The 56,080-nt window shown below is 66.6% G+C and carries 54 protein-coding genes and 1 pseudogene (1 of these 55 cut by a window edge); 37 read left to right on the top strand and 18 right to left on the bottom strand.

The window, feature by feature from the left end:
* The 3 genes in view from ABIB35_RS16815 to ABIB35_RS16805 are tightly spaced (each overlapping or abutting the next) and all read right to left on the bottom strand, a layout consistent with a single transcriptional unit that may run on beyond the window.
* Positions 1–37 carry the 5' portion of an SRPBCC family protein gene (locus ABIB35_RS16815; protein WP_354182872.1) on the bottom strand. The gene continues 452 nt to the left of window position 1, outside the view, so the window shows 37 of its 489 coding nt (coding positions 1–37); the start codon lies at positions 35–37; its stop codon lies off the left edge, out of view.
* Positions 34–543, bottom strand: coding sequence for an SRPBCC family protein (locus tag ABIB35_RS16810; protein ID WP_354182871.1), 510 nt, complete (start codon positions 541–543; stop codon positions 34–36). The genes ABIB35_RS16815 and ABIB35_RS16810 overlap by 4 nt, the downstream gene beginning before the upstream one ends.
* Positions 540–908 (bottom strand): ArsR/SmtB family transcription factor, encoded by a 369-nt coding sequence (locus ABIB35_RS16805; protein ID WP_354182870.1) that lies wholly within the window; start codon positions 906–908, stop codon positions 540–542. Before ABIB35_RS16805 ends, ABIB35_RS16810 begins: the two co-directional genes overlap by 4 nt.
* 301 nt (positions 909–1,209) lie before the next feature.
* On the opposite strand from ABIB35_RS16805, the gene ABIB35_RS16800 reads away from it, so the two are divergent.
* On the top strand, positions 1,210–1,503 hold the full coding sequence (locus tag ABIB35_RS16800) for a hypothetical protein (RefSeq protein WP_354182869.1): 294 nt from the start codon (positions 1,210–1,212) through the stop codon (positions 1,501–1,503).
* Here ABIB35_RS16800 and gluQRS read toward each other — a convergent pair.
* Positions 1,500–2,408, bottom strand: coding sequence for a tRNA glutamyl-Q(34) synthetase GluQRS (gene gluQRS, locus ABIB35_RS16795; protein ID WP_354182868.1), 909 nt, complete (start codon positions 2,406–2,408; stop codon positions 1,500–1,502). The genes ABIB35_RS16800 and gluQRS overlap by 4 nt on opposite strands.
* Positions 2,409–2,480: 72 nt before the next feature.
* A complete protein-coding gene (locus tag ABIB35_RS16790; protein ID WP_354182867.1) occupies positions 2,481–2,906 on the bottom strand; it encodes a VOC family protein in 426 nt (141 codons plus the stop codon).
* Positions 2,907–3,024: 118 nt separating this feature from the next.
* Between ABIB35_RS16790 and ABIB35_RS16785 the strand changes: the two genes are divergently transcribed.
* From ABIB35_RS16785 to ABIB35_RS16770, 4 genes are all read left to right on the top strand, one after another.
* Entirely contained in the window at positions 3,025–4,593 is a 1,569-nt protein-coding gene (locus ABIB35_RS16785; protein WP_354182866.1) for an exonuclease domain-containing protein, read from the top strand.
* Between the two features lie 60 nt (positions 4,594–4,653).
* Entirely contained in the window at positions 4,654–5,529 is an 876-nt protein-coding gene (locus tag ABIB35_RS16780; protein WP_354182865.1) for an MBL fold metallo-hydrolase, read from the top strand.
* Positions 5,530–5,667: 138 nt separating this feature from the next.
* Positions 5,668–6,903, top strand: coding sequence for an NRAMP family divalent metal transporter (locus ABIB35_RS16775; protein WP_354182864.1), 1,236 nt, complete (start codon positions 5,668–5,670; stop codon positions 6,901–6,903).
* A gap of 38 nt (positions 6,904–6,941) precedes the next feature.
* On the top strand, positions 6,942–7,763 hold the full coding sequence (locus ABIB35_RS16770) for a putative hydro-lyase (protein ID WP_354182863.1): 822 nt from the start codon (positions 6,942–6,944) through the stop codon (positions 7,761–7,763).
* Between the two features lie 49 nt (positions 7,764–7,812).
* Here ABIB35_RS16770 and ABIB35_RS16765 read toward each other — a convergent pair whose 3' ends face one another.
* The 6 genes from ABIB35_RS16765 to ABIB35_RS16740 form a co-directional block, all read right to left on the bottom strand.
* Positions 7,813–8,478 carry a GntR family transcriptional regulator gene (locus ABIB35_RS16765; protein ID WP_354182862.1) on the bottom strand — a complete coding sequence of 222 codons (666 nt, stop codon included), beginning with the start codon at positions 8,476–8,478 and terminating at the stop codon, positions 7,813–7,815.
* 72 nt (positions 8,479–8,550) lie between these two features.
* Positions 8,551–10,296 (bottom strand): acetyl/propionyl/methylcrotonyl-CoA carboxylase subunit alpha, encoded by a 1,746-nt coding sequence (locus ABIB35_RS16760; protein ID WP_354182861.1) that lies wholly within the window; start codon positions 10,294–10,296, stop codon positions 8,551–8,553.
* The gene (locus tag ABIB35_RS16755; RefSeq protein WP_354182860.1) at positions 10,293–12,152 is read right to left on the bottom strand and encodes a 5-oxoprolinase subunit B/C family protein; all 1,860 of its coding nucleotides are present in this window, start codon (positions 12,150–12,152) and stop codon (positions 10,293–10,295) included. Before ABIB35_RS16755 ends, ABIB35_RS16760 begins: the two co-directional genes overlap by 4 nt.
* Positions 12,149–12,907, bottom strand: coding sequence for a LamB/YcsF family protein (locus ABIB35_RS16750; RefSeq protein ID WP_354182859.1), 759 nt, complete (start codon positions 12,905–12,907; stop codon positions 12,149–12,151). Before ABIB35_RS16750 ends, ABIB35_RS16755 begins: the two co-directional genes overlap by 4 nt.
* Positions 12,908–13,018: 111 nt before the next feature.
* The gene (locus ABIB35_RS16745; protein WP_354182858.1) at positions 13,019–13,927 is read right to left on the bottom strand and encodes an HpcH/HpaI aldolase/citrate lyase family protein; all 909 of its coding nucleotides are present in this window, start codon (positions 13,925–13,927) and stop codon (positions 13,019–13,021) included.
* Between the two features lie 8 nt (positions 13,928–13,935).
* Positions 13,936–14,727, bottom strand: coding sequence for an IclR family transcriptional regulator (locus tag ABIB35_RS16740; protein ID WP_354182857.1), 792 nt, complete (start codon positions 14,725–14,727; stop codon positions 13,936–13,938).
* 229 nt (positions 14,728–14,956) lie between these two features.
* Here ABIB35_RS16740 and ABIB35_RS16735 point away from each other — a divergent pair, with 229 nt between their 5' ends.
* The 12 genes from ABIB35_RS16735 to ABIB35_RS16680 all read left to right on the top strand — a co-directional run bounded on the left by ABIB35_RS16735 (position 14,957) and on the right by ABIB35_RS16680 (position 28,249).
* Positions 14,957–16,189 (top strand): ABC transporter substrate-binding protein, encoded by a 1,233-nt coding sequence (locus ABIB35_RS16735; RefSeq protein ID WP_354182856.1) that lies wholly within the window; start codon positions 14,957–14,959, stop codon positions 16,187–16,189.
* A 17-nt stretch (positions 16,190–16,206) separates the two neighbouring features.
* Positions 16,207–17,211, top strand: coding sequence for a branched-chain amino acid ABC transporter permease (locus tag ABIB35_RS16730; RefSeq protein WP_354182855.1), 1,005 nt, complete (start codon positions 16,207–16,209; stop codon positions 17,209–17,211).
* Positions 17,208–18,260, top strand: coding sequence for a branched-chain amino acid ABC transporter permease (locus ABIB35_RS16725; RefSeq protein ID WP_354182854.1), 1,053 nt, complete (start codon positions 17,208–17,210; stop codon positions 18,258–18,260). Before ABIB35_RS16730 ends, ABIB35_RS16725 begins: the two co-directional genes overlap by 4 nt.
* A complete protein-coding gene (locus ABIB35_RS16720) occupies positions 18,257–18,976 on the top strand; it encodes an ABC transporter ATP-binding protein (RefSeq protein WP_354182853.1) in 720 nt (239 codons plus the stop codon). Before ABIB35_RS16725 ends, ABIB35_RS16720 begins: the two co-directional genes overlap by 4 nt.
* Positions 18,973–19,677 (top strand): ABC transporter ATP-binding protein, encoded by a 705-nt coding sequence (locus ABIB35_RS16715; protein WP_502915824.1) that lies wholly within the window; start codon positions 18,973–18,975, stop codon positions 19,675–19,677. Before ABIB35_RS16720 ends, ABIB35_RS16715 begins: the two co-directional genes overlap by 4 nt.
* A gap of 42 nt (positions 19,678–19,719) precedes the next feature.
* Entirely contained in the window at positions 19,720–20,388 is a 669-nt protein-coding gene (locus ABIB35_RS16710) for a hypothetical protein (protein WP_354182852.1), read from the top strand.
* Positions 20,385–21,803: an MmgE/PrpD family protein gene (locus ABIB35_RS16705; RefSeq protein ID WP_354182851.1), complete on the top strand. Its 1,419-nt coding sequence runs from the start codon at positions 20,385–20,387 to the stop codon at positions 21,801–21,803. Before ABIB35_RS16710 ends, ABIB35_RS16705 begins: the two co-directional genes overlap by 4 nt.
* Positions 21,800–23,188 (top strand): FAD-dependent oxidoreductase, encoded by a 1,389-nt coding sequence (locus tag ABIB35_RS16700; RefSeq protein ID WP_354182850.1) that lies wholly within the window; start codon positions 21,800–21,802, stop codon positions 23,186–23,188. The genes ABIB35_RS16705 and ABIB35_RS16700 overlap by 4 nt, the downstream gene beginning before the upstream one ends.
* Before the next feature lie 65 nt (positions 23,189–23,253).
* Positions 23,254–24,474, top strand: a complete 1,221-nt coding sequence (locus tag ABIB35_RS16695; protein WP_354182849.1) for a CaiB/BaiF CoA transferase family protein — start codon at positions 23,254–23,256, stop codon at positions 24,472–24,474.
* A complete protein-coding gene (locus ABIB35_RS16690; RefSeq protein WP_354182848.1) occupies positions 24,471–25,283 on the top strand; it encodes a cyclase family protein in 813 nt (270 codons plus the stop codon). Before ABIB35_RS16695 ends, ABIB35_RS16690 begins: the two co-directional genes overlap by 4 nt.
* Positions 25,280–26,740 carry an MmgE/PrpD family protein gene (locus ABIB35_RS16685; protein WP_354182847.1) on the top strand — a complete coding sequence of 487 codons (1,461 nt, stop codon included), beginning with the start codon at positions 25,280–25,282 and terminating at the stop codon, positions 26,738–26,740. Before ABIB35_RS16690 ends, ABIB35_RS16685 begins: the two co-directional genes overlap by 4 nt.
* A 45-nt stretch (positions 26,741–26,785) precedes the next feature.
* Positions 26,786–28,249: a dihydroorotase gene (locus ABIB35_RS16680; protein WP_354182846.1), complete on the top strand. Its 1,464-nt coding sequence runs from the start codon at positions 26,786–26,788 to the stop codon at positions 28,247–28,249.
* Between the two features lie 203 nt (positions 28,250–28,452).
* Here the strand turns inward: ABIB35_RS16680 and ABIB35_RS16675 are convergent, their stop codons facing one another.
* On the bottom strand, positions 28,453–29,460 hold the full coding sequence (locus ABIB35_RS16675; protein WP_354182888.1) for a LacI family DNA-binding transcriptional regulator: 1,008 nt from the start codon (positions 29,458–29,460) through the stop codon (positions 28,453–28,455).
* A 336-nt stretch (positions 29,461–29,796) separates the two neighbouring features.
* Here ABIB35_RS16675 and ABIB35_RS16670 point away from each other — a divergent pair, with 336 nt between their 5' ends.
* The 5 genes and pseudogenes from ABIB35_RS16670 to ABIB35_RS16650 all read left to right on the top strand — a co-directional run bounded on the left by ABIB35_RS16670 (position 29,797) and on the right by ABIB35_RS16650 (position 35,470).
* A complete protein-coding gene (locus ABIB35_RS16670; protein WP_354182845.1) occupies positions 29,797–31,098 on the top strand; it encodes a M20 family metallo-hydrolase in 1,302 nt (433 codons plus the stop codon).
* Positions 31,095–31,844 (top strand): DUF5058 family protein, encoded by a 750-nt coding sequence (locus ABIB35_RS16665; RefSeq protein WP_354182844.1) that lies wholly within the window; start codon positions 31,095–31,097, stop codon positions 31,842–31,844. Before ABIB35_RS16670 ends, ABIB35_RS16665 begins: the two co-directional genes overlap by 4 nt.
* A 53-nt stretch (positions 31,845–31,897) precedes the next feature.
* Positions 31,898–32,638, top strand: coding sequence for a hypothetical protein (locus tag ABIB35_RS16660; RefSeq protein ID WP_354182843.1), 741 nt, complete (start codon positions 31,898–31,900; stop codon positions 32,636–32,638).
* A 77-nt stretch (positions 32,639–32,715) separates the two neighbouring features.
* Positions 32,716–33,993, top strand: a complete 1,278-nt coding sequence (locus tag ABIB35_RS16655) for an amidohydrolase (protein ID WP_354182842.1) — start codon at positions 32,716–32,718, stop codon at positions 33,991–33,993.
* Between the two features lie 2 nt (positions 33,994–33,995).
* A pseudogene (locus ABIB35_RS16650) lies at positions 33,996–35,470 on the top strand (amidase).
* On the opposite strand, the gene ABIB35_RS16645 reads toward ABIB35_RS16650, so the two are convergent.
* Positions 35,471–35,908 carry a nitroreductase family deazaflavin-dependent oxidoreductase gene (locus ABIB35_RS16645; RefSeq protein ID WP_354182887.1) on the bottom strand — a complete coding sequence of 146 codons (438 nt, stop codon included), beginning with the start codon at positions 35,906–35,908 and terminating at the stop codon, positions 35,471–35,473.
* 140 nt (positions 35,909–36,048) lie between these two features.
* On the opposite strand from ABIB35_RS16645, the gene ABIB35_RS16640 reads away from it, so the two are divergent.
* Positions 36,049–36,441, top strand: coding sequence for a VOC family protein (locus ABIB35_RS16640; RefSeq protein ID WP_502915822.1), 393 nt, complete (start codon positions 36,049–36,051; stop codon positions 36,439–36,441).
* Between the two features lie 14 nt (positions 36,442–36,455).
* On the opposite strand, the gene ABIB35_RS16635 is transcribed toward ABIB35_RS16640, so the two are convergent.
* Positions 36,456–36,581 (bottom strand): hypothetical protein, encoded by a 126-nt coding sequence (locus ABIB35_RS16635; RefSeq protein ID WP_502915821.1) that lies wholly within the window; start codon positions 36,579–36,581, stop codon positions 36,456–36,458.
* A gap of 111 nt (positions 36,582–36,692) precedes the next feature.
* On the opposite strand from ABIB35_RS16635, the gene ABIB35_RS16630 reads away from it, so the two are divergent.
* Positions 36,693–37,892: an ROK family transcriptional regulator gene (locus tag ABIB35_RS16630; RefSeq protein WP_354182841.1), complete on the top strand. Its 1,200-nt coding sequence runs from the start codon at positions 36,693–36,695 to the stop codon at positions 37,890–37,892.
* Positions 37,893–37,956: 64 nt separating this feature from the next.
* Here the strand turns inward: ABIB35_RS16630 and ABIB35_RS16625 are convergent, their stop codons facing one another.
* Positions 37,957–38,571: a hypothetical protein gene (locus ABIB35_RS16625; protein ID WP_354182840.1), complete on the bottom strand. Its 615-nt coding sequence runs from the start codon at positions 38,569–38,571 to the stop codon at positions 37,957–37,959.
* 106 nt (positions 38,572–38,677) lie between these two features.
* Positions 38,678–39,796: a thermonuclease family protein gene (locus ABIB35_RS16620; protein ID WP_354182839.1), complete on the bottom strand. Its 1,119-nt coding sequence runs from the start codon at positions 39,794–39,796 to the stop codon at positions 38,678–38,680.
* A 718-nt stretch (positions 39,797–40,514) separates the two neighbouring features.
* On the opposite strand from ABIB35_RS16620, the gene ABIB35_RS16615 reads away from it, so the two are divergent.
* Positions 40,515–40,910, top strand: coding sequence for a hypothetical protein (locus ABIB35_RS16615; RefSeq protein ID WP_354182838.1), 396 nt, complete (start codon positions 40,515–40,517; stop codon positions 40,908–40,910).
* A 27-nt stretch (positions 40,911–40,937) separates the two neighbouring features.
* Here the strand turns inward: ABIB35_RS16615 and ABIB35_RS16610 are convergent, their stop codons facing one another.
* A complete protein-coding gene (locus tag ABIB35_RS16610) occupies positions 40,938–42,248 on the bottom strand; it encodes an ABC transporter substrate-binding protein (RefSeq protein ID WP_354182837.1) in 1,311 nt (436 codons plus the stop codon).
* 253 nt (positions 42,249–42,501) lie between these two features.
* Between ABIB35_RS16610 and ABIB35_RS16605 the strand changes: the two genes are divergently transcribed.
* The 10 genes from ABIB35_RS16605 to ABIB35_RS16560 all read left to right on the top strand — a co-directional run bounded on the left by ABIB35_RS16605 (position 42,502) and on the right by ABIB35_RS16560 (position 53,177).
* Positions 42,502–44,637 carry a beta-galactosidase gene (locus ABIB35_RS16605; protein ID WP_354182836.1) on the top strand — a complete coding sequence of 712 codons (2,136 nt, stop codon included), beginning with the start codon at positions 42,502–42,504 and terminating at the stop codon, positions 44,635–44,637.
* Positions 44,634–45,290, top strand: coding sequence for a hypothetical protein (locus tag ABIB35_RS16600; RefSeq protein WP_354182835.1), 657 nt, complete (start codon positions 44,634–44,636; stop codon positions 45,288–45,290). The genes ABIB35_RS16605 and ABIB35_RS16600 overlap by 4 nt, the downstream gene beginning before the upstream one ends.
* Before the next feature lie 331 nt (positions 45,291–45,621).
* Positions 45,622–46,740: a multiple monosaccharide ABC transporter substrate-binding protein gene (chvE, locus tag ABIB35_RS16595; RefSeq protein WP_354182834.1), complete on the top strand. Its 1,119-nt coding sequence runs from the start codon at positions 45,622–45,624 to the stop codon at positions 46,738–46,740.
* Between the two features lie 87 nt (positions 46,741–46,827).
* Complete coding sequence (gene mmsA, locus ABIB35_RS16590) at positions 46,828–48,375, top strand: multiple monosaccharide ABC transporter ATP-binding protein (protein WP_354182833.1); 1,548 nt, start codon at positions 46,828–46,830, stop codon at positions 48,373–48,375.
* The gene (gene mmsB / locus ABIB35_RS16585) at positions 48,372–49,577 is read left to right on the top strand and encodes a multiple monosaccharide ABC transporter permease (RefSeq protein ID WP_502915820.1); all 1,206 of its coding nucleotides are present in this window, start codon (positions 48,372–48,374) and stop codon (positions 49,575–49,577) included. Before mmsA ends, mmsB begins: the two co-directional genes overlap by 4 nt.
* A gap of 498 nt (positions 49,578–50,075) precedes the next feature.
* Entirely contained in the window at positions 50,076–50,567 is a 492-nt protein-coding gene (locus ABIB35_RS16580) for a nucleoside deaminase (protein WP_354182832.1), read from the top strand.
* 120 nt (positions 50,568–50,687) lie between these two features.
* Positions 50,688–51,062 (top strand): YidH family protein, encoded by a 375-nt coding sequence (locus ABIB35_RS16575; RefSeq protein ID WP_354182831.1) that lies wholly within the window; start codon positions 50,688–50,690, stop codon positions 51,060–51,062.
* Complete coding sequence (locus tag ABIB35_RS16570) at positions 51,062–51,397, top strand: DUF202 domain-containing protein (RefSeq protein ID WP_354182830.1); 336 nt, start codon at positions 51,062–51,064, stop codon at positions 51,395–51,397. Before ABIB35_RS16575 ends, ABIB35_RS16570 begins: the two co-directional genes overlap by 1 nt.
* A 171-nt stretch (positions 51,398–51,568) precedes the next feature.
* Entirely contained in the window at positions 51,569–52,531 is a 963-nt protein-coding gene (locus ABIB35_RS16565; RefSeq protein WP_354182829.1) for an AEC family transporter, read from the top strand.
* A gap of 229 nt (positions 52,532–52,760) precedes the next feature.
* On the top strand, positions 52,761–53,177 hold the full coding sequence (locus ABIB35_RS16560; protein WP_354182828.1) for a VOC family protein: 417 nt from the start codon (positions 52,761–52,763) through the stop codon (positions 53,175–53,177).
* Here the strand turns inward: ABIB35_RS16560 and ABIB35_RS16555 are convergent.
* Positions 53,174–53,731, bottom strand: a complete 558-nt coding sequence (locus tag ABIB35_RS16555) for a VOC family protein (protein ID WP_354182827.1) — start codon at positions 53,729–53,731, stop codon at positions 53,174–53,176. The two genes, ABIB35_RS16560 and ABIB35_RS16555, sit on opposite strands and share 4 nt — an antisense overlap.
* Before the next feature lie 89 nt (positions 53,732–53,820).
* Between ABIB35_RS16555 and ABIB35_RS16550 the strand changes: the two genes are divergently transcribed.
* Together ABIB35_RS16550 and ABIB35_RS16545 are read left to right on the top strand one after the other, a co-directional pair.
* A complete protein-coding gene (locus ABIB35_RS16550; RefSeq protein WP_354182826.1) occupies positions 53,821–54,747 on the top strand; it encodes a helix-turn-helix domain-containing protein in 927 nt (308 codons plus the stop codon).
* An 11-nt stretch (positions 54,748–54,758) separates the two neighbouring features.
* Positions 54,759–55,943, top strand: coding sequence for a GDSL-type esterase/lipase family protein (locus ABIB35_RS16545; RefSeq protein WP_354182825.1), 1,185 nt, complete (start codon positions 54,759–54,761; stop codon positions 55,941–55,943).
* Positions 55,944–56,080 lie beyond the last annotated feature (137 nt).

Here is a 56,080-nt window from a genome sequence, read left to right as displayed (position 1 = left end):
CACCGTCCGGCAGCTGAACGGCAAGGGCGTTGCTCACGGCGCACCTTCTCCCTGCAGAGCCCCTTCCTGGAGCTGCGCGAGCAGTTCGTCGAGGCGTTCAAAGCCCTCGGCCACGCCGGCCTCCATCCCGGAGGCGGCCATCCCGTCCCGGGCTTCCATGGACGGATAGACAGAGTGCGCGGTGATCCGGGTGCGGTCGCCGTCGAGTGCTTCCAATGTCATGAACTCCAGGCTGGTGACATCGGGATAGCCGGAGAACTCGAAGGTCTGGATGGCGGCCTCGTTCTCCCGCACTGTGTGGAAGATGCCGCGGAATTCATAGGGCACGCCGTCCGGGCCGGTGTGGATGTAGCTGTAGGAGCCTCCGGTCCGGAAGTCGTAGTGGTTTATTTCCATCTTCATCCCGCGCGGGCCCAGCCACTGGGCAACCAGGTCCGGATCGGCGTAGGCGCGGAAGACCTGGGCCACGGGGTAGTCAACCTCGCGGGAAAAGTTAATGAACGGAAGTCCGTCCGGGACAGTGAGTTCCAAGGCGTTGGTCATGATGATTCCTTTGCCTGGTGGCCGCCTTTCTCAGCGGCCTGTGCGTTGAGCACGGCATCAAGGCTGCGGAACTGCTCCTCGCGGATCAACCGGTACTGGTCAATCCATGCAGTGAGTGCCTCCAGCCGTGTGGGATTCAGGTGGACGGGCCGGCGCTGGGCGTCACGCGTGCGTGTGACGAGCTGCGCCTGTTCGAGGACCTGTATGTGCTTCGAGACAGCCTGTTTGGAGATCTCGAAGGGTTCCGCCAGTTCGTTGACCGTGGCCGGGCCCCGGGACAGCCGGGCGATGATGCGGCGGCGGGCCGGATCGGCCAGGGCCAGGAAGGCCCGGTCGAGGTGTGCCTCGTCGTTCGCAGTGTCCATGGCGTGGGTCAGCTTCTATGGTTCGTTCTGCATCTGCGGTTCTTTCAGCATGTAATCAAGGTGCTGGTTGTTCAACCTGTTGGTTGATTACGAAACTACGCCCGCCCGGAGGAGCCGTCAACGGCCCTGGATAAAAAAGACGAATACTTCCGCGGCGCTGCCCGGAGGCCACCGGCGGTATTCACAGGCACGGGTGCCCGCCGGAGAATGGGAAGGGCACATTGCGCGCTTAGCGCCCGCATTTCGTGACGCGGGCACCGCGGCCGCTTCCGGCGGCCGGCGGCCGAACGATGGGAAGACCATGACCAGCTCGGTTTCACGTTCTCATCCCCCCGGTGAGCCCGCGTTTCACTGGGGAAGTTTTGTCTTTGGGCTGGTCATGCTGCTTCTGGTCATTGCCCAGGGCGTTGCGTCCGGGCTGGCGGGCTATGTGGGGATGGCCGGACTAATTCTGCTGCTGACGGGCCTGTACGCGTTCTTTACCGGGCGGCCCTCCTGGCTGTGGCTGCATCACCGGCGGGACGCGGCCGTTGTGGGGATTATCGGGCTGGCGGCGTTCGTCCTGGCACTGGGAATTAACGTCGGAAGCAGCTAGGCCGGTGCCGCGAAGATCCAGGGATCACGCGGAAGCAGTGCTGGAGAAAATGCCTCTAGCGCGTGCGCCAGGGTGCCGGCCGGCAGGTTCAGGGACGCAAGAATCAGGTTCCGCACCTGGATCGCAGCCAGGCCGGTGCGGGCCAGCGCCGCCAAGGTGATGGCGCCGTCGCGCTTGGCAAGACGCTGCCCCGACCGGTTCAGCACGAGCGGAACGTGGGCGTATTCCACCGGCGGCAGCCCCAGCAGGGACGCCAGGTAAGCCTGCCGGGGAGCGGAACTGAGCAGGTCACCGCCGCGCACCACCTGATCAATGCCCTGCGCGGCGTCATCAATGACCACCGCGAGGTTGTAGGGCAGAGCGCCGTCGTTGCGCCGCAGCACCAGATCGTCCACCGGCCCCGTGAACTCACCGTGCAGCAGATCCGTCACGGTGTACTCATCCACCTCGCTACGCAGCCGCAGGGCCGCAGGGCGTTCCAGCCGCCGTTTGGAACGCTCGGCAGCGCTGAGGTTTCGGCAGGTTCCGGGATAGGTGCCGGGTGGAATATGCGGAGCCCGCGGGGCGTCGGCAATTTCGCTGCGCGTGCAAAAGCACTCGTAGATCCGTCCCGACTCGGAAAGCCGGGCAATGGCTGCCAAATATAGCCCGGTGCGCTCGGATTGCCGGACGGGAGCGGCATCCCATGCGAGACCGACGGCGCTAAGGTCACGCAGCTGCCCCGCTTCGGTCCTGGACCGCTGCGGATCCAGGTCTTCCACGCGCAGCAGGAATCCGCGCCCCGAGGCACGGGCAAACAGCCACGCCAAAACGGCGGTGCGGAGGTTCCCGACGTGCAGATCTCCGGTGGGGCTCGGGGCGAAGCGGCCGGCTCCGGTGGTCGCGGCGGCGGGGGAGGCGGTCACGTTCCCAGCTTACAAAACAGGCTGCAGATCCAGCGCCATCAGCACCTCATCGCGGTCTCCGAAGCCAACGTATTAGTCCAACTCCTCAAACAGGGTCAGCTGGAGTCCCTCCGGTGCATTGAGTCGGGAATTCAGCGACCGCCAGGGTGTTTCCCGGGGTGCGGCCACCAGCTCGGCGCCGCCGTCGACCGCCGCTGAGGTGGCCCGTTGTGCGTCGTCAACCTCGAAGGCCACCCGCAGCTTCAGGCTTGGCGTTCCGTCTGCCTCCACCGTGTCGATCATGCGTACCTGGGAGGCGTTGGCGATCTCCAGGGTGGCCCGGCCGGCATCCAGGATGGTGACCTCGGCGCCGTCGCCTCCCGAGTAGGCCTCCTGCTCGGGCAGGCCAAGGGTGTCCCGGTAAAAGGCGAGGGCGGCGGCATAGTCCTCGGCGGCGATCACCAGTCGCAGCTGGCGGACGGGTGTGGCCGGAGATGAGGCAGCGGCGTCGGTGGTCATGCCGGCACAACCGTGCCCGGCCCGTTCAAATTCCCGGGGCAGGTAGAGTGAAGGGCCGCGAATTGCGGTTACCACTGCCGGGCTGGGTTCGGTCAGAGCTCTAGGATTTGCACACAACATGACACTGAACTTCACCGCGATCGACTTTGAAACGGCCAACGGATCGCGGGCCTCGGCCTGCGCCATGGGAATGGTCAAGGTTCGCAACGGGCACATTGTTGAGCGGGGCCACTGGTTCCTGCGGCCCACCGACGGCGGAGGTTTCCAGCAGCGCAACATCGAGGTGCACGGCATCACCGAAGCCATGGTGGCCGGCGCGCCCACCTGGGCCCACATCCATTCCGAGGTTGCCGCCTTCATTGGCGACGACGCCGTGATCGCCCACAACGCCGCCTTTGACCTGGACGTCTTCCGGAAAACCAGCGAGGCTGCGGGAATCGCGTCGACGCCGTACCGCTCCGGCTGCTCGGTGAAGCTGGCGCAGGGCATGCTGCCCCTGGAGAACCACAAACTCCCCACGGTCCACGCCGCCCTGGGCTTCGGCGCCTTCACGCACCACGACGGACTGGCCGACGCCGAGGCCTGCGCGAACATCACCATCACCCTGGCCGCCCGGGAAGGGCTGACGGATATTGACGCCGTGCTGAAGGTTTGCGGGCTCAAGGGGCCCTCCGGCGCAACCGGTGCGTCGGCAGCCCAGAGCCCGGCGGCAATGCGGGCCCAGCGGTTCGCTCCGCGGCCCACGCTCACCCTGGACGAGCCGGTGGCAGCGATGTCCGCCAAAATGAGCGGGCACATGGTCTCCTTCACTGGGGACTTCTCCGTGGAACGCCCGGTCCTGCAGCAGATGGTGCGCGAACACGGCGGTGAGCTGAACAACCATGCACCCACCCGCACCACCACGCTGCTGGTGGTGGGCGACTGGGAGCCGGAGATGCTGCGGCCCGGCGCCGTCGTCAGCCGTTCCGTCCAGAAGGCCCAGGACCTGCGCGCCAAGGGCCAGGCCCTGGAGATCATTGGAGAAGCAGCTCTCTGGCAGCTGGTGGATACAGATCCAGCTGCCGCCGCGGTGGCCGCCGGTGGGGCCGTGCTCCTGCCCTCCGCCTACGAGCCGCTGTCCCTGGCCGATACTGCGCCGGCCCTGCCCAAGCGCCGCGACGTCAAGGGCATGGGCACCGTGCTGGCGCAGATGGGGCCGGCTGACCTCGCCGCCGCCACCTTCAAGAGCGATCACTACGGGGTGTTCCGGGTCTCCGGCACCGCCTTCAAATCGCCGGTGCTTGGAGTACGGATGCTCGGACACCGCAGCATCGAGAACAACGCCAAGCCGGAGCGGGACATCCATTCCCTAGCTGTCCTGCAGGATGAGGATGCGGCCTTTGTTGCCGTCCTGACCGCCCATGTTCCGGATCCCGAGTCCACTGATGCCCTGCTCGGCAGCGTTCGGCACGGGGACGTGGTCACTGCGGTGTTTGACGCCCTGGGCGGACCGTTCGTGGTCCAGGGTGTGGCGGTTTACGCCCCCGTTGCGGAGATGTTCATGCTCGGTTCGATGATCCTGGCACGCCACGGGCGTTCCGGAACAAAGCTCAGCTGGCTGCAGTCAGTCATCCCGCGCGCCGATCATACGCTTGCGGTGCCGGAGCAGATCAGCGCTTGGGATTTCTACGAATCATCGGCCGACTAGGAGACGCCGTTGCTGCCCGCCGGAAGGCGGGATATACCTCTTGTATAGGAGGTGGCGAGAATGAGCAGCGGACGTGGACGTCTGGGATATTCACTGACGGAACCGGCTCCGGATGTCTGGTTTGCGGAGGGACCGGCATCCAACTGGGTCATCCTGCGCCGGGGGAAGAACTTCACCCTGGTTGACGGCGGCTATCCGGGCGACCTGCCCCTGGTGCTGGCCTCGCTGGACGATGCAGGCCTGGACCCCGCGGACGCCGCCGCCGTCCTCATCACGCACGCCCATGTGGACCATGCCGGGACCGCCGGCTATTTTGCGGCCGCCTACGGCGTTTCCGTTCTGTGCAGCGCCTCCGAACTTCCCTATCTGCGCGTAGAAGACAAGGATCAGGTTTCCGCCGCCCGCATTTTGCGCAGGGCATGGCAGCCCGCCGTCGCGCACTGGGCCTGGCACATCCTTGCGTCCGGCGGCGCCTCCCGGGTGGCGGTGCTGACCGCCAGAGCCTGGCACGACGACGTCGAGCTGGCGGCGCTGCCCGGATCCCCCGTGGCGGTCCCCACGCCGGGGCACACTCCCGGGCACACGGCCTTTTACCTGCCGGCCGCACACGCCGTGGCCACCGGCGATGCGCTGGTCACCGGGCATGCGCTCAGCCGGACCCGCGGCCCGCAGATGCTCGATTCCATGTTCCACAGCGACGACGACGGCGCCCGCCGGTCCCTGGCGCAGCTCGGCAGGCTGGACGCTTCGCTGCTGCTGCCGGGCCACGGCCCCGCCGTGGCGACGGGAGCACGGCAGGCGGTGGGTGCAGTCCGGTCCCGGGCTGCAGCTGCGAAGCGCCGTCTTACGGTGCCGGGCCTGAAGGGCGGCTTCGCCGAACCCACCTACGGGCGGACTATGCCCGAAGGCAGGCCATCCCGGGCTGGAATTCCCTGACCGGCCGGTCCGCGTTTGTTAAACTCTCGTAAATAATCGAGGATTGTTCAACACAATGAGGCAGAGATTGTTCAACAACCCATAGACTGCTGGAAACCGTGTGGCCGCAACCACATCCCCCAGCGATTGGAAGACAGTATGGACACCGTGCCTCCGAATGAGGTCCCGCCTCCCAAGGCGAAGATCAAGCCCAACGCCAAACGGACGGCACTCCTCGGCGCCATGTTCTTGATGGCCACCAGCGCCATCGGGCCGGGATTCATCACCCAGACCACGGTTTTCACCGTTCAGCTGGGTGCCGCCTTTGCCTTCGCGATCCTGGTATCGATCCTGGTGGATATCGCGGTGCAGCTGAACGTGTGGCGGATCATCGGGGTCTCGGGCCTGCGCGCCCAGGCGCTGGGCAACAAGGTGCTGCCCGGCGCAGGCTGGCTGCTGGCCGGACTGGTGTTCATTGGCGGGCTGGTCTTCAACATCGGCAACATTGCCGGCACGGGCCTGGGCATGAATGCGATGTTTGGTCTGGATCCCAAGATCGGCGGAGCCGTCTCCGCCGCCGTCGCCATCCTGGTCTTCCTGTCCAAGAAGGCCGGACTGGCCCTGGACCGGATTGTGGTGATGCTCGGCGCCATCATGATCCTGCTGATGCTCTACGTGGCCATTGTGGCTGCCCCTCCCGTGGGGGAAGCACTCAAGAACACCGTGCTTCCTGCCAAGGTGGACTTCCTGACCATCACCACGCTGATCGGCGGAACCGTTGGCGGCTACATCACCTATGCCGGCGCCCACCGCCTCCTGGACTCCGGGACCACCGGCACCGGGCACGTCAAGGACATCACCCGGGTTTCACTGCTGGGCATCATCGTCACCGCCGTCATGCGGGTGCTGCTGTTCCTGGCCATCCTGGGCGTGGTGTCCAGCGGCGTAGCGCTGAGCGGCGACAGTATGGCTGCCGATGCCTTCTTTGCCGCCGCCGGCGAAATCGGCCTGCGGATGTTCGGCATCGTCTTCTGGGCAGCCGCCCTGACCTCGGTGATCGGAGCCGCCTACACCTCGGTCTCCTTCGTGACCACACCGGCCACCAAGGACCGCACCCGCAGCCTGATCACGGTGCTGTTTATCGCCTTCTGCGCCGCTGCCTACCTGCTTCTGGGGCAGGCGCCGCAGACCCTGCTGGTCTTCGCCGGTGCCTTCAACGGGCTGATCCTGCCGCTTGGATTTGGCATCCTGCTCTACGCCGCGTGGCGCCGCCGCGACCTGCTGCAGGGGTACAACTACCCCAAGTGGCTGCTGGGCATCGGCGTCCTGGCCTGGCTGCTGACGCTGTTCCTGGGTTGGAAATCTTTGTCCGGTCTGGCCGCATTGTGGCAGTAACAGTACCGGCACCGCAGGATCTCCGAAAGGATCTTTCCATGACCTCCGAACACGTTCCGCGGCACCTGTTGTCTGAGGCAGTGTCCACGGCGGCGCTGTCCCCGGCCGAGGCGCGGGCGCTCTTCCGGAGCGGCCTGGTCAGCCCCACCGCCGGGTGGTCCGCCGGTTACGCGCAGGCAAACCTGATCATCGTGCCCAAGGAGCAGGCGTTCGACATCCTGCTCTTCGCCCAGCGGAACCCCAAGTCCTGTCCGATCCTCGGGGTCCTCGACGCCGGTGAAACCACCGGCCCACTGCTGGGCGACGGTGATATCCGGACGGATCTGCCGCGGTACACGGTGTATATGGACGGTGAGAAGGTCGCGGATCCAACGGATCTTCTGGACTACTGGCGCGATGACCTGGTGACGTTCATTGTGGGCTGCAGCTTCACCTTTGAAGCGGCGCTGCAGGAGGGCGGCATCCGCATCGCGCACATCGACCAGGGCACCAACGTGCCCATGTACCGCACCTCCATCCGCTGTGAACCGGCCGGCAGCATCAGCGGCCCCCTGGTGGTTTCCATGCGTCCGATTCCCGCCTCCCAGGTGGCCGACGCCGTCCGGATCACCTCCCGCTATCCGTCCGTGCACGGTGCCCCGGTACACGTGGGCAATCCGGCGGAGCTGGGCATTTACGACCTGTCCCAGCCGGATTTTGGCGATCCCGTGCAGATTCCGGCCGGCCATGTCCCGGTGTTCTGGGCCTGCGGCGTGACCCCGCAGGCCGCCGTGATGGAATCCAGACCGTCGCTGGCTATTGGGCATGCCCCCGGGCACATGCTGATTACCGAGGCGCGGGACAGCGCCTACCTGGTGTGAATATAGGGGCCCGGGCGCAGCCAACCCGGCCCGGGCGACGGCTGAGCTGCTACGCCCCCAGATGCCCCAGCAGCTCAGCCTCGGCGGCATCCAGATAGCCGCGCAGCACGTCAGCCGCCTCGGAGCGGCTCCCGGCTCGGAGCAGTTCCACCAGCGCCGCGTTTTCCTCGACATAACGCGTATGGAAATCCGGCTGGGCGCTCATGGTGTGGAATACCAGGCGCATCTCCGCCAGCACCCGGCCCATCATCTGCTGCAGTTGGACACTGCCGGACATGGCTACCAGGCCCTGATGGAAGTCCTGGTTGGCCGCGGCCATGTCAGCAACGCTTCCGCGGGACTTGGCGTCCCGCGCTTCGGCGATCACCGTGTCCAGCCGGGGGAGGTCCAGCTCCGGTCCCCAGAGGACCGCGGCCGGTTCCAGCATCCGGCGCACCCGGTAAATCTCGCGCACCGCATCGGCGTCGGGCGAGGCCACAAAAACCCCGCGGTTGGGATAGCGCGTCACCACGGATTCAATGCTGAGCATGGTGAAGGCCTCGCGCAGGGTGTTGCGGGAGACCTGCAGCGATGCCGCGAGCTGCTGTTCCGAGAGCTTGGTTCCCGGCAGCAGGTCACCGGCAGCGATCCGGCTGCGGAGCACATCAGCCACCCATACGGTGGTGTTTGCGTGGTCGGCACGGTCAGCGATGATATCCCCCAGGTTCACAAGCATTCCCCTAATCTAGCGGGAAGAAAATGGATCCGGAGCACCGTCCGCTGGGGGACGGCCGGCACCCCGGAAGATTTAGGAGCCGATCCGGCCCAGGGCGTCCCCGCGGCCGACGGCGGCGCCCGGTTCGAGCGCGGACCTGGCGAACACTCCGGCGCGGTGGGCGCGGACGGTGGTTTCCATTTTCATGGCTTCCAGCACGGCCACGGGATCACCCTCGGCCAGCTGCGCGCCGTCGTCGGCCACCCACTTCACCAGGTTCCCGGACATCGGGGAGGCAAGCGCGGCAGCGGAGTCTGAGCCGTCGTCGGCCGCGGCGGCTCCGGCAGCCGGGCCAGCGCCGCCGCCGGAGCGCAGCGCGTTGAGCAGCGCGGAAGGAACGCCTACGGCCACGGCGCGGCCGTCCACGTCGATGGTGATGGTTTCACGCTCAGCGTCGGGCATGGCGGCAGCGATCTCGGGGGAGGCAGCCAGCGGTTCAGCGAACTCGGACTCGATCCACGTGGTGTACACGCCGAGCTGATCGTTGCGGGTGAACGCCTCGCTGCGGACCACGGCCCGGTGGAACGGAATCACGGTGGGCAGCCCGCGGATCACCAGCTCATCCAGGGCGGCCCGGGCACGGCGCAGCGCCTGCGGCCGGTCCTCGCCCCAGATGATCAGCTTGGCCATCAGGGAGTCGTATTCGCTGGGCACCACGGACCCGGAACGCACGCCGGAGTCCATCCGGATGCCGGGACCGGTGGGCGGTTCGAAGGCTTCCACCGGGCCGGGGCCGGGCAGGAACCCGCGGGCCGGATCCTCGGCGTTGAGCCGGAACTCGATGGCATGCCCGTGCGGCACCGGATCCTCCGTAATGGAGAGGGGCAGGCCGTCGGCAATGCGGAACTGCTCGCGGACCAGGTCCACGCCGGTGGTCTCCTCGGTGACCGGATGCTCCACCTGCAGCCGGGTGTTGACCTCCAGGAAACTGATCAGCCCGTCCGGTGAGACCAGGTATTCCACGGTTCCGGCGCCGGTGTAGCCAGCTTCGCGGCAGATGGCCTTGGCCGAGGCATGGATGGTTTTCCGCTGCTCATCGGTCAGGAACGGCGCGGGAGCTTCCTCCACCAGCTTCTGGTTGCGGCGCTGCAGCGAGCAGTCGCGGGTGCCCACCACAACAACGTTGCCGTGCGTATCGGCCAGCACCTGCGCCTCGACGTGCCGGGGGCGGTCCAGGAACCGTTCGGCGAAGCACTCGCCCCGGCCAAACGCGGACACTGCCTCGCGGACGGCGGACTCGAAGGCGTCCTCCACATCCTCCATCCGGCGGGCAATTTTCATGCCGCGTCCACCACCGCCAAAGGCAGCCTTGATCGCCACGGGCAGCCCGTGTTCCTCGGCGAACGCGCGGACCTGCTCGGCGCTTTCGGCCGGGCCCTCGGTGCCGGGCACCAGCGGCGCACCCGCCCGGACAGCGATTTCGCGGGCGGTGACCTTGTTGCCCAGATCGCGGATGGCCTGCGGTGCGGGGCCAATCCAGGTCAAGCCGGCGTCGATCACCGCCTGCGCAAAGTCGGCGTTCTCGGACAGGAAGCCGTAGCCGGGGTGGACGGCGTCGGCCCCGGCGAGCTGCGCTGCCTCGATCAGCTTGGGAATGTTCAGGTAGGTGTCCGCCCCGGCGGCACCGTGCAGCGGAAAGGCCTCATCGGCCAGGCGCACGTGGAGGGCATCGGCGTCGGGATCCGAGTACACGGCGGCCGAGGCGATGCCGGCATCAGCGCAGGCACGGGCCACGCGCACGGCAATTTCGCCGCGGTTGGCAATCAGGACCTTCTTCATGGGGTTCCTTCCGGAAACAATCCGGCGGCCGCCTCGGGGGAGAGCGGTGCCAGGGTGTCGGGGTTCACAAAAACAAAGCGGACGGGGTGGCCGGGCGGCAGCTGGGCGGCCACGGGCACGTCCTGGGGCACGACGGCGGCGATCACCGGATAGCCGCCGGTCACCGGATGGTCGGCCAGGAACAGGACGGGCAGGCCCGACGGGGGAACCTGCAGCGAGCCGGCCACCACGCCTTCGCTGGGCAGTTCGCCGTCTCTGGTGCGTTCCAGCGGATGTGCATCCGGATCCTGTGTGTCGGTGTCCAACCGGACGCCGATCCGGTTGGATTCACTGGTGGTGCACCAGTTATGGGCCGTCAGAGCGGCTGCGGCACCGGGACCGAACCAGTCCTGCCGCGGTCCGGCGGTGATGCGCAGCTGGGCCGGTTCTGTTCCGGTGCCGAGCATGCCCGGCCCGGTGCCGTCCGGCAGGGGGGACGGTTCCGGAGCGCCAACGGGGAGAACCCCGACAGGGACAACTGAGGATGCGGCGGGAACCGCACCGATCGGCAGCCGGTCTCCGGTCTGCAGCGGTGCCGGGCCGATGCCGCTCATCGAATCGCTGCTGCGGCTGCCCAGGACCGGAGCAACGTCGATGCCGCCCCGGACCGCCAGGTAAGAACGCACGCCGCGGTAGGGCATGCCGAGGATCAGGGTTTCCCCATCCAGCAGGGCAAAGGGCGTATTCAGCGGTGCCGGGCGGTCGCGCCCGCCGTCGCCGGAGCCCTGCCTGGAGCTGTCCACGGCGCCGTCCGGGGAGACAACGGCAGCGGGCAGCTCGGCGCCGGAGAGGGCCAGCACGGCATCGCCGCCGCGCACGGTCAGTTCCAGGCCGCCGAACAGGTTCTCGATGACCGCCGCGCCAGCCGGGTTGCCGGCCAGCCGGTTGGCCTGCCGGGCGGAGCGGGTATCGGCGGCGCCGGCGGCGGAGACGCCTAGGTCTGCATAGCCGGGGCGGCCGAGGTCCTGGATCAGGGATTGGAGGCCTGGGGCTTTGATCTCCAGGAACGTGTGGTTGCGTGGGCTGGGATGGGAAGTCTCATCGTCCCTAGGGCAACTCCCTCGTTCCTCGGTCGTTGATGCGGGACTCACGAGACTCCCCATCCCCGCGGCACCTCTTGTTCGCTGCGGGTCGGTCGCCTTGGTATCCGCTCCGGAGTTCTCGGCCTGAAGTGTTGTGGGGGTGATGAGTTCGCGGATGGGGTGGAAGATGACCTTGTCGCCGGGGCGGATGAGGGCCGGGTCTTCGCGGGAGAGATCCCACATGGGGGCGTTGGTGCGGCCGATCAGCTGCCAGCCCCCGGGAGATTCGCGGGGATAGACGGCAGAGTATTCTCCGGCCAGGGCCACGGATCCCGCGGGCACGGCTGTGCGCGGGCTGTTGCGGCGGGGGACGTTCAGGACCGGATCGCCGCCGGTGAGGTAGGTGAAGCCGGGGGCGAAGCCACCGAATCCGCCCAGCCAGGGCGTGCCGGTGTGCGCGGTGATGACCGCGTCCTCGGAGAGGCCGGTGAGGCGGGCAACCTCGGCCAGGTCACCGCCGTCGTACACCGTGTCAATGGTGACCGTCCGAGCGTCCGGAGCCTCGGCATGCGTCAGGTCCAGGGCCTCGATGAGCCCGGCTGCGGCCACCGTCTCGCGCCGGCCGGCGAACCGGACCAGAACAGTGCAGGCAGCTGCGAGGACATCAATCTGCCCGGACAGCGGATGGGCCTTGAGCTGCGCGTGGAGCGCGGTGACATCGGCGAGTGAGCCCAGCTCCACCAGCAATGCGCGGGTACCGGCGGGCCGGACGCCCCGGACGGGGGAGTCACTCATACGAAGCTCTGGATGGACACGCCGGCGTTTTCCAGGCCGGCGCGGACCGCGCGGGCCATCGCCACGGCGCCCGGAGTGTCGCCGTGGACGCAGATGGAGGCGGCGTCCATCGGAATGTCGGTGCCGTCCACCGCGGTGATGATGCCTTCGGTGGCGAGGCGGACCATGTTGGCGGTGACCTGATCCGTGTCGTGGATGACGGCGTTGGGTTCGCGCCGCGAAACCAGGGTGCCGTCGGGGTTGTAGTTGCGGTCGGCGAAGGCTTCGGCGACACCGCGCAGACCGGCGTCGACGGCCTTGTCCAGCGCGACGGCGCCGGGCAGCAGCAGGACAGGCAGGGACTTGTCGAACGCGGCGACGGCGTCGACCACGGCCTGGGCATGGACCTCGTGGTGCACGATCGTGTTGTAGAGGGCGCCGTGCGGTTTGACGTATTTGATCTCGGCGCCGGCCGCGCGGGCCAGGGCCTGCAGCGCGCCGAGCTGGTAGAGGATGTCGTCGAACAGCTCGGTGTAGGAGCAGTCCAGGAAGCGGCGGCCGAATCCGGCCAGATCGCGGTAGCCAACGTGCGCCCCAATGGTCACGCCGGCGGCGACGGCGTCGCGGCAGGTCTGCGCGATGGTGGAGGGGTCTCCGGCGTGGAAACCGCAGGCCACATTGGCACTGGATACGGATTCGAAGACGGCGGCGTCATCGCCCATGGTCCAGTTGCCGAAGGACTCTCCAACGTCGCTGTTCAGATCAATCACCGGCATGGCGGGCCTCCGTGCCTATTTCGGGAATGGTGTCCCTACAGTGTGCGCGATCACGTCAGATTGTTCAACAATCCGTGTCGATGTTGCGACAGGCCGCCAGGAAATTGAGGATCAGAACTCCGACGCCCGGCTGACCGTTTCCCTGGCGGAGCGGATCACGGCCGCATCGATCATGCGGCCGCTGGCATCCACGGTGACGCCTCCGCCGCCGCCGTCAAAGCCGACCAGAACCTCCCTGGCTGCGGCAACGGCGGCGGTATTGGGGGTGAATGCCCGGTTGATCACGGGGACCTGCGAAGGATGGACTGCGGTGCGGGACCGGAAACCGAGGTCGTGAAGCTTGCGGGCTGAGGCTTCGAAGGCATCCAGATCGCGGATGGCAGTGGAAGTGGGTGCCACCGGAGCGCTAAGTCCTGCGGCGGCACAGGCAATGACAATACTGGTGCGGATCGAATCCAGGGCCGGTTCGGTGGAGGCGCCGCGGGCCATCCTCAGGTCAGCCATGAGGTCGACCTCGCCGATGGCCAGTGTCGTCAGAGTGCCGGAGGCAGCCAGGGCCTCGATATCGAGGAGGGATGCAGCATCCTCGATCAGTCCGATGATCTGTATCCGGCCAGGTGCCAGCCGCCCTTCGGCTTCGAGGCCGGCAACGATTGCTGCGGCATCCCGCAGCACGGCCCTGCTGCACTTTGCCAGAAAGATTCCATCCAGGCCCGGCTCTGCGATGGCCCGGAGATCGGCGGCCAGGCTCTCCGGGGCAAGGCGCACCCATTGCTGTTGCCGGGCCGCCTGTTGCCTCACGGGGCCGGAATCCGATGACGCGGCCCGACGCTCGGCGTCGCCCAGCAGCCAGGTTCGAACCGCTGCCCGTGCCTCCTCCCTCCGGTCCAGGGGAACGGCATCTTCGAGATCGAGAATGACGGCGTCAGCCTCGCCCGCCGCAGCCTTGGCGAAAAGTTCCGGCTTGTTCCCCGGAACGTAGAGGAAGGACCGGGGGAGAAATGACGGGCTGCGGCGCATGGTGGCTCCTATCGGGCAAGCAGGTCGGATATTTCGCGGGCGGCAGCCACAACTTTGGCCGCGTGCCCTTCGGTGTCCGCGGCATTGAACCGGAAAATCGGTCCGCAGGAACTGATGGATCCCAGGACGTTGCCGGCCCGGTCAAAAAAAGGTGCGGCGATCGAGGCTGCGCCGATGCCCCGTTCGTTGAAGGACGTTGCGTATCCGTTCCGGCGCACCGTTTCCAGCAGCGCCGCATAGTCTTCTTCCCGGCAGTCGGGCTTCGACTTCCTGAGCGCGGCAACGGCTTCATCGATGTAGGCCTCGGGCAGGAAGGCAATGATGGCCCGGCTGGAGGCGCCGGAGTGCAGCGGGTGGCTGGCGCCGATGTCCACCACCATCTTGATTTCCTGCGGGCTCTCGAACTGGTCCAGATACATCCGCGAATGGTTGGTGAGCACCGACAGGGTGGTGGTCTCCCGGGTGTCATCGCGCAGCCGCCGCAGCACCGGGGCGGCCAAGGTGCGGAAATCGAGTTGGCTCCAGGCCTTGTTTCCCATACCGATCGCCGCCGGACCCAGCACGTAGCTGGCGGATGCATCCATGGTGGTCAGGAGCCCCCGCGAGCTCAGGGATTGCAGGATGCGATGCACCACGGCCTTGCTCAGCTCCAGGGTGCGGGCAATTTCTGACACTCCCAGCGCGCCCCCGGACCTACTGAACAGCAGCAGCACATCGGCAACACGGTCCGCCGCCTCTGTTCCGCCAGTGGTGGGTGGCTGATCTGCGGTGTTTTTTCCTGCGGCGTTCTTCAACGTCATGATGATCCTCTCCGGAACGCTACGATACCCCACCGTTCCGCTAAGCGGAATGATACAGGCGTGTTAATTTTTGATGAACTGCTAGTAATCCAGGTCACATCCGTGCACAATGGGTCGAAAGCTCCATGGATCTTCACCATGAGGGTCCGCCAGCCGGAACACCGCAGTCTCTGACTGTTCCTCTCAGCGGAATGCCCTCGCTCAGTGCTTATGAAGGGAAATACCCACCATGAACAGAAAAGCCCTATCCGCAGCAGTGCTTGCGGTGAGCCTCGTTGGGTTGACGGCCTGCTCGTCGGAGACCTCAGGCGGCGCCGAATCAGTTGACACCGTGATGATCGGTTCCGTGCATCCGCTCAGCGGCAGCCTCGCCGGTGTGGGCGGGCTGATGAACGACGGCGCCAAGCTGGCGGTGGAGGACATCAACGCGGCCGGAGGCATCGAGTCCCTGAACGGAGCCCAGCTGGAACTCAGTGACGGTGACAGTCAGGGGCAGGCCCAAATTGGCCAGAGTGAAGCTCAGCGCTTGATCAGTGAGGGTGCCGTGGCCCTGGTAGGGACTTATCAGTCCGACGTCACCCAGAATGTTGCATCCGTCGCCGAACGCTCCAAGGTTCCCTTTGTCATTGACGTTGCCGTGGACGACAAGATCCTGCAGCAGGGTTACAAGAACACCTTCCGCATCCAGCCTGACGCCAGCAGCATGGGCCAGTCGGGCGCCCAGGCCCTGGCAGCCATGGGGAAGGAAACCGGCGAACCCATTGACAGTGCCGCCTACATCCACATTGAAGGTGCTTTCGGCGACAGCGTCTTTGGCGCGTTCAAGCAGGAGGCCGAGAAACAGGGCATTACGGTGACCAAGGAGATTACCTACTCGGGCAGCAACTTCTCCGATGCAACCACTCAGGTCAGCGAGGCACTGGCCACGAACCCCGACATCGTCGTCGTCACCGGGTACTACCCCGACAACCTGCTGGTGGCCAAGGCCCTCGGCTCAATGACCAATGACACCAAGGCAGTATTCGGGATCGCCAGCGGAGCTTTTGACGATACCTCCTTCCCGGCCGCCGCCGGAGACGCGGGCGCCGAAGTGCTCAGCGCCAACTACCACTACAGCGCCACGAGTGACCGCGCCGCAGATATCCGCAAGCGCTTCGAGGCGAAGCACGGCAAGCCGATGGAGACGGCGTCCATGCTCTCCTACCAGGCAGTGGAAGTCATTGCGGAAGGACTCGAGGCGAGCGGATCGGATGATCCCGAGGCCCTCCGCGACGCGATCGCCGGGCTGAGCCTGGATGATCCGCTGCTGGCCTTCGACGGCCCCCTGGAATTCGACGAGAACGGCCAAAACAAGAACGCCACCGTGATCGTTATGCAGGTTCTCAACGGTGCCGTGGAGCAGGTATTCCCGCAGGAGTTCGCCACCGCGGACCTGGTCTTCCCGACCGGCTCCGGCAACTAAACCCTAGGTAGACCCCCATGACCACCACAGAAGCACCGGCGGTTCCGGCCGCCAAACGCACCAGCCCGCTAACCGCGGGCGGCACCCGGATTGCCGTAACCATCGGAGGCATCGCCGCAGTCGGGCTGGTCCTTATCTACCTGCTGGGGGACCGGGAACCAGCCCTGGTCACCCAGTACCTGGTATCGGGACTGCTGCTCGGCGGCGTCTACGCACTCGTTTCCCTCGGCCTGACCCTGATCTTCGGAGTCCTGGGTATCGTCAATTTTGCCCAGGGCGCCATGCTGACCCTTTCCATGTACCTGGTGTACGTGCTGCAGAGCAGCATGGGCCTGAATCTCTACCTTGCCGTGGTGCTGACCATCCCGCTGCTGTTCGGTTTTGGCTGGCTGGTGCAGTCAGTGCTGCTGAACCGGCTGACGAGCGATGCGAGCCATGACCGACCCCTGCTCGTAACACTGGGATTGTCGCTGCTGATCGTGAACGTGCTGCTGATGATCTTCGGCGGACGGCCCAAGAACGTGGACGCCCCCATCAGCGGCAGCGTCCAGATCCTCGGCGCCCTGGCCGACACCCAGCGCATTATCGCTTTCCTCGGTGCCGTGGTTGTTGCGGCCGGGCTGACGCTGGTGCTGCGCAAGACCTCAATGGGCCTGGCGATCCGCGCCGTGGCAGCCAACGGAACGGGAGCAGCCCTCGTTGGCGTGAATGTGAACCGTGTCTACGCGCTGACCTTCGGCCTCGGGGCTGCTTCGGTTGCCGTCGCCGGCGGACTCATCACTCCGTTCACCACGCTCGTGCCAACGGCAGGCGAACAGTTCACCACCCTGGCCTTCGTCATTGTGGTCCTCGGCGGACTCGGCAGTATCCCTGGAGCCCTGGTGGGCGGCCTGTTCATCGGAGTCCTGCAGACCGTGGGGTCCCTGTACCTGCCGGGCAGCGGATCCCTCCTGCTCGTGTTCGGGATCTTCGTCCTTATTCTCTTTCTGCGTCCCCAGGGACTGTTCGGAGCCAAACAATGACGACCACCGACGCCACCCTGCCCGCCGCGCCGCAGGCGCCCAAGCCTCTCCTGCGGACGGCGGGAGGCGCCAAGCGCCAGTACCTCTTCCTGCTGGCCATCTTCGCGCTGCTGTTCTTCGTGCCCTACATCCTGCCCGAATCCGCCGCCCCGGTGGCCGTGCGGACGCTGATCTTCGCGATCATGGCCGTGGGCTGGAACCTGATGAGCGGCTACGGCGGCATGTTCAGCTTCGGCCATGCCGTGTTCTTTGGCGTCGGCGCGTACACCGACGCGTTCCTGCTCAGCGAATTCGGCGTCTCGCCGTGGCTGTCGATGATCATCGGCGCCGTGCTCTCCGCCGGCGTCGGACTGACCATCGCCTACTTCTGCCTGCGCTACAAGCTGGCCGGCTCCTACTTTGCCCTGGCAACCTTCGCGTTCGCGCAGATGTTCTACCTGCTGAGCCAGAACCTGGAATTCCTGAACAAGACGGATGGGATCAACCTGCCGCTGCTCCCGGAGGAATCCTGGGCCATGATGCAGTTTGACCAGGACTCCAAGCTTTACTTCTGGATTCCGCTGGTCATCCTCGCCCTGGCGATGGCCGCCACCATCTACTTCACGCACTCCCGGGCCGGGCAGTTTACCCAGGCCATCCGGGACGACGCGACGGCGGCGGAATCCCTGGGCATCAAGGTCATGAAATACCGGCTCATCACGGTTGCCATGAGCTGCGCAATCACCGCCGTCGCCGGTGCCTACTACAGCCAGTACTACCTTTTTGTGGGACCGGATCAGGCCTTCGGCATCCATGTGTCCACCGATGCGATCATTCCTGCCGTCATCGGCGGCGTGGGGACGATCTGGGGTCCGCTGATCGGAGCGGTCGTGGTGGGACCGCTCTCGGAGGTCATCGCGCATCTGCTGCGGAACCCGCCGGAGTTCCTGGAGTTCCTGCAGGGCACCAGCGGCCTGGACGTGGCCGTGTACGCGGTCCTGCTCATCGTCATCGTCATCTTCCTGCCCAAGGGCATCTATGGAACCATCCGCGAAAGGATGCGCAAATGAGCCTCCTGACTTTGGACGGCGTGTCCAAATCATTCGGTGGCCTCAAGGCGCTGGGCGAAACCACGCTTGAGATCCCCGAGCACGAGTTCTTCGGCATCATCGGCCCCAACGGCGCCGGAAAGACCACGCTGTTCTCCGTGCTCTCGGGCCAGCTTCCGCCCTCCTCCGGCCGGATGATGTTTGACGGCGTGGACATCACCGGCTGGTCCGCGGACAAGGTTGCCTCCGCGGGACTGGTGCGGACCTTCCAGCTGATGCGTCCGTTCGAAAGCATGACGGTCCTGGAGAACGTCACCGTTGCCTCGCACGTGTTGTTCCGTTCCCCGCACAAGGCGCGCGAGCACGCCGCCGCCGTGGTGGAGCGCGTGGGCCTGGAATCGTACATGTATTCCATGTCCGGAACCCTGCCCACGGCGGGACTCAAACGGCTGGAGCTTGCCCGGGCACTGGCCCTTGAGCCGCGGATGATCCTGCTGGACGAGGTGCTGGCCGGACTGGTGCCCACCGAACGGGCACCCATTATCGAACTGCTGCGCAGCATCCATGCCGACGGCGTCACGGTGATGTTCGTCGAACACATCATGGCTGCAGTCATGGCCCTGTCCGAACGGCTGCTGGTCATGCACGAGGGCCGGCAGCTGGCCCTGGGCCTGCCCGAGGACGTCATCTCCAACCAACTTGTCATCGACGCATACCTGGGAGAGGACTACTCATGATCCTGGAACTCGACGCAGTCTGTGCCGGGTACCGGCGGCTGGAAATCCTCCACGACCTGACCCTGAACGTGAACGAAGGCGAAATTGTCTCCATCATCGGAGCCAACGGTGCCGGCAAGACCACCACGCTGCGGGCCATCGCCGGGCTGATCACGGCGTCCAAGGGCAGCATCAAATTCAAGGGCGAACCCGTGCACAACGTGCGGGCGGACCGGCTGGTGCGCTCCGGACTGGTGCATGTTTCCCAGGACCGTGCCCTCTTCGGGAGCCTGCAGGTATTCGAAAACCTGACTATGGGCGCCTATACCCAGCCCAAGAACAGCATCAGCTCCTCGCTGGAGCAGGTCTTTGACCTGTTTCCCATCCTCAAGGACCGCCGCGCACAGCGGGCCGACACCATGTCCGGCGGCCAGCAGCAGATGCTCGCCATCGGCCGGGCACTGATGGCCCGGCCTGCCTGCCTGACCCTGGACGAACCGTCGATTGGCCTTGCCCCGAATCTGGTTGCCCAGGTGCTGGATGCGATCAAGCAGATCCGCGAAACCGGCGTCACCGTGCTGATTGTCGAGCAGAACGCTTCTCAGGCCCTGGCGATCTCCGACCGTGCCTACGTGATGGAAAGCGGTGCCATCGTGCTGGAAGGCACCGGAGCCGAGTTGGCGGACAGTGCCGAGGTGCGCAAGGCCTACCTCGGCATGTAACCGCACCGCACTCCGCCCGGCACCTCGAAAGGAAGAACACCCTTGCGCATCCTTGCAGTGACCCCCATCGCCGTCTCTGACGACGAACTGGCCCGCCGCCAGCAGCGGTACAACCGGCTGGTACCGGCCAACATCAGCGTCCGGCTGCACAACCTGGGCACCGGTCCGGCGGTTCCCAGCGCGCTGGAGAACGACGACGACATTGCCGCCTCCGAAGCCGCCGTGACGGCCTGGTTCGCCGCCGCAGACGTGCAGGACGTCGACGCGTTCCTGCCGGACTGCGTCCTCGATCCGGGAGTGGGGCCCGGTTCCTTGCCCCAGCAGCGTCCGGTCCTGGGCCTGCTGCGCCTGGCCGCCGGATTCCTGGCGGCCACCGGAGCCGGCATTGGCGCCGTGGCCCGCAACGGGGCTATTGCCGCAGAACTGGAACGCAAGCTCTCCACCTACGGCACCGGCCCTCTGCACGAACCGGTGACCGTGCTGGGCCTGTCGCTGGCGGATGTGGCCGACGACGCCGCGTGGTCCGGGGCAGTGGACACCGCGCTGGAAACCATGTCCGCCGAGTACGTGCTGAATGCGTGTTCTGCCGTGAACCTGATCGGGCCCCGGAGCGATGGACCGGTGCTGGTGGATCCCACCGCCCTGGCCCTGCGCCTGGCCGGGCTGCTGGACAGTCATCGGAACGGCTTTTCCGGCGCGGTGCCCGCATGACGGCGGCATTCCGGACGGAGGGGCCCATCGCCCCGGCTTCCAGCGTTGCCCCGGCAGCAGTGGTGGGCGCCGTTGAGGAGCTCGCAGCCTTCGCCGTCGGCCTGAGTTACGAGTCCCTGCCGCAGGCCGTCCGGGACCGTCTGGCACTGATGCTGACGGACCTTTGGGGTGTGGCGGCGGCCGGCGGCGGCACCCCGGAGATGCAGGCGCTGGCCGCCGCCTGGCAGGCCGGTCCCGGCTCCAGCCCGGTGCTGGGCACGCCGCTGTCCACCAGCCCGGAAACCGCGGCGTTCCTGAATGCGGTTGCCGCCTGCGAACTGGAACTCGACGAAGGCAACAAGCACGCCCAGGGCCATCCCGCTGTGCACGTGGTATTCGCCGCGATGGCCGCTGTCCAGCTGGCGCCCCGCCCGGTCACCGGCCGGGAGTTCCTCACCGCCGTTGCTGCCGGCTATGAGGTTGCGGCCCGCTTTGGCCGGTCCCTGAGCCGCAACCCGCTCTGGCACACCCACGGCCACTGGGGCGCCACCGGTGCCGCCTGCGCCGCCGCCCTGATCCGGGGACTGCCGGCCGCCCGGGTAGCTGCCGCGATCGACGCCGCGGCCGGGCTGGTGCAGGCCGCGCCCTGGGCCATGGTTTTGGACGGGCAGTTCACCCGTAACCTCTGGGCTGCCGGCGCCAACCTGGCCGGCCTCAATGCCGCCCGGCTTGCCGCCGCCGGTCTGGCCGGAAACAACGGTGCCGCCGCGGCAACGCTGGGCACCCTGGTTGGAGCCCTGGACCCGGCCGAACTGACCCGCGGACTGGGCCGGGACTGGCTGCTGACCCAGGGGTACGCCAAGCTGCACTCCTCCTGTTCCTACACGCACGGTGCCGTGGATCTGGCTTTGGAGCTGCGCCCGCAGCCCTTCGATCCGGCCGAGGTGGCCGAAATCCGGGTCGTGACGCATTCCCTGGCTGCTCCGCTCTTCGCGGTGGCGGCAACCAACCGGCTCTCCGCCATGTTCTCCTTCCCCTTTGTGGTGGCCAACGCATTGCTGCAGGGAGAGATTCCCCCGGCCTCAATGGAGCCGCACGGTTCCACTTTCGACGCCGCCCGGCGCCTTAGCAGCAAGGTCACGGTGAAAGCTTCACCGGAGTATGACCTGCTGCTGCCCGGCCAGCGCCGCACACGGCTGGAGATCCGCTACACCGACGGCACCGTTGCCGCAGCGGAAGCGCCCAACCCCCGCGGCGACGTCGACTATCACCCGCTGGACCGCGACGGCATCCGGACCAAACTTGCCGGCCTGATCGGTGCCGGTCCGGCCGGGCGCCTGGACCGTGCCGTTCACAGCCTGGCCGATGAACCGGACACCGCAGCGGCCCTGAACACCTTGACTGAAGTGATTCGGATGGAAGGACAAGAACTATGAGCGAAGAAACTTTCGAAGGACCGGACCTGGTGGTGGCCGGAGCCGGCGGCGGCCTGATCGCCGCCCTGCGCGCGGCCCAGCTGGGTTTGTCGGTCCTGGTGATTGAAGCCAATGAACATTTCCGCCGCGGCAACAACACCGCCATGTCCACGGCCATGATTCCGGGCGCCGGCTCCCGCTGGCAGTCCGAGGCCGGAGTGGAAGACTCCCCGGAAGCCTTTGTTGCCGACATCATGGCTAAAACCAAGGGCCGTGCCGATCCGGTGCTGGCGGAGGCCCTGGCCGGTGTCAGCGCCCGGCTGGTCGAATGGATGGCCGATGACCTCAAGCTGCCGCTGACCCTGGTGACGGATTTCTCCTACCCCGGCCACAGCACCCACCGCTGCCATACCGTTCCCGGCCGAATCGGCACGGCCCTGCTGGACGCCGTCTGGGAAAAGGTTGCCGCTGAACCGCTCATTGATTTCTACGCTCCTGCCCGGCTGATGGACGTGACCACTGCGGATGGGGAGGTCACCGGCGTCGTCGTCTCCACCCCCGACGGGACCGAGGAGATCCCGGCAAAGGCGGTGCTGCTGGCAACCAACGGTTTCGGCAACAACCGCGAACTGGTGCGTGAACACCTTCCGGAGATCGCCGGCGCCCAGTACTACGGCAGCGAGGAATCCCGCGGGGACGCGCTGCGCATCGGCACCGGGCTGGGCGCGGCCACAGCCTATCTGGACGCCTATCAAGGCCACGCCGCGCTGGCCTCGGCGTCGGCAACACTGGCGGGCTGGGCAACCGTAATGCACGGAGGATTCCTGGTGAACCGTGACGGGCAGCGCTTCGGCAACGAGACCGTGGGCTATTCCGAATACGCGCTGGAAACACTGAAGCACGCCAACGGCGAGGCCTGGATAGTGCTGGACCAGCGGATCTTTGCGGCCTGCGAGAGTTTCTCCGATTTCCGGGCAACCGTCGAATCGGGTGCGCTGAAGTGGGCGGACGACGCCGAGGCCCTGGCCGCCGCCACCGGCATCAGCGCCGAGGGGCTGCAGCAAACCGTGGACCACACGCAGCGGATTGCCGCAGGGGAAGCCGTGGACAGTCACGGACGAACCTTCTGGGAGGCGCCGCTGGCCGGGAAAATCGGCGCGATCGCCGTGCAGCCCGCACTCTTCCACACCCAGGGCGGGCTCCGCGTGGACGGCAACGCCCGCGTGCTGAAAGCCGACGGCACCGCCATTACGGGCCTGTATGCCTCCGGCGGCGCGGCCAACGGCATCTCCGGCCACGGCGCCGGCGGCTACCTGGCCGGCAACGGGCTGCTGCCGGCACTGGGCCTTGCCCTGCTGGCAGCCGAACACGTTGCCGGCGCCGTGTCACTCCCGGCACCGCTATGACGGGCATGCCAACGGATGCGGCGGTCCCGGAAACTGAAACAACATCAAGAACGGAACGAGAGAACGTGAGCGAGCAAGCACCACCAACGGGCACCGGAACCGGCCCCCTCGAGGGTCTGCGGGTCCTGGACGTGTCCACCATCCTGGCCGGACCGCTCTGCTGCCAGATGCTGGGCGACTTTGGTGCCGAGGTCATCAAGATCGAGCACCCCACCATGGGCGACAGCATGCGCGGCCACGGCGAAAGTAAGGACGGGGTTTCCATCTGGTGGAAGGAGATCTCCCGGAACAAGCGCACGCTGGGCCTGAGCCTGAGCACGCCTGAGGGAGCCGAGGTGTTCCAGCGGCTCGCCGCCACCGCCGACGTTGTTGTGGAGAACTTTCGCCCCGGAACCCTGGAGCGCTGGGGACTGGGACCGGAGGTCCTCAGCGAGCTGAACCCCGGGCTGGTTCTGGTGCGCCTGACCGGTTTCGGCCAGACCGGCCCCTACAAGGACCAGCCCGGGTTCGGCACCCTGGCTGAAGCCATGAGCGGCTTTGCGCACCTGACCGGTCCAGCCGACGGACCGCCCACCCTGCCGGCCTTCGGTCTGGCGGACAGCATCTGCGGAATCGCGGCGTCCTCCGCCGTGCTGATGGCCCTGCGTCACCGGGACACCACGGGGGAGGGGCAAACGGTGGATATGAGCATCCTGGAACCGATCATGACGGCGGTGGGTCCCAGCCCCACCGTGTATCAGCAGCTGGGTCAGATCGGGCAGCGCCACGGCAACCAGTCCACCAACAATGCGCCGCGCAACACCTACCTGACCAAGGACGGCAAGTGGGTGGCGGTGTCCACCAGTGCGCAGCGAATCGCCGAGCGGGTGATGGAGCTGGTGGGCCACCCCGAAGTCATCGCCGAGCCCTGGTTCGCCGCCGGCAACACCCGGGTGGAACATGTGGAGGAGCTGGACGCGTACGTGGGCAGCTGGATCGCGGACCGCAGCCGCGACGATGTGCTGGCAGCCTTTTCCGCAGCGGGTGCCGCCGTAGCCGCCGTGTATGACGCCCGGGATGTTGTGGAGGACCCGCACATCCGCGAAACACAGATGCTGCTTGAGGTTGAGGATCCGGATCTCGGTCCGGTGCTGCAGCACAACGTGATGTTCCGGCTCAGTAAGAGTCCCGGACAGATCCGGTTCACCGGCCGCGGACTGGGACAGGACACCGCGGAGATCCTGAACGAAATCGGCTACACGGACGAGGACGTCCGGACCTTGAGGGAAAGCGAAGTTATCAAATGAGCGATGTACTGCTGGATGCGGTTCAGAACGGCATCACGTCCGTGGATTTGGGGCGGCAGCTGCGCGTCGGCATGCCGCAGTCTCCCAACCATCCCCAGTTTTGGCACACTCTGCCCCGCCGGCACGGAGACATGGTCCGGGCCGACGGCGGCAGCGCCGCCAATGACATGATCAGCACCGGAACCCATGTGGGCACCCACATTGATGCGCTCGCCCACGTCAGCCAGGACGGCTTGCTCTTTGGCGGAGCCGATGCAGGCCAGTCCTGCCTAGGCGGTAAGTACGTGGAGCACGGCGTACATACCATCGAGCCGATGGTCCGCCGCGGCGTGCTCCTTGACGCCGCCGGATACCTGGGCCGCGAGGTGCTCGAGGGCGGGTACGAAATCACGGTCGCCGACCTGCAGGGCTGCCTGGCAGCCCAGCACGTGGACCTGCACGAGGGGGATGTGGTGCTGATCCGCTCCGGCTGGGGCCGGAGATTCAGCGAAGGTGCCGCCTACGTCGGAGCTCAATCCGGGGTGCCGGGCATCAGCGAGGCCGCCGCCCAGTGGCTGGCCGAACAGCGGATCCACGCCGCCGGAGCCGACTCCATCGCTTTTGAACGGCTTGCGCCGGGCGGCGGGCACACGTCGCTGCCCGCTCACCGGGTGTTTCTGGTGGAAAACGGGATCTACATCATCGAAGCCTTAGACCTGGAGGAGCTGGCCGAACGGCAGATCTTTGAATTCACCTTTGTGCTGGTGCCGCTGAACATCTTCGGGGCCACCGGTTCACCGGTCCGTCCGCTGGCACTGGTGTCCGCATGAGCGCCGCCGCACCGGCGACCGTAGAGCGGACCCTCGCCCAGCAATTGGGAGACTTTGCCGCCGGCGTCCGGTACGAGGACCTGCCGGCGGAGGTCATTGAGAGCGTCAAGTCACGCGTGCTGGACATCCTGGGCATCGCCGCGGCCGCGGCACCGCTGGACACCAGCCGGGCCGCGCGCCGCTGGGCCGTTGACCAGGGCGGCACCCCGGCGGCCTCCGCCGTCGGCGTCACCGACCTGCTGCCGGCCGGGCAGGCAGCCTTTGTGAACGGTGTGCTGGCCCACTCCCTGGACTACGACGACACCCATCTGCCCTCCGTGCTGCACCCCAGCGCCAGTGTCATTCCTGCCGTGCTGGCCGCGGCGCAGGCGGCCGGGAAGGATGGTAGGGAGACCATCGCCGCGATCGCCGTCGGGCTGGAGATCTGTGTCCGGCTGGGCATGGCCGGTTATGACACCGAGGCGAAGAACTCCACTTTCTTTGAGCACGGCCAGCATGCCACCTCCATTTGCGGGGCGATGGGTGCCGCCGCGGGCGTTGCGTCCCTGCATGGCAAGGCCCAGTGGGTCACCGACGCGCTGGGAGTGGCGGCGTCCATGGCCTCGGGCATCATCGAGTCCAACCGCACGGGCGGAACGGTCAAGCGGATCCACTGCGGCTGGGCTGCCCATTCGGCCGTGAACGCGGTGGAGCTGGTCCGCTACGGGCTCACCGGCCCGCCCACCGTGCTCGAAGGGCGGTTTGGCTTCTTCCAGGCCTGGCTGCACGGCCAGTTCAACCCGGCGGAAATCACCGACGGGCTGGGAGACCGCTGGCAGGTGCAGGACATCTTCTTCAAGCCCTATCCGGCCAACCACTTCACCCACGCCGCTGTGGACGCCGCGGCTGCCCTGCGCCGTGCCGGCATCCGGCCCAACGACGTCGAGTCCATCACCTTGGGGGTTCCGGCGCCGAACCTGCGCACCATCGGGGAACCGCTGGATGTGAAGCAGAAACCGGAGACCGGATACATGGCGCAGTTCTCCGGCCCGTATGCGGTGGCCGCCGGGCTGCTGGGCGGCGGCGGGCTGGAAGTGGGCTTGGACGATTACACGGACGAGCTGGCCCAGGACGAGCTTCGCCGTTCCATCATGGCCCGGGTGAACGTGGTGGCCGATGAGGAATGCACCGCCATCTTCCCCCTGCAGTTCCCGGCCGTGCTCACCGCGCGGCTGACCGACGGCCGGACCGTGACGGAGAAGGTCCTCACCACCCGGGGCGGTCCGCAGCGGCCGCTCGGATTTGAGGATCTGGGCCGCAAGTTTGAGGACAATGCCCGGCGCACCCTGCCGCCGGCCGCCCGGGAGCGGCTGCGCGAAACCTGCCGCACCCTCCCGGACTGCCAGGACCTGGCGGTTCTCTTCCAAGACCTGACCGCGGCAGATGCCGGCGGACTCACGGACCTGCACACCAACTGACTCTGCGCACCAACTGACTTACCCCCACAGTAGAAAGAGGAAACCATGAGCAACTATGACCTTTTGGTAAAGAACGTCCGGGTTGTCCGGCCCGGCGGCAACGGCGCCGAAGCCCTGGACCTCGCGATCAAGGACGGCAAGTTTGCCGCCATCGAGCCGAACATTGACGAAGCCAGTGCAGCCGAAGTGGTTGACGGCGGCGGCAAGCACCTGTTCCCGGGCGTTGTGGACGTGCACCAGCACTGGGGCATCTACAACGAGCTGGGAGAGGACACCGAAAGTGAGAGCCGTGCCAGTGCCCAGGGCGGGGTCACCAGCGGCATCACCTACATCCGCACCGGCGCCTACTACCTGAACAAATCCGGCCCCTACAAGGAGATCTTCCCGGAGATCCTGGAAGCCGCGGACGGCCGGGCCTACATCGATTACGGCTTCCACGTGGCGCCCATCCTCAAGGAGCACATCGAGGAGATCCCGGACCTGCTGGACATGGGCGTGCCGTCCTTCAAGATCTTTATGTTCTACGGCATCCACGGCCTGCACGGCAGCTCCAACGACCAGGGCAAGTTCCTTATGATTCCGCCGGAGGATTCCTACGACTACGCGCACTTTGAATTTGTTATGCGTGCCATCGAAAAGGCCCGGCGGGATCCGAAGTACGCGGACATCGCGGACCAGATTTCCCTGTCCCTGCACTGCGAAACCGCTGAGATCATGCGGGCCTACACCAAGCTGGTGGAAGCCGAGGGCGAGCTGAAGGGGCTGGAGGCCTACAGCGCCTCCCGGCCGCCGCACTCCGAGGGGCTGGCCATCACCATTGCCTCCTACCTGGCGTATGAAACGGAACTGCCCAACATCAACCTGCTCCACCTGTCCTCCCGCAAAGCCATCGAGGCGGCCATGATGATGCAGGAAACCTTCCCGCACATCAATTTCCGGCGCGAGGTGACGGTGGGTCATCTGCTGGCCGACTTCAACACCGCCAATTTGGGCGGCAAGGTCAATCCGCCGCTGCGCTCGCCGGAGGACGTGGAGGCGCTGTGGGCGCACCTGCTGGCCGGCAACTTCTCATGGGTGACCTCAGATCACGCCTGCTGCAAGGACGAAACCAAGTTCGGTGATCCCCGCGACGACGTGTTCCTGGCCAAGTCCGGCTTTGGCGGCGCGGAGTACCTGCTGCCCGGCCTGATCTCCGAGGGCCGCAAGCGCGGACTGTCCTACAACCGGATTGCCGAGCTGGTGGCAAAGAATCCGGCCGACCGGTACGGCATGCCGGGCAAGGGCGATCTGGCCGTTGGATACGACGCGGACTTCTGCCTGGTGGACGACGACGTGCAGTACACGGTCCGTGCCGAGGATTCCCTCTCCACGCAGGACTACACCCCGTTTGAGGGCTTCGAGCTCACCGCGGCGGTCACCGACACCTACCTGCGCGGTGCCCAGGTCTTCGGCGACGGCGAAATGGTGGGTGCACCCCGGGGCAAGTATGTGAAGCGCTCCGGCAACTAGGCCGGCGGGGGAGGGCGGGGAAAGAGCCCGGATTTCCTCCATTTTGGGCACATTCGACCGGTTTGGGATTCTGCTGCCACTGCGGAACGGCAGGGAATTCCCAAACCGGAGGGGAATGCCCAAAACGGCAGGAAAATGGCGACGACCGCGGACAACAGAATAACGACGACGGCGGAGCCCGGTCGCGGCTTCGCCGTCGTTGTTTAGGGGAGGGACCTGCCGGCCACGGGACCGGAGCGGAGGGTTGACGCACGCGGCACCAGGACCGGAGGCAGCAGGACCGAGGCAACGTCCCGCCCGGCGATCCGGTCCAGCAGCAGCTCCAGCGCGAGCCGGCCCATCCGTTCCCGGTCGGAGCGCACCGAGGTCAGCGGCACCGGCAGATCAGCTGCCAGCTCGACGTCGTTGTACCCCACCAGCGCGACGTCGGATCCCACGGTTCTGCCAGCGTCCCGCAGGGCGCCAATGACACCCACAGCGGTGAGGTCATCCACTGCAAAGACCGCCGACGGCGCCCGGTCCAGCCGGGCGAGCAGATCCCCGGCCCGATGCCCGGCTGCCACTCCAAAGCCGGTGGCGGCCACCTGGTCCTCCGCGATGGGCACCCCTGCGGCTGCGAAAACCTCCCGGAATCCGGCGGTGCGGTCCCGTCCGGTGCTGGCCAGCGGATCCCCCGCTGCCACCGCTACGCGGCGGTGGCCCAACTCCAGCAGATGCCGTGCCGCCAGGCGCCCGCCCTCCAGATCATCGGTGCTGACGCTCAGATGGCCGGGCAAGGTTCGCATGGCCAGGACATAGGGAACGCCAAGTTCCTGCAGATGCCCGGCCAAGGTGTCATCCAGGCGCGCATCGGCCAGGACCACACCGTCAATACGCCGCGCCAGCAGCGCATCCAGCCGCTGGCGCCGAACAGCTGGATTGTCCAGCCCGTTGGCGACCACTGCGCTGTAACCGGCTGCGGCGGCTGCGGCGTCCACTCCGCCGTACATGGTGGACAGGGCCAGATCCGTCAGTCGGTGCACCAGCACGCCGATCAGCCGGGAGTTGCCGGTGCGCAGCGCCGCTGCGGCGGTGTCCCGCTGGTAGCCCAGGGACCGGGCAGCCTCCCTGACCCGGGCGACGGTGGCTGAACTGATCCGCACAGGACGTTCCGCCAGTGACCGGGAAGCGGTGGAGGCATGGACCCCGGCCACCCGGGCAACATCCTCCAGCGTGGCGGGGCGAAGCGGTCTGGGGCGATCAGCGCAGATGGGGCGGACCTTTCATGGGTGCGGGAACCGGCGGCAGTTTCGAAAACCCAACGGATGAGCCAGTGTAGGCCACTATTTTTCCGTGCCCCGACGAATTTACACAATCGAATTAAAGAATTTACGTCCGGCATTGTTCGCGAAGAAACAATCTGTGCTTATTCCGCATACCCTAGACGGCCCCCGCCCTGCTGTGTGAGGGTAGTGCCCAAGCCCGCCCCGGGAAACAAGGAACCGTTCCCGGAACCGGGCCTTTTGTGCACGGCTGTGTGCAATCGATTGCATTTTGGAGGAGAACCATTGTCTGTTCTGCTGTCCGACGCCGCGGGAATCACCGGCCGGCTCGAATCCGCCCTTTCCGGGCTGGCCGTCTTCCGGACCGCCGGCCGCCAGGGATTCACCCGTGAGGTCTTCAGCGAGTCCTACCGCGATTCGCGCCAGTGGGTGGCGGACCAGATGAAGGCCGCCGGGCTGGAGGTCCGCCGGGACGAGGCGGGAAACCTCATCGGACGGCTTCCGGGACGCAACCCGGCAGCTCCGCCGCTGGTCACCGGTTCGCACACCGACACGGTGGACGGCGGCGGGAGGTTTGACGGCGTCGTCGGCGTGCTGGGCGCCCTCGCCGCCGTGCAGCTGCTGCGCGAATCCGGCACTGTCCTGGCACGTGACCTGCTGGTGGTGGACTTTCTCGGCGAAGAATCCAACCCCTTTGGCCTCAGCTGCCTGGGCAGCCGCGCCCTGGCGGGGGAGCTCACCAAAGCGGACCTGGCGCGCACCGACTACTCCGGCCGGACCCTGGCCGCCGCCTACACGGACTTCGGCGTGGATCCGTCCACCCTGCTGGGCTTCGGCGGATGGACGGGACGCCGGCGCCCGCACGCCTACCTTGAGCTGCACATTGAGCAGGGCCCCACTCTGGAGGCCCGCGGGCTGCCGATCGGCATCGTCACCGCCATCACGGGCATTGAACGCCTGGTTGCCAGCTTCACCGGCACCCCCGACCACGCCGGCACCCGTCCGATGGACGACCGCCGGGACGCCATGGTGGCCGCCGCGGAAGCGGTGCTGGCCATTCGATCGGAGGGCTGTGGAGCACCGGAGCACGGCGTCGCCACGGTGACCCGGCTGGAAAATGCCTCCCGCTCGCCCAACGTGGTGCCCTCCCTGGTCCGCCTGTACGGGGAGGTGCGCAGCATCGATGAGTCCTGGCTCTGGGGCACCCGCCGCCGGCTCGCGGCGGAGATTGCCGCCCGGGCCGCGGAGTACGACGTCGAAGCGGACCTGAGCTGGTCCACGGACAACGCGGTGGTCCGCGCCTCGGACAGCGTCCAGGACCTTGCCGGTGAGGCCGCCTCGGCGGCCGGCATCGACTGGATGCCGATCCCCAGCGGCGCCACCCACGATGCGGTGCACATGGCCGCGCTGGCCCCCATGGGCATGATCTTTGTTCCCTCCGCCGGCGGCAAGAGCCACTGCCCGGAGGAATTCACCGCCACCGACCAGATTGCCGCCGGCGTCCGGGTCCTGGCAGACACCCTGGTCCGGCTGGACTCCCATCACTTTTCCGTCCGCCCCCACGCGATCCAAAGGAGCACCCCATGAGCCCCATCCTGCCCCGCGACGGCAGCTCCACCAACATCATCGAGGTGGCGAACACGCCCATTCTCTGGGTGTTCGCCCTGGCCGTGTTTGCCGTCGTCATCATTCAGAGCCTGATCTATATCAAGGCCGCCACCAAGGCCGGCCCGGCCGCTGATATTTCACCGGCGGAACTGAAAACCTCGTTCCGGGCAGGAGCCGTGGCCGCCATTGGTCCGTCGCTGGCCGTGGTGCTGGTGAGCATTGCCCTGCTGTCCCTCTTCGGCACACCCGCGGTGCTGACCCGCATTGGCCTGGTGGGCTCCGCGGCCACCGAGACCGCCTCCGCATCCATCGCCGCGGGCACCATGGACGCCGTCCTGGGCGGAGCGGGCTATACCCAGACCGTGTACGCCGTGGCATTCACCGCCATGAGCCTCTCCGGTGCCATGTGGATGGTCTGCTGCCTGATCTTCACCCCGCTGCTCAAGCGCGGAGACAGCAAGCTGCGCGATGTGAACCCGGCGCTGATGGCCATCATTCCCACCGCCGCCCTGTTGGGCGCCTTTGCCAGCCTCGGCGTTGCCGAGCTGCCCAAGAGCGGCGTCCATGTGCTGACCGTCGTGGCCTCGGCTGCGGTCATGGGCATGTGCCTGTTCCTGGCCAGGAAGCTGCAGGCAGCGTGGCTGCGGGAATGGGGGCTCGGAATTTCCATTGTCCTGGGCCTGGTCATCGCCTACATGGCCCACACCTCCGGCATCGCCGCCTAACCCGCGTCCCCACTCACTGAACCGTCCCGACTCATTGAACTAAGGAGCTCCCGATGACTTCACCAGCAGCATCACCGGCAGTGGACGCCGGACGCACCGCGGCCCTGGCCCACTTTGACCGGACCACGTCCCGCTGGGGACAGCTGACCATGCTCGCAGCCCTGCTGCTCTCCCTTGCGGGACCGTTCTACCTTGTGTTCTTTGCCGACCTGGGTGTCACCGGCAGCATGGTCTGGACCGCCGCGCTGGCCGTCGGCGCGGCGTTCTTTGTGCTCTGGTTCGTTGAACCCATCACCTATTACCCGGTGCTGGGCCCGGCCGCCATGTACCAGGCGTTCATGATCGGCAACATTGCCAACAAGCTGCTGCCCTCGGCACTGGTGGCGCAGGCAACCATCGGCGCCAAGGCCGGCACCAAGAAGGGTGACTTTTCCGCCCTGATGGCCATCTGCGGCGCCGCCATGGTCCACGTGGTGTCCATGCTGGTCTTTGTGGGCCTGCTGGGCACCTGGCTGCTGACCCTGATTCCGGTGGAGATCATGGACGTGGCCCGGCTCTACATCTTCCCGTCCATCATCGGCGCCGTGCTGGTGCAGCTGGTGGTCTCCGCCAGGCAGCCGCGCATCACGCTGGTGGCCGTGGCGGTGGCGCTGCTGGTGGTCTTTGTGCTGGTGCCCATGGTTCCGGCGCTGGCTAAACTCGGCACCGGCATCACCGTGGTGGTCACCGCCGTCCTGGCCTGGTTTGTCCGCGGCCGCTCCGCCGCTGCTGCACCCGCCGAACTCGTCAACTGAACACCGCCGTTCCCTGTTTCCCCGCAAGACCTTCAGAAACCCCAGGCAGAAACCCCGCACCACGAAAGGCCCGCATCATGAACACATCCATCTCCTCTGACAACGCCAACGCAGCTACCGGCATCCTGGCCGACTTCGGCTACACCGCCGCCGACCAGCAGAAGCTGCACGAAACCTACCGCTACCTGCACGCCCATCCGGAACTGTCGATGCAGGAAACCGGCACCGCAGCGTTTCTGCTGCAGCGCCTGCAGGAGCTGGGACTGGAGGCCTTCACCTGCGGCGGAACCGGCGTCGTCGGCGTCCTGCGCAACGGTGCCGGACCCGTGGTGGGCTTCCGCGCGGACACTGACGGGCTCCCGATCGCGGAGAGCACCGGCCTGGACTTTGCCAGCACCGCCACCGGCACGCTGGAGGACGGCACCGCGGTGCCGGTGATGCACGGCTGCGGCCATGACACCCACATGTCGGTGGCCCTGGCCAGCGCCGAACTGCTGGCCCGCAGCACCGATGCATGGGCCGGAACCGTGGTGTTCATTTTCCAGCCCGGCGAGGAAACCGCAGCCGGTGCACAGGCCATGGTTGCGGACGGGCTGTGGGAGAAGGCGCCCAAACCCGAGGTGATCTACGGCCAGCACGTGTGGCCCGGTGTGGCCGGCGGGCTGGAAATCAGCAGCGGCACGGCCATGGCCATGGCCGACTCCTGGAAGATCACCGTGATCGGCAAGCAGGCACACGGCTCGCAGCCGGAGAAGTCCATTGATCCGATTGTGCTGGGCGCGCACATGATTGTCCGGATCCAGACCATCCTCTCGCGGGAGGTGCCGGCGCGGGACTCCGCCGTCATCACCATCGGCACCTTCCACGGCGGGCTGAAGGAGAACATTATTCCCGGCAGCGCGGAATTCACCGTCAACGTGCGCACCTTTGAACCGGCCATCCGGGAGCAGGTGCTGGGCGCCCTGCGGCGGATCATTGCGGCGGAGGCCGCGGCCTCCAACGCCCCGGAGCCGGTGATCCAGGAAATCTCCAGCTTCCCCCGCTGCTACAACGATCCCGATGCCACCGCGGAGGTGCTGGTCCAGCTGCGCGCGGTGCTGGGGGAGGAGCACGTCAGTGTGGTTCCGCCGGTGATGGGCAGTGAGGACTTCGGCCTGCTGGCGGAGGCCATTGGGGTGCCCTCCGTATACTGGATGTTCGGCTCCACCAGCGCCGCAAGGATCGACGCCGGTGAGCCGGTGGCCGGAAACCACTCCCCGGAGTTCGCTCCGGAGCTGGAACCGACCCTGGGCACCGGCCTTGCCGCGGCGCTCGCGGCCATCGGGACCCGGCTGGCCGTGGCAGGACGGGACTGAGCATGGCACTGACGCCGTCCGCCGAGGCGATCCAGGCCATGTCCGCCGTGGAGCTGACCGGAGCCATCCGTGCCCGCACCGTTTCGGCCCGCGAGGCCCTGGACGCCCAGTTTGAGCAGATTTCAGCGGTCAACTCCCACATCAACGCGGTGGTCACCCTGGATCCGGAGGGCGCCTACGCACTGGCCACCGCAGCCGACGAGCGCACGGCCGGAACCTCAACCGGAACCTCAACCGGGGACGGGTTGCCGCCGCTGCACGGGCTGCCGATGACGCACAAGGACACCCACAACACCCGGGGATGCGCACCACCCAGGGGTCCGTCCTGTTCCGGGATTTTGTGCCCGACGCCGATGACCTGATCATTGCGCGGCTGAAGGCTGCCGGGGCAGTGACCACGGGCAAGTCCAATGTGCCCGAGTTCGCTGCCGGCTCGCACACCTTCAACGAGGTCTTCGGCACCACCACCAACCCCTACGCCCCGCAGCTCAGCGCCGGCGGCAGCAGCGGCGGGGCCGCCGCGGCCCTGGGTGCACGCATCCAGGCGATCAGCGACGGCAGCGACATGGGCGGCTCGCTGCGCATCCCGGCGTCGTTCTGCAATGTGGTGGGCTTCCGGCCCTCAGCTGGGGTGGTGCCCACCTGGCCGTCCCGCGATCTGTGGAGCTGGCTGGGCCGCAGCGGACCCATGGCCCGGGAGGTTGCGGACATTGCGCTGATGCTCACGGCGGTGGCCGGACCCGGACCCGGACCGCAGGTGCTGCCCTCCCTCTCTCCGGAGACCTTCGCGCAGCCGCTGGAACGGAAACTCGCCGGGCTGAAGATTGCCTGGACCCCGGACTTTGGGCTGGGAATTCCGGTGGAAAAGGAAGTGCTGCGGGTGCTGGAGGCCCAGCTTGGCTTCTTCGAGGAGCTCGGGGCCAGCGTGGAGCAGGCCTGCCCGGACCTGCGCGACGCCGACCTGGTGTTCCGCAACGTGCGGGCGCTGGAATTTGTGCACTCACTGGGGGATCTGGTCCGGGACCACGCGGAGCTGATCAAGCCGGAGATCCGCTGGAATGTGGAGCAGGGCCGGGCGCTGACCGGGCAGGACATTGCAAACACGGCCGCCGCCCGCACCCGGCTGGCACTGAAGGTCCACGAGTTCTTTGGCGGCTACGACGTCCTGCTGGCCCCCGCGGCGCAGGTGCTGCCCTTCGACGCCAGTCAGCGCTATCCGGAGACGATCAACGGCGAAGCGCTGCCCACCTACCTGGATTGGATGCGCTCGGCCTGCGTGATTTCGGCGACCGGGCTCCCGGCGCTGTCCATGCCGGCCGGCTTCAGCTCTGACGGGCTGCCGGTGGGGCTGCAGATGGTCGCCAACCACGGGAAGGATTTTGCGCTGCTCCAGGTGGCGCAGGCCTTTGAACAGGCCACCGGTTATGCCCGCCGGGCACCGGCGCTGACTGCCGGCAGCGGGGGGAATGCCGGCTGACTAGTCCATCCGCTCCAGGACAAAGACGGGAATTTCACGGTCGGTTTTGGCCTGGTAATCCGCGTACGGGGGATAGGCTGCCACGGCCCGCTCCCACCAGAGCGCCTTCTCCTGCCCGGTGACCTCACGCGCCCGCATGTCCCACTTCTGCGGTCCGTCCTGCAGCTCCACCTGCGGATTGGCCAGGACGTTGAAGTACCAGACGGGATGCTTGGGGGCGCCGCCCAGGGAGGCGACGACGGCGTACTCGCCGTTGTGCTCCACCCGCATCAGCGGCGTCTTGCGCAGCTTGCCGGACTTGGCGCCGACCGTGGTTAGCAGGACCACCGGCCGGCCGCCGAGGGTGGTGCCCTCGGTTCCGCCGGAGCTTTCGATCAGCTCCGCCTGATCGCGGGCACGTTTGCTGGCACTGGGGGCATATTCACCGGTAAGAGGCATGGGCACCAGTCAACTCCTTAGCCGGGGCCAGATCCAGTTCTGTCCGTAATCTCCGGGCCGGCCGGCGGCGGGCCCGGTATGCCATGATGATTCCAGCCGCGGCCGGTCTCGCCTCGGCAGGCAGCAGGAAAAACGGGGGAATGATGCGGTTACACCATGTACAGGTTTCCATACCCGAGGGCGGGGAAGAGCAGGCACGGGGCTTCTACGGCGGGGCCCTGGGCCTGACCGAGGTGCCGAAACCGCCGTCGCTGGCCGGCCGGGGAGGCTGCTGGTTCCGGGCTTTCGAGGGCAGCACCGTAGTGGCAGAAATCCATCTGGGCGTGGATTCGCCCTTTGTTCCGGCGAAAAAGGCGCACCCCGCGCTGGTGGTGGCGTCCGCCGCGGCACTCGAAGATCTGGGTTCCCGGATCGCGTCCCGGGGGTTCGACGTGTCCTGGGAGGAGCGGCACACCTTTGAGGGCTACGAACGGTTCCACTGCCGCGACCCCTTCAATAACCGCGTGGAAGTACTCTCGCCGCCGGCCGAATAGCGTTTAGCCGGCGGCTAGCGGACGGGTGTCCAGATGCCGGCCCTGTCCGTGCTGCGGGACACGGCTCCCAGCACCTCCTGGACCTGGAGCCCGTCAGCGAACGACGGCGCTGGCCGGGTTCCGGCGGCAATCGCCTCCACCAGGTCCTTGGCCTGGGAGTGCGGTCACGATAACAACAATCAGGCGACGGAAGGCCGGGATATTGCTGTTAATCGACATAAGTTCTCCCGGTGCTGTGCTTGAATTGCCCGGTGATCGATAGAAGGAAGAACTCGCCCGCTGTCTCGGGTACCAGCGGGCTGTTCCAGCTGCTGCGCGACGGGCAGCCCCGCACCCGCACTGAGCTGGCGGACCTGCTGGGCGTGGCCCGCTCCACCGTGGCACTGAGGGTGCAGGCGCTGATGGACGTGGGCCTGGTGGCTCCGGTGGATGATGCTGCCTCCACCGGCGGACGGCCGTCGTCGCGGTTCGCGCTCCGGACCCAAACCAAGGTGGTGCTCGGCGTGGACATCGGCGCTTCGCACCTGCGCGTGGGGCTCACCGACCTGTCCGGTGCCCGGCTCCGGGATGCCTCCCGGGAGCTGCAGGTCAGCGAAGGACCGGAGATGGTGCTGGACACAGTGGCGGAACTGGGAAAGGAACTCCTGCAGCGGGCCGGCCGCTCGGCGCAGGACGTTCTCGCCATCGGCGTCGGCGTGCCCGGTCCGGTGGAACACCTCACCGGGCGGCCCATCAATCCGCCCATCATGCCCGGCTGGCACGGCTTTGACGTGCCCGGATACCTGCAGGGGCACTTCGCAGCGCCGGTGCTGGTGGATAACGACGTGAACGTGATGTCGGTGGGGGAGCGGGCGGCGGCCTGGCCCGGCGTTCAGGACCTGATCTTCGCGAAGGTGGCCACCGGGATCGGCGCCGGGATCATTTGCAACGGGGAGCTGCTGCGCGGCGCTGACGGGGTGGCGGGGGACCTCGGGCATATCCGGGTGCCCCACGGAGCGGACCTGCTCTGCAGGTGCGGCAACCACGGATGTCTGGAAGCGGTGGCCTCGGGCCCCGCGGTGGCGCAGAAACTCCGGGAGCTGGGCCGCGATGCGGCGGACAGCCTGGACGTGGTGGCGCTGGTGCAGCAGGGCGACCGGGAAGCGGTGCAGGTGGTCCGGCAGGCCGGCCGGGACGTGGGCGAAGTCCTCTCCGCGTGCCTGAGCATGCTCAATCCGGCCGTGATTGTGATCGGCGGATCGATGGCGCTGACCGGCGAGCACTTCATCGCCGGCGTGCGCGAGGTGGTGTATTCGCGCACCATGCCGCTGGCCACGCAGCAACTGCAGATTGTGCAGTCCGCCTCCGGGCTCGACGCCGGTATGGTGGGCGCGAGCATGCTGGCAATCCAACATGCCCTGTCGCCGGAGAGCATCGACCGGATGCTGGCCGGAGCCGTTGCGAAGGCGTAGCTTTTCCCGGTTTGCCCCGTCACACCTGTACACCAAATAAAATGCGGTGATCAGGGCAGGCCGGTTACTTCTTTGTTCCGTATTCCCATTCCCAGCCGTCACCGCCGTAGCCCATATACACCAATGTTCCAGCGGTGTCGGGAACGTCCAAAACAACTCTTCCGACAGCTTTTTCACCAGCTCCGATGGAATTTGGGATCATTTCCGTCCCTTCGAAGCAGCTGACCGATGCCTGCGAAAATGTGGTGTTTACGGTGGTCCCGTTGGAGGCGATGACCTTCCAACTGTCGAAGGAGATAGGGGAGCCCATAGCCGTGCTGTATTGGGGTTCTGGTGCTGTGGTTGCCTCTATGCTCAGTGCAATCAAATGTCCGTTGTCTCCTGGCATCGAGTGAACGCTCGTGCACACAGGATCCACCTGAATATCTGTGACGGTGAATTTAAGGGCCCACTCGTCGCTGCCTTCCTGAATTCGGACTCCAGCGGGTTGGCCAACTGTTTTGATGATATTCCCGCGTGGACTGCGGACAGGGTCAGTGGGTGAGGCAGTGGTGCTGGACGTGGCTGGTTCCACCGGTGTGGACGTCAGCTCCGTCCCCTCGGAGGAGGAATCGCCGCAGGCGCTGAGCGTCAGGACGGCGGAAACGAGGGTCGCAAAAATCAGGGTGTTCTTTTTCATGGGTATCTTTCTAGGCATGGCGTTGCCGGCAGGAGAGCACCATTTACGCTGGTGCCTTCCTGCCGGCGGTGGGGCGAAGCGTCAGCGCTTCAAGGGGGTGTTCCGGCTAGCAGGGGCGCCAGGACTTGCCGCCGGGCGCATAGCAGCGCGGACCCGTGTAGCCGGGGGGATTGCTGTTCTGCACCGGAGGAACGTACTGCTGCACCGGCGGAACATAAGCGGCCTGCCGGTCAGCCTCCGCCTGGGCGGCGGCAACCCGCCGGGCTTCGGCCTCGGCAGCAACGCGGTTGGCCTCATCCTGTTCCGCAGCGATCCGGTTGGCTTCAGCCTGGGCAGCAACGGCGGCCATTCTAGCTGCTTCCTCGGCCGCCACCCGCTCAGCTTCAGCCTTTGCCTCGGCAGCCTTGCGGACCACTTCATCCTCGGCCTGCTGGCGATCCTGCTGCAGGGCGGTCAGCTCGCCATGGCGCACGTGCACCGCACTCCGCGCGGCGGAAACCCTGGCCTGAAGCTCGGTCCGCTTCGCTGTTGAGAGCGCAGCCCAGACCATCGATTTGCTCGACTTAGCACCGGACTCGAAGGCGTCGAAGCCCTCGTCAACGGTCTTGATCAGTGCGTAGACGGCGGCGGCAGCAGCGGCAGCGGACGCAGCCGTCGCCCCGGTTCCCTCCGCGGCCGCTTGGACGGCAGCGTCTTCCAACGCGGCGACCATGGCTGGAATGGTGCACTCAACGTCCTCGGCGAAGAGCCCGGCGCCGTTCTCTTGGGCTTCGCGGTAGGCCTCGTCCACGGGCGGCCGGAATTTAGCATTCGGCTCGTAGGTGACCGGGATTCCCAGCCCGCGGCGGGCAACCTCGGCATTGATGAGCAGATCGTCATCGTCATAGACGGCGGCCAAGGTACGGCCGTAGCGGTCCTCGCGCTCGACGTCGAACCCCAGTGTCACGGTGCTTCCGGCGGGCAGGGCCCCCGTCAGGAAGTCGGTGGCCTCGGGGCCCATGCATTCCACGGGCTTGTCCGGGTCCTTGGTCTCCGGGGTATCCACATTCAGCAGTCGGACGGTCAGTTCCTGATTGTCGAAATCCACCACCAGAGTGTCGCCGTCGATAACCCGAATGACTTTTCCTTTATCCGCATTCCCTGCGGAAACGATGGCAACGGTGGTTCCACCAACGATGACGACGGCGGCAGCTGCCGCAAGTGCTGCTTTTGCTCCGCCGATCATGGAAGGCGCTTTAAGAGAGGAACGCAGAGGTCCGCTACAGACAGTTTTAGGGCTGCTGGAAGGTACGAATTTCTGAGAGCAGAGTGGTGAACTCCGATGATGGTGCGATGCAAGGTTATCCCCAACTATTGAATTGTCCCCCTGAGGTTACTAGTTGTCGGTGACAATGGGGAAACGGCGCAGTGAGGGGCGGAATCTTCACAAACCGAAGCAGGCAACCGCGGAAACCCACACTCATTGGGGGAAGCATGGACAGCTGGCCGGATTCACCGTCTTCGCAAGGCCAGGAGCAGCCGCAGCCCGGCCATCCGCCGCTGCCCCGGTACCCGGGACCACCCGGGTTCGCCGGCCCACCCAGATACCCGCAGCCTTCCGATGACCCAGGGTCATTGCGCCGGGCCAAAACCGGGAGGCGGCTGGCCATTTCCGCGTTGTCCGCCGGCAGCCTTGCCCTACTGTCCCTTTTGGACGGATACACCTCAATGGCGGCGCTCCTGCTGGGGCCGGTGGGTGTGGGACTTGCCATTTCGGCCCTCATTACGTCGAGGGAAAGTGGGCATTGAAGCCCGCGCAGAACAAGAGCTTCAAGACCAGACCGCCCGCCCCTGGACCGGCTGGACCGGCAGACCTGAAAGAATGGAAGCGACGGCCGGCCGGCGTGTCCGCCGGATCTTTTGACCCAACACAGTCTCACGCCCTGGAAATGGAGCTCCACCACATGTCATCCGAATCATCTGCCGCCCGAATCTTTGGCATCTCACCGGAGAACCGTGTCACGGTCTACGGCGCGCAGGACCGTCCGGAGGTTGCCCGGTTTCTGCCCGCCCAGGCGAACATTGCGGCGACGGGCTCACTGATGCCGGCCGACGTCGTCGTACTGTTTGCGGGTTCAGCAGCCGATCTGGCACATGACCTGTCCGGTGCCGCCGCCGCCGTGGAGGCCGGCGGCGTGCTCTGGGTCTGCTACCCCTCGGGTACGGTTGAGGGCACGGAACGGGACCTCAACCGGGACACCGTTGCCTCGCTGCTGGCGGACAACAACTGGGAACCGCTGGCCGATGCCGCCGTGGGTGAGCAGTGGTCCGCCGTGCGCGGGCAGCCGACGGCGAAGTAATACACCGCTGCTGCAGGGGCGCGTCCCCTAGCCGATCAGGCTTTCGATTTCGCCGGTCATCTGCTCGGCGGCCTGCTCCGGGGTCAGGGTACCGAAGAGCACCTCCGAGGCGTAACGGTTCACCAGCAGCTGGACGCCGGAGGCCCCCACCGGCGCCGGGCGGGGCGAGGTTTCCATGTCCGGCTCCACTCCCTCCAGGAAGGACATGACCTCGCTCTCGGACTTCTCCAGCTGCGGCTCAATGGCGGCGCGCATGTCCGGGTTCACGGGAACACCGCGGTCCAGCAGGAGCTTTTCGGCTGCCTCCTTGTTGTTGGCGAGGTAGTTCACAAACTCGGCCGCAGCCTCCTGGTAGTCGGAGCCGCTGGAGACGGACCAGTACATGGAGGCCTTGAAGAACATGCCGTTGTCCTTGGCCTCGCCGGTGGACGAGGGCGCGCGCAGCATGGTGATGTTACTGCCGGAGGCGTTTTCCAGGGCGCCGAGCTGGTTGGACCAGTACCAGTCCATGGCCGCGCGGTTGTTCGGGAAGCTGGCTGATTCCAAGGTGCCGGCCTGGTCCTCAACCGCCTGGGCAGCAGTGCTTCCGCCGCCCTCGTCACGCACCTTCAGCAGGTGCTCAAACCAGGACGCGGCGTTCGCGGTGCCGTAGCCGACGCCCTCACCGTCCTGGTTGTAGAGTGATTCGCCCTGCTGGCGCAGCCAGATGTTGAGATCCACATCTAGGGCGCCGTAGTCCGTGCCGGAGACGCCGTCCAGCTTGGTGCGCAGTTCCTCGGAGATCCGGTAGTAGTCCTCCCAGGTCCAGATGGAATCGTCGGGCAGGGCAACGCCGGCCTGCTCAAAGAGGTCCTGGTTGGCCATGACAACGTAGACGTTGCGTCCTGTGCTCAGCCCGTACAGGCCGTCTTCGTATTTACCCGAGTTGATGGTGGATTCATCGAACTTGGACAGGTCCAGCCCGGCCAGGGAGCTCAGGTCCGCAAGGGCGCCGCGTCCGGCGTACTCCTGCAGGTACTGCTCGTCCATGGTGATGATGTCTGCTGCGTCGCCGCCGGCCGTGGTGGTGGCCAGCCGGTCCCAGTAGCCGTTCCAGTCGCCAAACTGGCCTTCCACCGTGATGGCCGGATGGGTCTCCCCAAAACTTGTCATGATGGCCTGGTTGGCTTCGTGCCGCGGGTCCGAGCCCCACCAGGAAAAGGTCAGCGCCGCAGGATCCTCTTCGGAATACTCGGTGCTGCCTCCGCTGCTCCCACAGGCTGTCAGACCCGCAGCCAGCACCACGGCCAGGGTGGCGGCGGCTGCAAGGGGACGTCTGGGCTGGGAGAACTTCTTCATTGAATCCTGCTTCCGGCGGGGTCTGGGACTTCGGCGCTGGCGGACGGCGTGCCGCCGCTTTCCTTCCGGAGGACCGGAAGGGAAAGCGATTTCCGAATGAATCGAAACTAGCCCGAAAAGGATGTGACCGTCAACACAAGCCCACCTCGCCGGCGGCGCCTCTGCGGTGCTTGACGCTTGCGTGGTCAGGCCATAGCGTGGACGGAAACCGATTTCCGCCGGCGCTCTTGTGCGGATCCACGAAAGGCCCGGCATGACCGAGAACACCACCCACCGCTGGATCCGCTGGCCCGACGGAGGGCAGCAGCAGCTCGGTTTCGGGGCCGATTACAACCCGGAGCAGTGGCCGCGGGAGGTCTGGGACGAGGATGTCCGGCTGATGCGGGAGGCCGGGGTGAACATCGTGTCCCTGGCCATCTTTTCCTGGGCCCGGCTCCAGCCCACGGCGGACTCCTGGGACTTTGGCTGGCTGGACAGGATCATGGATCTGCTGCACGCCAATGGCATCGCCGTGGACCTGGCCACCGCCACGGCCTCCCCGCCGCCGTGGCTGACCGCCACCCACCCGGAAATCCTTCCCATGGACCGCGAGGGCAGGGTGATCTGGCCCGGGGGCCGGCAGCACTGGCGTCCCACCTCTCCGGTGTTTCGGGAGCATGCCCTGGCGCTGGTTACAGCCATGGCCAAGCGCTACGGCACGCATCCGGCCCTGGTTGCCTGGCATGTGAACAATGAACTCGGCTGCCACAACGTCTACGACTATTCCGAGGACGCCGCCCTGGCCTTCCGCGGATGGCTGCAGCACCGCTATGGAAATCTCGAGGCCCTCAACCACGCCTGGGGAACCGCGTTCTGGTCCCAGACCTACAGCGGCTGGGAGCAGATCCTGCCGCCGCGGCTGGCCGCCACACATCCGAATCCGACCCAGCAGCTGGACTTCAAGCGGTTCTCGTCGGACGCGCTTAAGGACTACCTGCGCGCGGAATCGGAGATCCTGCGCAGCGCCACCCCCGACGTCCCCGTCACCACCAACTTCATGGTTTCCACCGGCATTCCGGCCATGGATTACGCGGACTGGGCCGCCGACGTCGACTTCGTCGCCAATGACCACTATGTCCGGCCGGGGCCGCAGGCCATGGACGAGCTGTCCTTCTCGGCCAACCGCACGTCCAACATCGCCGGCGGAAAGCCCTGGTTCCTGATGGAACACTCCACCGGTGCGGTCAACTGGCAGCCGATCAACCTGGCAAAAAAGCCGGGCGAGCTGGCCCGCGATTCCCTGACCCATGTGGCCCACGGCGCCGACGCCGTCTGCTTCTTCCAGTGGAGGCAGTCCTCCCGCGGTGCGGAAAAGTTCCACTCCGCCATGGTTCCGCACGCCGGCGAGGACAGCGACATGTTCCGCTCCGTCACCGAGCTTGGGCACACCCTGAAGCAGCTCGCCCCGGTTACCGGATCCCGCCGGCGCCGCGCCCGCGCCGCGATCATCTTCGACTGGAACAGCTGGGTGGCCAGCGAACAGGACTCCCACCCCACCTCCCGGTTCAATTACCACCAGGAGGCCCTGGACTGGTATTCGGCGTTGCTCGCGCTGGGCGTGCGTGCCGACGTCGTGCCCTTCGAAACGGAGCTGGGGCAGTACGACGTGCTCATCGCCCCGGGACTGTACCTGCTCACCGCGGACGGCGCAGGGCGGCTGAACGACTATGTCCACGCCGGCGGCCACCTGGTCACCACCTACTTCTCCGGGATCGTCAACGAACACGACCATGCGTGGCTGGGCGGATATCCCGGCCCGCTGCGGGAGCTGCTGGGCATCCGGATCCAGGAATTCGGACCGCTGGCTGACGGCGACACGGCGGAGCTGGACCACGGGCTCACCGGAACCCTGTGGACGGACCGGATCGATGTGACCGACGGGGCCACCGAGGTGCTGGCCAGCTACAAGACCGGAGATCAGGCCGGCCGGGCTGCGATCACGCGCCGGCGCACCGGTGAGGGGTCGGCCGCCTACGTCTCCACCCGGCTGGGGCACCACGGACTGGAACCGGTGCTCGCTCAGCTGCTGGCAGCCGCCGGGGTGGGCTCAGAGCTGCCCGAGGCGCTGCGCGGACGCGTGGAACTGGCCATCCGGGAAAACGGCGACTCGGAGTTCTGGTTCCTCGTGAACCGGACCGCCGACGCGGTGCCGCTGGCCGGCCTGGACGGTCAGCGGCTTGCGGATGCTCCGGTCAGCACTGATATGAACGACGGCGGGACGAACGACGGCGGGACGGGCGACGGCGGGACGCGCGACGGTGCGATCGCCCCGCGCGGCGTCGCCATCCTGCACCGGGGACGGACGCCCGAGAGGCCGCGGGCGCCGCACGGAACGGAGTCCACCCGATGAGCCGGCGTCAGCGGGGCATGGCCCGCCGGGCAGCCCGCAGCGGCAGCGGTCCGATCCCCCTGGAAGCGGCGCCGCCGCGCTGGCCCGGTGCTGCCAACACCTTCTCCCTGGTGGGAGCGGTTATCACCACCGGACTGCTGGTGACGGCAGGCTCAGTGGCTGTCATCTCCTTTCCGAGCGCCCTGGCCACGGGAATCCGGCACCTGCGGCGTGGATTGAAGGGCGATGTTGCCCCGATGGGCCGCTTCTGGCGGGAACTGCTGGCCGCGCTGCCCGGCGGTCTGCTGGTGGGCGCCGCGGGTCTCGCCGCCGCCCTTCTTTTGTTGCTGAACATCTCATTTGCCTCCAGCGGAGCCCTGCCCGGGGGAGGAACCGTAGCCGCGGCGAGCTGGGTGGCGCTGGCCGGTGTGGTACTCCTGATCGTCAGCATGGCCGGACGCTGGACGCCCGGGCCCGGATGGCGCCGGACCCTGCGCCCGACGGCAGCCGAGCTGTCCTCGGACCCGGTGGGCGCCCTCTTTATCCTGGCCGCCGCGGCCTTCGCCGTGCTGGTGGCCCGGCAGTTCTTCCCGCTCATCATTCCCGCACTGGGCTGTGTGGCGCTGGCCGTCGTTGCGGCTCCGGAACGGCGCAGAGCTGCCGCTGATGCCTGAGCTCCCAGGGCGGGTGTCTGCCCAGGTGATCGGGTGGAGGCCGCGGTGGGTGCCCGGACGGATGCCCAGCCGGTAACGGGCGGCAGATCCCGCTACAGAGCAGCGGTGCGGACAGTGTTGCGATTGGATAACTTCGCTTGTCCGGGAGCCTCCCGGATGAATAAGTAGTCCTCGCCTGCAAATAGGTGACGGCTTCCGTTACCCGGGGCGTTACAGCGTTGTATCCGTCCGATCCAGTCCCACGGCAATCCGCAGTGGCCTTCCGCCGGTTCACCGGCGCCATGCCGAAAGCCCGCCGCAGCAGCCGGATCCTTTTCCAAAAGGCTCAACCATGACTCGAATGAAGCATGTTTCCACTCTTTTCCTGGCCCTAGGACTCGCGGCGGGCCTGTCTGCCTGTGCCCCGGCCGGATCCAACGATGCCGCGGAGGACGGCGACACCGCTGACTGCAACGTAGGCATCTCCATGCCGACCCGCAGCCTGGAGCGCTGGATCAATGACGGCGAAGGGCTGGAGGAAAAACTCAAAGCCAAGGGGTGCACCGTTGACCTGCAGTATGCGGATGATAAAACCGACCAGCAGATCAGCCAGATCCAGAACCAGGTGGCCGGCGGAGCCAAGATCCTTGTGGTTGCCGCCATTGACGGCAAGACCCTCGGCCCGGCCCTGGAAAGCGCCAAGGAGCAGGACGTTACCGTCATTGCCTACGACCGCCTGATCAACGGCACGGACGCCGTGGACTACTACGCCACCTTTGACAACTACAAGGTAGGCCAGCTGCAGGGCGAGTTCATCGAGGAGCAGCTGGGACTAGCCGACGGAGAGGGCCCGTTCAATCTGGAGCCCTTCGCCGGCAGCCCCGATGACAACAACGCCTCCTTCGTCTTCTCCGGTGCCTGGGATGTACTGCTGCCCTACGTGGAAAGCGGGCAGCTGGTGGTGCCCTCCGGCAAGTCCCCGGCGGATAACGAGGGCTGGACCTCCATCGGCATCCTGGGCTGGAAGTCCGCGGACGCGCAGTCAGAAATGGATAACCGCCTGCAGTCCTTCTACACCGGAGGGGACAAAGTGGACGTAGTACTTTCGCCCAATGACAGCCTCGCGCTGGGCATCGAAGCCTCGCTGCAGGCCGCCGGCTACACGCCCGGCACCGACTGGCCGCTGATCACCGGGCAGGACGCCGACGTCGCCAACATCAAGGCGCTGCTCGCCGACCAGCAGGCCATGACGGTCTGGAAGGACACCCGCGAGCTGGGTACCCAGGTGGACACCATGATTGCCTCCCTGGTGGCCGGGGAGGACCCGGAAGTCAACGACACCGAGACCTACGACAATGAGGTCAAGGTGGTCCCCACCTACATCCTGGAACCGCAGGTTGTGGTCAAGGACGACGTGCAGAGCACGCTGGTGGACTCCGGGTTTGTCACTGCGGGCGACGTCGGGCTCTAAGGCGGCCCGGTCATGGACCGGCAGCGGGGCGCGGCCGGTCCGTGTCCCGCTCCCGGTTCTCCACTTCTGCAGCGAAACGAGAACGGCATGAATGACGTCATCCTCTCCATGGACGGCATTGTGAAGGAATTCAACGGCATCAAAGCGCTCGACGGCGTTTCGGTGGACATTGAGCGCGGCGGAGTGCACGCCATCTGCGGCGAAAACGGTGCCGGCAAGTCCACGCTCATGAAGGTGCTCAGCGGGGTCTATCCACACGGCAGCTTCGAGGGCACCATCACCCTCGAGGGCGCCCCCGTGAGCTACGGGACGATCAATGACAGCGAGCGGGACGGCATTGTGATCATCCATCAGGAACTCGCGCTCAGCCCGTACCTGTCCATTGCCGAAAACATCTTCCTGGGCAACGAAGTCTCCCGCGGCGGCGTGATCGACTGGAACCGTACCAACCTGCAGGCCGCGGCCCTGCTGGAGCGGGTGGGGCTGGACGAAAGCCCGGCCACCAAAATCCTGGAGCTGGGCGTGGGCAAGCAGCAACTGGTGGAAATCGCCAAGGCGCTGTCCAAGGAAGTCAAAATCCTCATCCTGGACGAGCCGACGGCGGCGCTGAACGACGGCGATTCGGCCCACCTGCTTGGGCTGATCGACCAGCTCAGGGACCAGGGCATCACCTCCATCATCATTTCCCACAAGCTCAAGGAAATCCGGGCCATCGCGGACATTGTCACCGTCATCCGGGACGGACAGACCATCGACACGTTCCCGGTCGAGGACACGGATGACATTGAAACCCGGATCATCCGCGCCATGGTGGGCCGGCCGCTGGACAGCCAGTTTCCGGACCGGGAGCCGGACATCGGCGCGGAAAAATTCCGGGTGGAGGACTGGACGGTGCACCACCCCGTGGACACGGACCGCGTCGTCGTCGACTCCGCCTCCTTCAATGTCCGTGCCGGGGAGATTGTGGGATTTGCCGGGCTGATGGGCGCCGGCCGCACCGAACTGGCCATGAGCATCTTCGGGCGGTCCTGGGGCGCCGGAATTTCCGGCCGCGTCTACAAGGACGGCAAGGAAATCACCACGCGCACGGTGGGGGAGGCCATCCGCAACGGCCTGGCGTACGTCAGCGAGGACCGCAAACGGTACGGGCTGAACCTGATCGGCAGCGTCACCGTGAACGTGTCCGCCGCGGCGCTGCGCAAGCTCGCCAGGCTGGGCATCATCGACCGCAACCGCGAATACGGGGTGGCCGACGACTACCGGCAGCGGATGAACATTAAGACGCCCACCGTGTCCTCCATTGTGGGGAACCTGTCCGGCGGAAACCAGCAGAAAGTCGTGCTCAGCAAATGGATCTATTCCGGTCCGGACGTGCTGATCCTCGACGAACCGACGCGCGGGATCGACGTCGGAGCCAAGTTTGAAATCTACGGGATCATCAACGAGATGGCGGCGGCCGGCAAAGCCGTCATTGTCATTTCCAGCGAGCTGCCCGAACTGATCGGGCTCGCCGACCGCATCTACACCATCGCCGAAGGCAAGCTCACCGCAGAGGTGTCCCGCGCCGACGCCACGCAGGAAGAACTGATGCGCCACATGACCGCCGCCCGGACCCAAGGAGCACAAGCCTCGTGACCACCACCACTCCGGAACAGGCCAAGGCGCCGCTCCCCCCGCGCCCCAAGACGACGTCGAAACGGCGGATGCGGGTAGACCTGCGGCAGTACGGCATCCTCGCCGCGCTCGTCGTCATTATTCTGCTCTTCCAGGTCCTCACCGGCGGCCGGCTGCTCTATCCCGGCAACGTCTCCAACCTGATCCAGCAGAACGCGTACGTGCTGATCCTGGCCATCGGCATGGTGATGGTGATCATCGCCGGGCACATCGATCTCTCCGTAGGCTCGGTGGTGGCGGTGGTCGGTGCGGTGGCCGCGCTGTCCATGAACGACTGGGGGCTGCCCTGGTGGGGCGCCGTGGCCCTGGCCCTCGCCGTCGGCGCCCTGATTGGTGCGTGGCAGGGATTCTGGGTGGCGTTTGTGGGGATACCGGCGTTCATTGTCACGCTGGCCGGAATGCTGATCTTCCGCGGCCTGGCTCTGGTGCTGCTCTCCGGCGGCACCGTCAGCGGCCTGCCGCGGCCGTACGTGGCGATCGGCTCCGGCACTCTGCCTTCCACCGGCACTCCGGACCTGATCACCCTGGGCATCGGCGCCATTGCTTCCGTGGCGCTGATTGTGCAGCAGCTCAAGAGCCGGGCCGACGTGGCCCGGCTGGGACTGCCGAGCGAGCGGGCCCTGTCCTTCTGGTTCAAGATCGGGGTGGCCGTGGTGGCCATCATGTACCTGTGCTACCTGCTGGCGTACAACCGGGGCACCCCGAACATCCTGATCATCCTGGCGGTGCTGGTGCTGACCTATTCCTTCCTGCTGACCCGCACCGTGTTTGGCCGGCACATCTACGCGATGGGCGGGAACCTGAACGCGGCCATGATGTCCGGTGTGAAGACGCAGTGGGTGAACTTCTTCATCTTTGTGAACATGGGGTTCCTGGCCGGTCTGGCCGGCGTGGTCAGCACGGCCCGGGCCGGGGGAGCGGTGGCTTCGGCCGGCGGCGGTTATGAGCTGGACGCTATTGCCGCGGTGTTCATCGGCGGCGCGTCGGTGCAGGGCGGCGTGGGCACCGTGATCGGTGCGGTGATCGGCGGCCTGGTGATGGGCGTGCTGAACCAGGGCCTGTCCATCCTGTCCGTGGACGCCGCCTGGCAGCAGGTCATCAAGGGCCTGGTGCTGCTGCTGGCGGTGGCGTTCGGGTTCAGCCGGCGGAAGAGCGCGCGGTAGCTTCAACCTCCGATAGTTTCGGGGACATGACTCTGGGAAAAAGTGGATGATCTGTCCGGACGCACTCAAGCAGCGGAGGGGCGGTGCGCCTTGTCTGAGGAGCTTGCCGGGCTGATTCCGCTGCTGTTCGTTTTGGTTTTCCTGCCGGGCACCGTGCTGTCCTTCCAGTGGTGTAAAAATGTGGCCCGCTGCAGCTGCCGGGGTGCTGACTGCCGTGGTGGTCCAGATCATGGCGGGCGGCGGATGGGGTAACTGAGTGGCCTTCCTGGCGCTCGTTGTTCAGGCGGTGATCCTGGTCCGTTCCGCGGTGGGCAGGTACTGCTCCACGTTCTCGCTCGGAGCCACCCGGCGCGCTCGGGGCCACCCGGTTGGGAACCTCGATTTCCGGCGCGGCGGAGAGCAGCTGGGAAGCCGCCACTTCGCCGCCCTGAACCGTGGCGTTGCGAGGCCAACACCTCGGGGTCCGGGCGTTTCAGCGGCCCTGCTAGCGTAGGTCCGATGGACATTTTCTACGAGCCGACCGCTACCGAACTGCATTACCTCCGCCGCTGTGTCGAACTCGCCCGCACCGCGTTGGACGACGGCGACGAGCCCTTCGGTTCCGTGCTGGTGGACGCCGAAGGGCGTGTGCTCTTCGAAGACCGGAACCGGGTCAAGGATGGCGATCCCACTCGCCACCCTGAGTTTGAGATCGCCCGCTGGGCTGCCGAGAACCAAACTCCCGACGAGCGGGCAGCAAGTACGGCCTACACATCCGGGGAACACTGCCCGATGTGTGCGGCCGCGCACGGCTGGGTGGGACTCGGCCGCATCGTCTACGCCGCCAGCAGCGAGCAGCTCTCCGCGTGGCTGGCCGAGTGGAACGTTCCTGCAGGTCCGGTTGCCATATTGCCGATCACTGCTGTGGTGCCGGGCGCCGACGTCGCCGGACCGGTCGCGGAGCTGAGCGAGGAAATCCGGGCGCTCCACGCCCGTCAGCGCGGGCGCTGACCCGCAGCAGGGGGCACGCTCGGACAAGGAACCAGCACTGGCCTGACCTTCGATCGTTCGTCGCCGTCGGGGAAGGCTCCTGCGGCATACTATGGGCAAAACACGGCCCTCAGGAGAGCAATGACCGAGCAGAAACGCGGGCGGCTGGCACGCAGGGTGCTTCCCGGTGGAACAGAGCCCGATCCCCGGTTTAGCTTGGCCAATGAGCGCACCTTCCTTGCCTGGATCCGCACCTCCCTGGCCTTCCTCGCCGGCGGACTGGCTCTGGAAGCGTTTGCCATTGAGGCCTTTCCGGAAACACCGCGCAAGGTCCTGTCCGTCCTCCTGGTGGTGACCGGGATGCTGCTCAGCGCCGGCGCCGCGGTGCGGTGGATCCGCATCGAGTCGAGTATGCGTCACGGACGGCCGCTGCCGCTGCCGCTCATTGTTCCCCTGTTGGGCCTGGCCGGAGCAGTCACTGCAGGGGTAGTTGCCGTGCTGATCTTCCTGGGCTGATGAGGGGTCAGCCGCCGGTTCCCCGCCATGAGGATCCCGGCCTGCAGCCCGAGCGCACCGTGCTGTCCTGGGGCAGGACGGTCCTGGCGCTCTTTACTGCCGCACTGGTGTTCCTGCGCTGGCTCCCGCAATACGGGCCCTGGATCCTGGTGTTGGTTGGCGCGGCCGGGGCCGTTGCACTTGCCATCTACCTTACTCAGCGCCGCCGCTATTCCGTCCGCGTCATGGGTATTGCGGCGGAACGGTTCCATGCCGACGTCGGTGCGGTCCTGTGGGTCAGCGGGTCGGTCCTGCTGATCGGCGTCCTGGGCCTGGGAGTTCTCCTGTCCATCTGACGTCGCTTGTCATATTTCATACAGCGATATCCTCCTTCTATATCCTGAAACTTGATGAAGTAGTGCCGAGGTTCGCCCAGCCCGGGCGAACCTCTGCGCAAACGGCAGAAACTGATGGGGGACAGGCATGACAACCAAAACCGCGCGAATCGGCACCACCCCTCCAATGCCGTGCTAACCACTGTCCTCTTCAGCATTCTGCCCCTGTTCCTGATCATGCTGATCGGCTATCTGGCCAGCCGCTCCACAAAATTCGGCCCCGGCGCCGAACCGGCCATTAGCGCCTTCGTGTTCTACATTGCCCTGCCCGCGCTGCTGTTCAAGGTGGTGGCCGAAGCTCAACTCGGCGAGGGAATTCCGCCGCAGTTTCCCCTCATCATTGTGGCCGCCTGTGCCCTGTTCTCGGGGCTGAGCATTCTGATCTCCAGGTTCCTGTTCCGGCAGGACCGGCCGGCCGCCGTGCAATACGCGCTGGGATCGAGCTTTGGCAACGTCGCCTACCTGGGCGTCCCCGTCATCCTCGGGATCGTGGGATCCGACGCCGGGCTCGCTGCCGGGATCGGACAGCTCACCCACAACCTCTTCTTCATGCTGCTCTATCCAATCCTCTTTCCCCTGCTGGCCGCCGCACAAACGGAGGGTTCGTTCGGAGCCAAGGTCCGGGCCGCAGCGGACAAGGCCATCCTGAAAAACCCCGTGGTGTGGGGCATCGCCGCCGGGCTGCTCGTCGCGGCCTTCGACGTGCCGCTGCCCGGGCCGATCGTGGACACCACCAACCTGCTCGCTGCGGCCGCCGCCCCGGTGGCACTGTTCGCGATTGGGCTGACGCTCCGGCGCACGGTGACGTCGCTGCGCTCGGGGCATCTGTCCTTCGCACCGGTGGTGGGGGCGTCCCTAGGCAAGCTGCTTGTCTTCCCGGCGCTTACCGTGCTGATCGCGCGCCTGCTGCCGGGTCTGCCCTCGGACTGGTACCAGGTGATGGTGCTGCTCGCCGCCATGCCCACCTCGGCGTCGGGCTTCATCCTGGCCCAGGCGGAAACCGACAATGCCGAAGCCACGGCAGCGAACATCGTGCTCAGTTCCACCTTGGCCGTGGTGACCATTCCGATTGTTGCCGTGGTTCTCCTCGGCTAAAAACGCTGGCGGTAGGTACGCGGCACTAGGCAGGCCGTCACGGTGTGGGCCGGGGCAACCACACGATGGTGGTCCTCGCAGAGGACGACGGCGCCGGGGCCGGACTGGGCGGGTGCCCGGGTTTGTTTTGTGCGGACCTGTTCCGTCTGCACCGGGGCAGGGCCTACTCTGGCGGCGTATGGAAACGCCCCGGACCGTCCGGGATCCCACGCGCTTGAAGGAGATCATCATGTCCGTCACTCTGAATCCCTACCTCAGCTTCCGGGACAACGCCCGGGAGGCCATGGCGTTCTACCAAAGTGTTTTCGGCGGCAGGCTGGAGAGCAGCACGTTCGGAGATATGAACATGGCGCAGGACCCCGCCGAGGCGGACAAAATCATGCACTCGTCCCTGACCACGGATAACGGCTTTGTGCTGATGGCCTCGGACACCCCGTCCAGCATGGCGCTGGATGAAGGCAGCAGCTATTCCATTTCCTTGAGCGGCGACGACGGCGAGAAGCTGCGCGGTTACTGGGACGCGCTGCTCGACGGCGGCCAGATGACCCTGCCGCTGGAGAAGGCCCCGTGGGGAGACATGTTCGGGATGCTGAATGACAAATTCGGCACCAGCTGGATGGTCAGCATCGCTGGGCAGGCCTCCTAGCCGGACTGCGCCGCGGCCCAGTCCGCGACCCGGCGGGCGCTTTCCTCCTCGGAGAGATCCTCCACCCGGCTCATGACGGACCAGCGCACTCCGAACGGATCCCGGATGCTCGCGAACCGGTCCCCGGAAACGAAGGTGCTCAGCGGTTCACGGATGGTTGCGCCGGACGCCTCCGCTTTGGCTACCGTTTCATCGACGTTGGCGCAGTAGATGCCCATTGAATAGCAGTCTTCGTCTCCGGACGGCATCGGAACCAGCCCGTACTGGGGGTTTGGCTCGCCCAGCTGCAGCCGGCCGTCGCCGAAGTCCAGATCGGCATGCACCACTACGCCGCCCATCTCGGTGACGTCCACCGTGCGGGCGCCAAAGACATCCCGGTAGAATTCGATGGCCGCACGGGCATCCGGAACCGCCAGGAACGGGGTCAGGGCGGTGACTCCGTGCGGAATGCCATCGGTGGTGTGAGCACCGGTGACGCCCGGTGTGGTGGAGGCGGGGGCGGCCGGAGCGCTTGACGTTTGAGTGTTTGAGGTTGGGTTATTTGTTGTAGTCATGGTGTCAGCGTAGGCAGCATCCCCGGGGTCGGGCTTGAAGATTTGCGACAGGAACAAAGCGGGAGCGGACAGGGCGGAAAAGGGGATCTGTGGAGGAGTTGTGGCGGGGAACGCTGTATCCGGCACGGCTGCCTGTCTTCCATCGGATCCTGCCTGCCGAGGAGCTGGCAGACCGGATACGTTGGTTCTGGATCCCGGAGTGGAACCTGGCACCGGGCCGGGTGTCCCGGCAGGAAATCCTTCCCTTCCCGGCGCTGAACCTTGTGGTCCAGCCCGACGGCGTCACGCTGTCCGGCCCGGCGACCCGGCGTTCCTTCCGTGACTTGTCCGGGCAGGGCTGGGCGGTGGGGATGCTGCTGCGGCCGGCGGCGGTGCCGGTGTTCACCCAGGATCCGGGCAGTCTGCGGGACATCGAAATCCCGTTCGATGCTCCGGAGCTGCTGGCGGCGGTTTCTGCTGCCATGTCGCACGGCGCTGAACCCGATGAACAAGACGGCAAGGACCAGGACGACGACGGCGGCGCGTCCCGCCGTCGCACTGCCGCGGTGGCGGCGGCAGCCCGCTGGCTGGAAGACAGCGTCCCGGCCCCCAGCCCGGACGCACTGCTGGCAAATCGGCTGGAGGACCTGATCCAGGCGGACGCCGCACTGATCCGCGTGGAGCAGGCTGCCGAGCAGCTCGGTGTCTCGGTCCGGACGGTGCAGCGACTGGCCCGGCGGCACGTGGGACTGCCTCCGCTGGCCATGATCCGTCGGTACCGGTTGCAGGAGGCGGCGGAACGGGTGCGGCTGAATCCGGAAACTCCGATTGCGGACATCGCCGCTGAACTTGGTTACGCCGACCAGGCCCATCTGGCGGCGGCGTTCCGGGAGGTCCTCGGCTTCACGGCCAGCAGCTACCGGCGGTCCGCGGGGGGGGTCATAATTCTCCCGTCAGTTCCGGTGCTCGTTCCCTGTCCGAAATACCGTGCGCCCGGATGCACTAACGTTGCCTGTCTGCAATCCCCTGACCCCTAATGAAAGTCCCCATGATTACCACTGCCATCACGCCCGCCCTTGTGCACGGAGCCGCGGAACTCGAAACAACTGCCCGGGGACTGCAGCCGCACCGCCTGCCTGCCTGGGTGCGCACGCGTTTCCCCGACCCGCAGCTGCTGATGGCCGAAGGACAGCCGTCCGGCGTCCGGCTGGTGTTCTCGACGACGGCAGAGCAGGTGGAGGTGGTCACGCATCCCGCCCGGGTGGTTTACCTCGGGGCGGACCGTCCGCGCGGGCATCTGGACCTGCTGGTCGACGGCACGCTGATACACAGCGACACGCTCACCGGAGGCTCGTCCACCGAGGTGGATATGTCCACGGGTGCGAGTCGGCAGGTTGCAGGGTCCTCGCACACCAGCGTGTTTCCGCGGCTGCCGACGGGAGCCAAGCTGGTGGAGATCTGGCTGCCGCACAATGAGTCCGTGGAGCTGGTGGAACTGCACAGCGATGCCCCGCTCGAGCCGCACCACTCGGACCGGCCGGTCTGGCTGCACCACGGCAGCTCCGTGAGTCACGGATCGAACGCCGCCACGCCGTCGGGCATCTGGCCGGCGGTGGCCGCGCGGCGCGGCGGCGTGGAACTGCGCAACCTCGGCCTGGGCGGCAGCGCCGTCGTCGACCCCTTCACCGCGCAGGTGATGCGCGATACCCCCGCGGACGTTATCAGCGTGAAGCTGGGTATCAACGTGGTGAACATGGACTCGATGCGGCTGCGCTCGTTTGTGCCCGCCGTGCACGGGTTCCTGGACACCATCCGCGAGGGGCACCCGGAGACGCCGCTGCTGCTGATGTCGCCTATATTCTGTGGGATCCATGAGGACACCCCGGGTCCGGGCGCGTTTGATCCGGCGTCGTTCGGCACGGACCAGGTGAAGTTCATTGCCACCGGTTCCCCGGCAGGCGTGGCTGCCGGACAGTTGACGCTTCGGGTGATCCGCGAGGCGTTGGCGTCCCTGGCGGAGCGCCGGTCCGAGGACGCGAATCTGTACTACCTGGACGGAACGGCCCTGTACGGCGCCGGCGACGCCGCAGCCCATCCGCTGCCCGACGCGCTGCACCCGGACAGTGCCACGCACCGGCTGATCGGGGAGCGGTTTGCGAAGTACGCGTTTGCGGGCGAGGGGCCGTTTGCGCAGGTGGGAAACGGGCTGTTGCGCAGGCGGAGCGTCAGTTAAGACGGAGGGGTGGGGGGGGGGGGCCGCCCCCCCCCCCCCCCCCCAACCCCCCCCCCCCCCGCCCCCCCCCCCCCCCCCCCCCCCCCCCCACCCCCCCCCCCCCCCCCCCCCCCCCAACCCCAACACCACACCCCCAA

It is taken from the genome of Arthrobacter sp. UYP6 (assembly GCF_040547315.1).
Taxonomy (GTDB): domain Bacteria; phylum Actinomycetota; class Actinomycetes; order Actinomycetales; family Micrococcaceae; genus Arthrobacter_B.
This window is presented reverse-complemented; position numbering and strand designations above follow the sequence as displayed.

Bases quoted from the DNA above. Each gene is read 5' to 3' on its own strand.
- ABIB35_RS16745 (WP_354182858.1), bottom strand. From the start codon at position 13,927: ATGCGCCGCAGCCCGTCATTTCTCCCCCGGTCCTTCCTCTACGTTCCG.
- ABIB35_RS16705 (WP_354182851.1), top strand. From the start codon at position 20,385: ATGACGGCGGCATTCCGGACGGAGGGGCCCATCGCCCCGGCTTCCAGC.
- ABIB35_RS16625 (WP_354182840.1), bottom strand. From the start codon at position 38,571: ATGAAAAAGAACACCCTGATTTTTGCGACCCTCGTTTCCGCCGTCCTG.
- ABIB35_RS16615 (WP_354182838.1), top strand. From the start codon at position 40,515: ATGTCATCCGAATCATCTGCCGCCCGAATCTTTGGCATCTCACCGGAG.
- chvE (WP_354182834.1), top strand. From the start codon at position 45,622: ATGACTCGAATGAAGCATGTTTCCACTCTTTTCCTGGCCCTAGGACTC.
- ABIB35_RS16720 (WP_354182853.1), top strand. From the start codon at position 18,257: ATGAGCCTCCTGACTTTGGACGGCGTGTCCAAATCATTCGGTGGCCTC.
- mmsA (WP_354182833.1), top strand. From the start codon at position 46,828: ATGAATGACGTCATCCTCTCCATGGACGGCATTGTGAAGGAATTCAAC.
- ABIB35_RS16685 (WP_354182847.1), top strand. From the start codon at position 25,280: ATGAGCGCCGCCGCACCGGCGACCGTAGAGCGGACCCTCGCCCAGCAA.
- ABIB35_RS16750 (WP_354182859.1), bottom strand. From the start codon at position 12,907: ATGCCGGTGATTGATCTGAACAGCGACGTTGGAGAGTCCTTCGGCAAC.
- ABIB35_RS16610 (WP_354182837.1), bottom strand. From the start codon at position 42,248: ATGAAGAAGTTCTCCCAGCCCAGACGTCCCCTTGCAGCCGCCGCCACC.
- ABIB35_RS16735 (WP_354182856.1), top strand. From the start codon at position 14,957: ATGAACAGAAAAGCCCTATCCGCAGCAGTGCTTGCGGTGAGCCTCGTT.
- ABIB35_RS16715 (WP_502915824.1), top strand. From the start codon at position 18,973: ATGATCCTGGAACTCGACGCAGTCTGTGCCGGGTACCGGCGGCTGGAA.
- ABIB35_RS16700 (WP_354182850.1), top strand. From the start codon at position 21,800: ATGAGCGAAGAAACTTTCGAAGGACCGGACCTGGTGGTGGCCGGAGCC.
- ABIB35_RS16560 (WP_354182828.1), top strand. From the start codon at position 52,761: ATGTCCGTCACTCTGAATCCCTACCTCAGCTTCCGGGACAACGCCCGG.
- ABIB35_RS16725 (WP_354182854.1), top strand. From the start codon at position 17,208: ATGACGACCACCGACGCCACCCTGCCCGCCGCGCCGCAGGCGCCCAAG.
- ABIB35_RS16665 (WP_354182844.1), top strand. From the start codon at position 31,095: ATGAGCCCCATCCTGCCCCGCGACGGCAGCTCCACCAACATCATCGAG.
- ABIB35_RS16805 (WP_354182870.1), bottom strand. From the start codon at position 908: ATGGACACTGCGAACGACGAGGCACACCTCGACCGGGCCTTCCTGGCC.
- ABIB35_RS16600 (WP_354182835.1), top strand. From the start codon at position 44,634: ATGAGCCGGCGTCAGCGGGGCATGGCCCGCCGGGCAGCCCGCAGCGGC.
- ABIB35_RS16620 (WP_354182839.1), bottom strand. From the start codon at position 39,796: ATGATCGGCGGAGCAAAAGCAGCACTTGCGGCAGCTGCCGCCGTCGTC.
- ABIB35_RS16555 (WP_354182827.1), bottom strand. From the start codon at position 53,731: ATGACTACAACAAATAACCCAACCTCAAACACTCAAACGTCAAGCGCT.
- ABIB35_RS16545 (WP_354182825.1), top strand. From the start codon at position 54,759: ATGATTACCACTGCCATCACGCCCGCCCTTGTGCACGGAGCCGCGGAA.
- ABIB35_RS16785 (WP_354182866.1), top strand. From the start codon at position 3,025: ATGACACTGAACTTCACCGCGATCGACTTTGAAACGGCCAACGGATCG.
- ABIB35_RS16755 (WP_354182860.1), bottom strand. From the start codon at position 12,152: ATGAGTGACTCCCCCGTCCGGGGCGTCCGGCCCGCCGGTACCCGCGCA.
- ABIB35_RS16770 (WP_354182863.1), top strand. From the start codon at position 6,942: ATGACCTCCGAACACGTTCCGCGGCACCTGTTGTCTGAGGCAGTGTCC.
- ABIB35_RS16680 (WP_354182846.1), top strand. From the start codon at position 26,786: ATGAGCAACTATGACCTTTTGGTAAAGAACGTCCGGGTTGTCCGGCCC.
- ABIB35_RS16790 (WP_354182867.1), bottom strand. From the start codon at position 2,906: ATGACCACCGACGCCGCTGCCTCATCTCCGGCCACACCCGTCCGCCAG.
- ABIB35_RS16740 (WP_354182857.1), bottom strand. From the start codon at position 14,727: ATGACGTTGAAGAACGCCGCAGGAAAAAACACCGCAGATCAGCCACCC.
- ABIB35_RS16655 (WP_354182842.1), top strand. From the start codon at position 32,716: ATGAACACATCCATCTCCTCTGACAACGCCAACGCAGCTACCGGCATC.
- ABIB35_RS16800 (WP_354182869.1), top strand. From the start codon at position 1,210: ATGACCAGCTCGGTTTCACGTTCTCATCCCCCCGGTGAGCCCGCGTTT.
- ABIB35_RS16660 (WP_354182843.1), top strand. From the start codon at position 31,898: ATGACTTCACCAGCAGCATCACCGGCAGTGGACGCCGGACGCACCGCG.
- ABIB35_RS16765 (WP_354182862.1), bottom strand. From the start codon at position 8,478: ATGCTTGTGAACCTGGGGGATATCATCGCTGACCGTGCCGACCACGCA.
- ABIB35_RS16780 (WP_354182865.1), top strand. From the start codon at position 4,654: ATGAGCAGCGGACGTGGACGTCTGGGATATTCACTGACGGAACCGGCT.
- ABIB35_RS16640 (WP_502915822.1), top strand. From the start codon at position 36,049: ATGATGCGGTTACACCATGTACAGGTTTCCATACCCGAGGGCGGGGAA.
- ABIB35_RS16580 (WP_354182832.1), top strand. From the start codon at position 50,076: ATGGACATTTTCTACGAGCCGACCGCTACCGAACTGCATTACCTCCGC.
- ABIB35_RS16810 (WP_354182871.1), bottom strand. From the start codon at position 543: ATGACCAACGCCTTGGAACTCACTGTCCCGGACGGACTTCCGTTCATT.
- ABIB35_RS16605 (WP_354182836.1), top strand. From the start codon at position 42,502: ATGACCGAGAACACCACCCACCGCTGGATCCGCTGGCCCGACGGAGGG.
- ABIB35_RS16575 (WP_354182831.1), top strand. From the start codon at position 50,688: ATGACCGAGCAGAAACGCGGGCGGCTGGCACGCAGGGTGCTTCCCGGT.
- ABIB35_RS16645 (WP_354182887.1), bottom strand. From the start codon at position 35,908: ATGCCTCTTACCGGTGAATATGCCCCCAGTGCCAGCAAACGTGCCCGC.
- ABIB35_RS16570 (WP_354182830.1), top strand. From the start codon at position 51,062: ATGAGGGGTCAGCCGCCGGTTCCCCGCCATGAGGATCCCGGCCTGCAG.
- ABIB35_RS16775 (WP_354182864.1), top strand. From the start codon at position 5,668: ATGGACACCGTGCCTCCGAATGAGGTCCCGCCTCCCAAGGCGAAGATC.
- ABIB35_RS16690 (WP_354182848.1), top strand. From the start codon at position 24,471: ATGAGCGATGTACTGCTGGATGCGGTTCAGAACGGCATCACGTCCGTG.
- ABIB35_RS16730 (WP_354182855.1), top strand. From the start codon at position 16,207: ATGACCACCACAGAAGCACCGGCGGTTCCGGCCGCCAAACGCACCAGC.
- ABIB35_RS16760 (WP_354182861.1), bottom strand. From the start codon at position 10,296: ATGAAGAAGGTCCTGATTGCCAACCGCGGCGAAATTGCCGTGCGCGTG.